Consider the following 56,779-nt stretch of genomic DNA (forward strand, 5'->3'; position numbering starts at 1 on the left):
GCGAAGGCGGCCGCACCGTCGGCGCCGGCGTCGTGTCGAAGATCATCGAGTAACATCTGATCCGCTCTGACTGAAAGGGGGCGTGCGGGTCACTGCACGCCCCCTTGCTATTTCGGAGCCGGACATGAAGCGTATTTTTCAGTATTTCGAAGCTCGGATTGATGCCTATCCGGCATCTCCGCCAGGCCAGCCGCCCGCACGGTTCTGGCCCTTTTTGTGGCATTATGCGCGCCCCGTTGCGCCGTGGCTTGTCGCGATGTCGGTCGTCTCGGCCGTTTTTGCCGCCGTTGAAATCATCCTGCTTGGCTATCTTGGCACGCTGGTCAACCGCATGTCGGAACTGGGGCCGGAGCGGTTTCTGGGGGAAGAGGCCGCGCGCCTGGGTGGTATGGGCGTGCTGCTCTTGATCGTGCTGCCCCTGCTCAGCGTCACCGGCGCGCTCATCATGTATCAGTCGCTCATGGGAAATTTCCCGCAGCGCATTCGCTGGCAGGGGCATCGCTGGCTCTTGGGTCAGTCGATGGGCTATTTTCAGGAGGAGTTTGCCGGTCGTATCGCCACGCGGCTTATGCAGACGGCGCTTGCTGTGCGCGAAACCGTCATGAAGCTGATGGACGTGGCGGTCTATATCCTTGCCTATTTCATCGGCACGCTGGTTCTTGCGGGGACGCAGGATATCCGCCTTGCCGCGCCCTTTGCGATTTGGGCGATCGCCTATGGCAGCCTGCTTGGTGTGATTGTGCCACGTCTGGGACGCGTGGCGCAAGAGCAGGCGCATGCGCGCGCGGATATGACGGGGCGTATCGTTGACAGCTATACCAATATCGCCACGGTCAAGCTCTTTAGCCATGCCGCGCGTGAAGAGGCCTATGCCCGCGCCGGTTTGGACGGGTTCTTGCAGACCGTGTATCGGCAAATGCGGTTGGTGGCGGTGCAGGATATGTCGGTCAACCTGCTGAATGCCTTGCTGACCGGGGCGGTCACGGGGCTTGGTTTGTGGCTTTGGATCCAGGGGCGGATCGATCTGGGGGCGCTTGCGGTTGCCATCCCGCTCGCTCTGCGGCTTGGAAACATGTCGCACTGGATCATGTGGGAATTTGCTGCCCTGTTCGAGAATGTCGGCACCGCGCGCGACGGATTGGCGACGCTCGCAATGCCGCGCACGGTTCAGGATAGCCCGACTGCAACGCCGTTGGTGGTGGACAAGGGGGCGGTGCGGTTTGAGGCGGTTCGCTTTGTCTACGACCGAAGCGGCACGCGCAAGGCCCCGGTGATCGACGGTCTCGACCTCACGCTCGCACCGGGGGAAAAGGTGGGGCTGGTTGGGCGGTCGGGCGCGGGCAAATCAACCCTCATCAACCTCTTGCTACGATTCCATGACCTGAGCGGTGGACGCATTCTGATCGACGGGCAGGATGTTTCGGAGGTCGGCCAAGACAGCCTGCGCGCCGCGATTGGCGTGGTGACACAGGACACGGCGCTTCTGCACCGCTCGGTGCGCGAGAATATCGCCTATGGCCGTCCCGATGCGACCGAGGCGGAAATCCGCGCCGCCACCGATCTGGCCGAAGCGACAGAGTTCATTGCCGGGCTGGAGGATGCGCGCGGGCGCCGGGGCCTTGACGCCCATGTGGGCGAGCGCGGCGTGAAGCTCTCGGGAGGCCAGCGTCAAAGGATTGCCATTGCACGCGCGGCGCTCAAGGATGCCCCGCTTCTGGTGCTTGATGAGGCGACATCGGCGCTCGATTCCGAAGTGGAAGCGGCCATCCAGACACAGCTTTACCGACTGATGCAGGGCAAGACCGTGATTGCCATTGCACATCGTCTCTCGACCATCGCGGCGATGGATCGGCTGATCGTCATGGATGAAGGTCGGATTGTTGAAGAGGGCTCGCATGCGGAGCTGCTGGCGCAAGGCGGGCTCTATGCGCGTCTTTGGGCCCGGCAATCGGGTGGATTCCTGATGGATTGATCGCAGAGGGGGTGCGGTGGGTCATTCTGTCGCGCCTTTTCCAGCTAGTGGAATGCGTTTTTCAGGTGCAGCGGCAAGAGCCCTTGGCGCGCTCCGCCCTGCGAATTCTTGATCAAAATCAAGCATAGCTCAGCTTTCTGCATGCGCAAAGGTTGCGCTGCATACCGTTGTATTCCGTTAAACCCTTGAAATCTTGACTTTATTTCAATCCCTGTCAGGCTGAAAAGTAAGCGGCACGTGGCCTTATCGCTGCGTTGCGAAGACCGGTACGCGGGAGGGCACGGCATGGGCGGGATACTCAAGGGAATGCGCGTGGTCGAAGGATCGGCCTTTGTCGCGGTGCCGCTGGCGGGGATGACGCTGGCACAGATGGGGGCTGAAGTGATCCGTTTTGACCGCATCGGAGGCGGGCTGGATGCGGGCCGTTGGCCTCTGGCCCCCTCGGGTCAGAGCCTCTTTTGGGCGGGGCTGAACAAGGGCAAGAAATCCATCGCCGTCGACATGAGTCGTCCCGAGGGGCAGGATCTGGTGACGCGGATCATCACCGCTCCGGGCGAGGATGCCGGACTATTTCTTACAAACCTGCGGGTGCGCGGCTGGATGGATCATGAGACCCTCAGCCAGCATCGCGCCGACCTGGTAATGGTCACCCTGATGGGGGATCGGCATGGCCGCCCGGCGGTGGATTACACGGTCAATCCGTCACTGGGCATTCCCGAGATGACTGGCCCGGTGGGCTGGCCCGAACCCGTGGCGCATGCGCTGCCTGCGTGGGACATTGCGGCGGGGCATCTCGTGGTGTCCTCCCTCTTGGCGGCAGAGCGCGAGCGTCTGCGCCGGGGCAGGGGGCAGGAGGTCGAACTTTCGCTCAAGGATGTGGCAGCGGCCACCATCGGTCATCTTGGCCTGATTGGTGATGCCGCCCTGAATGACAAGGAACGCGGCAAGTCGGGCAATGCGCTTTATGGGGCTTATGGGCAGGATTTCCTCTGCGCCTGTGGGCGGCGGGTGATGGTGATTGGCCTGACCCATCGGCAATGGCGTGGTCTGGTCAAGGCCACGGGCACCGAGGCGGCGATGGCGGCACTGGCCGCACGCAGTGGGCGCGATCTCAATGACGAGGGCAATCGCTGGCACCTGCGGCGCGAGATAACGGCAATCCTGCGGCCATGGTTTGCGACCCGGGCGTTGAGCAGCTTCGCCGAGGCGTTCGATGCGGCGGGACTCACGTGGTCCGTTTTCCGCACCGTCCGCGAGGCCCTGACCGAAGACCCGGATCTGAGTGAGGACAATCCTATGTTCAAGTTCTTGATGCAACCGGGCTTAGGTCGGTTTCCGGTGCCGGGGCACCCGGCGACTTTCTCGGCCCATGAGCGGGCAGACCCGCGACCTGCGCCGCAGCTTGGCGCGCATACCGAAGAGGTTTTGGGAGATGTGGCCGGACTGAGCGACACCGAGATTGCCCAGCTTTTCGATAGCGGCGTCGTCCAAAGCCCCCGCTACGGGGCGCGTCCGGCCGCGTGAACAGGAAATTATGGAATTCCCGACGAAATCCGCCTGAGGGCGCTTGATTCCCGGTCGAAGCTGGCGTAATCCGACGCTCGGCCTTAGGGGTATAGCTCAGCTGGTAGAGCGACGGTCTCCAAAACCGTAGGTCGCGGGTTCGAACCCTGCTGCCCCTGCCATTCCTTCCAGTCATCCTAGAACGATTTCCCTGTCCTGAATGACATTCGGGCGCGTCAAAAGCGCTGAAAATCGGTCTCAAATGCGGTTTAATTTAGACATGCCGTCTTTTCGCCGTCGGTTTGCCATGTTTTCGCCGCAATTGTGCCCCACCAAGACCACTAATCGGTTTCGACGTCCGGGGGGACTGAGATCGATCCGCGTGGGGGCGTGGGAGAAACAGGGGAATAGCTGCCATGGAAACGCATTTGCCGCGGGTTCCGATCCAAAAGACGTATTTTTCGCATCACAATCCAGAGCTTCCGGGGCGTTCACCGGTTGATGCTGTCTCGACTGAGCAGGCCGTGGAAAATGCGATGTCCACAATCCGCGAGATTCTGACCGAGGAGCGGCGCAAGACGCGCCGCCACGTGTTGCCGGACCTCGCGCCGCACGTGCCGGTTGAATATCTACAGCCGGTCCACGCGCAAGCACCGAAACGGCGCGGAAATCTGCTGGCACGCCTCAAGAAGTTTCGCCCGCACGCGCTACGCTTGAAGCCGCGCCATGCCGGATGGCTGGCCGCGTTCGCCTTGGTTCTCTGGCAGCCGATGCCGGTGTTGATTGCCATGTTCATCGGGTTCTGGATTGTCTTTCTGGGCTACGCCCTCTTTGGGCCGGAACGGATGACACATCTGCGGACCCGTGTGACGCGCCGGATTGCGCGTCTGCTGGAACAGCGCCGCGCGTTGCCTGAACTGCGACTGCGCCGCGAGCCAGAGCCTGATGTCTTTGCTGATCGTCCCGATCCCTTCGAGCGGATCGCGCCCAAGGCGCGCTGAGAATACGGGGCAGGGGGCAGTTGCCTTCTGCCCTTGAATTCGCGGGCCAGCCCGCGTATGTCGCGCTGAGCATCAAATTCAGAGAAGACAGCGCAGATGGCACGCACGAACCCCGTTCAATTCATTCAGCAGGTCCGCTCGGAAGTGGCCAAGGTCGTTTGGCCGACCCGTCGTGAGGTGATGCTGACAACGGTCATGGTCTTTATCATGGCCACGATCACCGCGATCTTCTTTGCTCTGGTTGACTTGGGCATTCGCAGCGGGCTGCAAGGGGTGCTGAGCCTGTTCGGCTAAGGCGGCGAAAATCGTGTTCAGGCTCTTGAATTCGCAGGCAATCAGGGGTAGGTGACCCTACACTCTGAAACATGGCGCGCGGCGATTCGTGTTGCGCGCCGATTTTTGTTTTAGATGTCGAAGGCCCAAGGGTCTGAAAGAATACGGAAATCCGATCTTGGTATCGGTAAGAACAAAGGCATAGGGCGACGATGGCAAAGCGGTGGTACTCGGTCAGTGTTCTCTCGAATTTCGAGAAGAAAATTGCCGAGCAAATCAGACAGTCCGTCACCGAGAACGGCCTTGAAGACGAAATCGACGAGGTTCTGGTTCCCACTGAAGAGGTGATCGAGATTCGTCGTGGCAAGAAAGTGACTGCCGAGCGCCGTTTCATGCCCGGCTACGTGCTGGTGCATATGGAAATGTCTGATCGGGGCTATCACTTGATTAGCTCCATCAATCGCGTAACAGGTTTTCTGGGGCCGCAGGGGCGCCCGATGCCGATGCGGGATGCAGAGGTCAATGCGATTCTGAACCGTGTTCAGGAGGGTGAAGAAAGCCCACGCACCCTGATCCACTTCGAGATCGGTGAGAGGGTCAAGGTCAACGACGGCCCGTTCGAAGATTTCGACGGCATGGTCGAGGAAGTGGACGAAGACAACCAGCGCCTCAAGGTGTCGGTGTCGATCTTTGGCCGGGAAACGCCGGTCGAACTTGAATTCACTCAGGTCACAAAGCAGATGTGATCGGGGTTGTCCGGTGTCGCCTAGAGGCGGCCCGGGCCAGAGCCGTGGGAGGCAAGGTGGCCGCGGCCACCGAACCGCACCACACAACAAGAGAGCCAGAGGGGCGCGCCCCGATGGTGTTGGACCAAAAGGAGAGGCCATATGGCCAAGAAACTTATCGGGACGCTCAAGCTTCAGGTGAAAGCCGGGCAAGCCAACCCAAGCCCGCCCGTCGGCCCTGCACTGGGTCAGCGCGGCATCAACATCATGGAATTCTGCAAGGCATTCAATGCCAAGACCGCAGATCTCGAGCCGGGTGCGCCGTGCCCGACCGTGATTTCCTATTATCAGGACAAATCGTTCGAGCTGGCGATCAAGACGCCGCCGGCGTCTTACTTCCTGAAAAAGGCCGCCAAGCTGCAATCCGGCTCCAAGACCCCCGGTCGTGCCTCTGCCGGCACTGTCAGCATCGCGCAAGTGCGCGAGATTGCCGAAGCCAAGATGAAGGATCTCAACGCCAATTCCGTCGAAGCGGCCATGCAGATCATTCTTGGCAGCGCGCGCTCTATGGGCATTGAGGTGAAGTAAGATGGCAAAGCTTGGAAAACGGACCCGCGCCCTTCGCGAAGCCTTTGACGGCAAGGACAACCTGAGCGTCGAAGATGCAATTGCCCTGATCAAAGGCAATGCGACCGCCAAATTCGACGAAACCGTGGAAATCTCGATGAACCTCGGGGTTGATCCCCGCCATGCGGACCAGATGGTGCGCGGCGTTGTCGGCCTGCCGAATGGCACCGGCAAGACCGTTCGCGTTGCCGTGTTCGCCCGCGGCGCCAAGGCCGATGAAGCCCAGGCCGCCGGTGCCGATATCGTCGGTGCCGAGGATCTCATGGAAACCATCCAGGGTGGCAAGATCGAGTTTGATCGCTGCATCGCCACGCCCGACATGATGCCGATCGTGGGTCGTCTGGGCAAGGTTCTGGGCCCGCGCAACCTGATGCCGAACCCCAAGATCGGGACGGTGACGATGGATGTGGCCCAAGCGGTCAAGGATGCCAAGGGCGGTCAGGTGCAGTTCAAGGCCGAAAAGGCCGGTGTGGTGCATGCCGGAATCGGCAAGGCATCGTTCGACGCGACCAAGCTGGCCGAGAATGTGCGCGCCTTTGTCTCTGCCGTGCAGCGTGCCAAGCCGACCGGCGCAAAGGGCACCTATGTCAAGAAAATCTCGCTTTCGTCCACCATGGGCGCAGGCGTGACAGTCGACGTCAACAGCGCCGTTGTCGAATAAGAATTTGCCCCCGGATCGATGGTCCGGGGGCAAACGGCAGGATCGCTTGCGGTCCTGTCCTGTCCGAGACGGAGGGTTCAGGCGATCGTCTGAATAAATCCTTCCTGAGATGGGGAACGAGATAAGATTTCCAGCCGGGACTTGCGTCCTCGGGTGATCTTGGCCTCGGGACCCGTGTTTTGGACCCGAACGCCGACCCTTCGGGAGCGGCAAAAACTGAGCCGGGGGGAGACCCCCAAATTTGGAGTGAAACTGTGGATAGAGCCCAGAAAGAGAAAGTGGTCGAGGAACTCGGCCAGATCTTTGAAAGCTCTGGCGTTGTAGTGGTCGCCCACTACGCGGGTCTTACAGTTGCCGAAATGCAGGATCTGCGTGCCCGCGCCCGTGCGGCAGAGGCATCAGTTCGTGTAGCCAAGAACAAGCTCGCCAAGATCGCCCTTGAGGGCAAGCCGTGCGCAAGCATTGCAAGCTATCTCACGGGCATGACCGTGCTCACCTTCTCCGAGGACCCCGTGGCAGCCGCCAAGGTGTGCGAGGACTTTGCCAAGGCGAACAAAAAGTTCGAGATCCTTGGCGGGGCCATGGGTGGCACGGCTCTGAACCGGGCCGGCGTCGAAGCCGTGTCGAAAATGCCCTCGCGTGAAGAGCTTATTGCTTCGATCGTGGGCTGCATCGGCGCACCTGCTTCGAACATCGCCGGTGCGATTGGCGCGCCTGCTTCCAATATCGCGGGCATCCTTTCGACGATCATCGAAAAGGCCGAGGCCGCGTAAGGCAAACTGTAATCACTGCGTAGGGGTTTACTTCCCGACGTTGGAACACATCTAGAGAACGGAAAGAGTCAAAAAATGGCTGATCTGAAGAAACTGGCAGAAGAGATCGTTGGTCTGACGCTTCTCGAAGCACAAGAACTGAAAACCATCCTCAAGGACGAGTATGGCATTGAGCCCGCAGCCGGTGGCGCTGTCATGATGGCAGGCCCGGCAGGCGATGCTGGCGGATCGGATGCTGAAGAGCAGACCGAATTCGACGTCATCCTGAAGTCGGCAGGCGCGTCCAAGATCAACGTGATCAAGGAAGTGCGTGCAATCACCGGTCTGGGCCTCAAAGAAGCCAAGGACCTGGTTGACGCCGGCGGCAAAGCTGTCAAAGAGCAGGTCTCGAAAGAAGAGGCCGACGACATCAAAGCCAAGCTGGAAGCAGCTGGCGCAGAAGTCGAAATCAAGTAATCCGTGCCGGGGCAACCCGGGTAGGATATTGCGGCTGGATCCGGGCTTTCCCGGTTCCGGCCAAACCTGTCTCAGAGAGGCCCTGCACTAACCGGGGCTTTTCTAAGGCGAGGTTTACACGATCGGGAGGTCATCATTGGGACGATGACCATGAATGGATCAAACCCAGCCGTCTCGGATGGACGCGGTGCTGAGCCCCAACAGCGCGCGCGACCGGTGAGAAATGAAAGGTGACATCGACCATGGCTCAAAGCTTCCTTGGCCAGAAACGCTTGCGCAGATATTACGGCAAAATCCGCGAAGTGCTGGAGATGCCGAATCTGATCGAGGTTCAGAAATCCTCGTATGACCTGTTCCTGAAATCCGGCGACCAGCCTCAGCCGCAAGACGGCGAAGGCATCAAGGGCGTCTTCCAGTCGGTTTTCCCGATCAAGGATTTCAACGAGACCAGCGTGCTGGAATTCGTCAGCTACGAGCTGGAAAAGCCCAAGTATGACGTCGATGAGTGCATGCAGCGCGATATGACCTACGCGGCCCCGCTCAAGGTCAAGCTGCGTTTGATCGTGTTCGATATCGACGAGGATACCGGCGCCAAATCGGTCAAGGATATCAAGGAGCAGGATGTGTTCATGGGCGATATGCCCCTGATGACGCCCAATGGCACCTTTGTCGTCAATGGCACCGAGCGCGTGATCGTATCCCAGATGCACCGCAGCCCCGGCGTGTTCTTTGATCATGACAAGGGCAAGACCCATTCGTCGGGCAAGCTGCTGTTTACCTGCCGGATCATTCCCTATCGTGGGTCGTGGTTGGACTTCGAGTTTGACGCGAAAGATATCGTGTTCGCCCGTATCGACCGTCGCCGCAAATTGCCGGTGACGACGCTGCTTTATTCGCTCGGTCTCGATCAAGAAGGCATCATGAATGCCTATTACGACACCGTAGATTACAAGCTGAAAAAGAAAAAGGGCTGGGTCACCAAGTTCTTCCCAGAGCGTGTCCGCGGCACCCGCCCCACCTATGATCTGGTCGATGCCAACACCGGCGAAGTGATTTTTGAAGCGAGCAAGAAGATCACACCGCGCGCGGTCAAGCAGCTGATCGACGAGGGGAATGTAACCGAGCTCTTGGTTCCCTTCGAGCATATCGTCGGCAAATTCGTGGCGCGCGATATCATCGACGAGGAAACTGGCGCGATCTATGTCGAAGCGGGCGATGAGCTGACGCTGGAGTACGGCAAGGATGGCGAAGTCTCCGGGGGTACGCTTCAAGATCTGCTTGATGCCGGGATCACCGATATTCCGGTTCTCGACATCGACGGCATCAACGTAGGCGCCTATATCCGCAACACCATGGCGGCGGACAAGAACATGAACCGCGAGAGCGCGCTCATGGACATCTACCGCGTCATGCGCCCCGGCGAGCCGCCCACCGAAGAGGCTTCGGCGGCGCTCTTTGATACGCTGTTCTTTGATGCCGAACGCTATGACCTGTCGGCCGTTGGCCGGGTCAAGATGAACATGCGACTGAATCTCGATAAGCCGGACACTCAGCGCACGTTGGATCGCGACGATATCGTCGCCTGCGTCAAGGCGTTGGTGGAATTGCGGGACGGCAAAGGCGACATCGACGATATTGACCACCTCGGCAACCGCCGGGTGCGTTCTGTCGGTGAGTTGATGGAGAACCAGTATCGCGTTGGCCTGCTGCGGATGGAGCGTGCGATCAAGGAGCGGATGTCGTCGGTCGAGATCGACACGGTGATGCCGCAGGACCTGATCAACGCCAAGCCGGCGGCGGCGGCGGTGCGTGAATTCTTCGGCTCTTCGCAGCTGTCGCAGTTCATGGACCAGACCAACCCGCTGTCGGAAGTCACCCACAAGCGCCGTCTTTCCGCGCTTGGGCCGGGCGGTTTGACACGCGAACGCGCAGGCTTTGAGGTGCGCGACGTGCACCCGACCCACTATGGCCGGATGTGCCCGATCGAGACGCCGGAAGGCCCGAACATCGGTCTGATCAACAGCCTTGCCACCTTTGCGCGGGTCAACAAATACGGCTTTATCGAAACGCCTTATCGCAAGGTGATCGACGGCCAGGTGACGGACGAAGTGCAATATATGTCCGCCACGGAAGAGATGCGTCACACCGTGGCGCAGGCCAACGCCAATCTCGACGAGGGGGGACGGTTCGTCAACGATCTGGTCTCGACCCGTCAGTCGGGCGAATACATGCTCGCCCCTCGCGAGAGCGTGGACCTGATCGACGTCAGCCCCAAGCAGCTTGTGTCGGTCGCGGCTTCGCTCATTCCCTTCCTTGAGAATGACGACGCCAACCGCGCGCTGATGGGCTCGAACATGCAACGTCAGGCCGTGCCGACGCTTCGCGCCGAGGCGCCGCTGGTCGGCACCGGGATCGAGGGTGTCGTTGCCCGCGATTCCGGGGCGGCCATCATGGCGAAACGCGCCGGTGTGATCGACCAGGTCGACGCACAGCGGATCGTGATCCGCGCCACTGCCGATCTGGAAATCGGCGATCCGGGCGTGGATATCTACCGCATGCGCAAGTTCCAGCGCTCGAACCAGAACAGCTGCATCAACCAGCAGCCGCTGGTCAAGGTGGGCGATACCGTTCAAAAGGGTGAGGTCATCGCGGATGGTCCTTGTACCGATATGGGCGAATTGGCGCTTGGCAAGAACGTGATCACGGCCTTCATGCCGTGGAACGGCTATAACTACGAAGACTCGATCCTGATCTCCGAGCGTATCGTGCGCGATGACGTCTTTACCTCGATCCATATCGAAGAATTCGAGGTTGCCGCCCGCGATACCAAACTGGGACCGGAAGAGATCACGCGCGACATCCCGAACGTCGGCGAGGAAGCTCTGCGTAACCTCGACGAAGCGGGCATCGTCTATATCGGCGCCGATGTGGAGCCGGGCGATATCCTCGTGGGCAAGATCACCCCCAAGGGCGAGAGCCCGATGACGCCAGAGGAAAAACTCCTCCGCGCCATCTTTGGTGAAAAGGCCAGCGACGTGCGCGATACCTCCTTGCGCGTCAAGCCGGGTGATTACGGCACCGTCGTCGAGGTGCGGGTGTTCAACCGCCACGGTGTGGAAAAGGACGAACGCGCGCTTCAAATCGAGCGCGAAGAGGTCGAGCGTCTGGCGCGCGACCGCGATGACGAGTTGGCGATCCTGGATCGCAACATCTATGCTCGTCTGCGCGCGCTCATCCTCGGCAAGGTCGCAGTCAAAGGCCCCAAGGGCGTCAAGGCCAATTCGGACATCACCGAAGAATTGCTCTCGACCCTGACCAAAGGCCAGTGGTGGCAACTTGCCCTCAAGGACGAGGCCGATGCCAAAATCGTCGAGGCGCTGCATGATCAGTACGAGGCGCAAAAGCGCACGCTGGATGCACGGTTCGAGGACAAGGTTGAGAAGGTCCGCCGGGGCGATGATCTGCCGCCGGGTGTGATGAAGATGGTCAAGGTGTTCATCGCGGTGAAGCGCAAGCTGCAGCCGGGTGACAAGATGGCCGGTCGTCATGGCAACAAGGGTGTCGTCTCAAAGGTGATCCCGATCGAGGATATGCCGTTCCTTGCGGATGGCACCCCGGTCGATATCTGTCTCAATCCGCTCGGCGTGCCGAGCCGGATGAACGTGGGGCAGATTCTGGAGACCCACATGGGGTGGGCCGCGCGGTCGCTCGGTCTCAAGATCGACGAAGCGTTGCAGGACTACCGCCGTTCTGGCGATCTGACCCCTGTGCGCGAGGCGATGCGCATTGCCTATGGCGATGACGTCTATGCCGAAGGTATCGAAGGCATGGATGAGACCGCTCTGGTCGAGTCCGCCGGCACCGTCACGCGCGGTGTGCCGATTGCCACCCCGGTCTTTGACGGGGCGAAAGAGGCGGATGTCAACGACGCGCTGCGGCGTGCCGGGTTCGACACGAGCGGTCAGTCGGTGCTGTTTGACGGGCGCACGGGCGAGCAGTTTTCGCGTCCTGTGACCGTGGGCATCAAGTATCTGCTCAAGCTGCATCACCTTGTCGATGACAAGATCCACGCACGCTCGACCGGGCCTTACAGCCTTGTCACGCAGCAGCCTTTGGGCGGTAAAGCCCAGTTCGGCGGCCAGCGGTTCGGGGAGATGGAGGTCTGGGCTCTCGAAGCTTACGGCGCTGCCTACACCCTGCAAGAGATGCTGACGGTCAAGTCGGATGACGTGGCTGGCCGGACCAAGGTCTATGAGAGCATCGTCAAGGGCGAGGACAATTTCGAGGCCGGTATCCCGGAATCGTTCAACGTTCTCGTCAAAGAGGTCCGGGGCCTTGGCCTCAACATGGAACTCCTGGATGCGGAGGAAGACGAGTAAGCGCGCGCCGGACCCTTTGAAAGGGTCCGGTCCGTTTTCTTTTCAAGAAAACGGCGTTGCAACTCTTTCCACTGCCAGCCTCTAAGGATTTGAAAATGAACCAGGAACTGACAAACAACCCGTTCAACCCTGTGGCCCCTGCCAAGGTGTTCGACGAAATCAAGGTCAGCCTTGCCAGCCCGGAGCGTATCCTCAGCTGGTCCTATGGCGAGATCAAGAAGCCCGAGACCATCAACTATCGCACGTTCAAGCCCGAGCGTGACGGTCTCTTCTGCGCGCGTATCTTTGGCCCGATCAAGGATTACGAATGCCTCTGCGGCAAATATAAGCGCATGAAATATCGCGGCGTTGTCTGCGAGAAATGCGGCGTCGAAGTCACGCTGCAAAAGGTCCGGCGCGAGCGTATGGGCCATATCGAGCTGGCCGCCCCCTGCGCCCATATCTGGTTCCTGAAATCGCTGCCCTCGCGCATCGGTCTCATGCTGGACATGACGCTGCGTGATCTGGAGCGGGTGCTCTATTTCGAAAACTACGTGGTAATCGAGCCCGGTCTGACCGATCTGACCTATGGCCAGATGCTGACCGAAGAAGAGTTCATGGATGCGCAGGATGCCTATGGCATGGACGCCTTTACCGCCAATATCGGCGCCGAGGCGATCCGCGAGATGCTCCAGAACATCGACCTCGAGGCCGAGGCCGAGCAACTGCGCGCCGACCTCAAGGAAGCCACGGGCGAGTTGAAGCCCAAGAAGATCATCAAGCGCCTCAAGGTGGTTGAGTCCTTCATCGAATCCGGCAACCGCCCGGAATGGATGGTGATGACGGTGATCCCGGTCATTCCGCCCGAACTGCGCCCTCTGGTGCCGCTCGATGGGGGCCGCTTTGCCACGTCTGATCTCAACGACCTCTATCGTCGGGTGATCAACCGGAACAACCGCCTCAAGCGGCTCATTGAGCTGCGTGCGCCCGATATCATCGTGCGTAACGAAAAGCGGATGTTGCAGGAATCGGTGGATGCGCTCTTTGACAACGGTCGTCGTGGCCGGGTCATCACTGGCGCGAACAAGCGCCCGCTGAAATCGCTCTCGGACATGCTCAAGGGCAAGCAGGGCCGCTTCCGTCAGAACCTTCTGGGCAAGCGGGTCGACTTTTCGGGTCGTTCGGTGATCGTGACCGGTCCGGAACTCAAGCTGCATCAGTGCGGCCTTCCCAAGAAGATGGCGCTCGAACTCTTCAAGCCCTTTATCTATTCGCGGCTCGAGGCCAAGGGCCTGTCGAGCACCGTGAAACAGGCCAAAAAGCTGGTGGAAAAGGAACGCCCCGAGGTTTGGGACATTCTGGATGAGGTGATCCGCGAGCATCCCGTGATGCTGAACCGCGCGCCGACCCTGCACCGTCTGGGCATTCAGGCGTTCGAGCCGGTCTTGATCGAAGGTAAGGCAATCCAGCTTCACCCGCTCGTTTGTTCCGCCTTCAACGCCGACTTTGACGGAGACCAGATGGCCGTGCACGTGCCGCTGAGCCTTGAGGCTCAGTTGGAAGCGCGCGTGTTGATGATGTCCACCAACAACGTGCTGTCGCCCGCCAACGGCGCGCCGATCATCGTCCCGTCGCAGGACATGATCCTCGGCCTCTATTACGTCACGCTTCAGCGCGACGGGATGAAGGGTGAAGGCATGGTGTTCTCGTCCTTGGGTGAGGTGCAGCATGCGCTTGACGCGGGCGAGGTACATCTGCATGCCAAGGTAACCGTGCGAGTGCCGCAGATCGATGAGCATGGCAACGAGGTCATGGTGCGCGTTGTCACCACGCCGGGCCGCGCGCGTCTCGGTGCGCTTCTGCCGCAGAATGCCAAGGCGCCCTTTAGCCTTGTCAACCGTCTGTTGCGCAAGAAAGAGGTGCAGCAGGTCATCGACACCGTCTATCGTTATTGCGGTCAGAAAGAGAGCGTCATTTTCTGCGACCAGATCATGACCCTCGGCTTCCGCGAAGCGTTCAAGGCGGGCATTTCCTTTGGCAAGGATGACATGGTCGTTCCGGACAACAAGTGGGGGATCGTCGAAGAGACCCGCACTCAGGTCAAAGGCTTTGAGCAGCAGTATATGGACGGCCTGATCACCCAAGGTGAAAAGTACAACAAGGTCGTCGATGCCTGGTCAAAGTGTAACGATCAGGTCACCGAGGCCATGATGTCCACCATCTCCGCCGAGGTGCGCGACGAGAACGGTGCCGTGCGCGAGCCTAACAGCGTCTACATGATGGCGCATTCTGGCGCGCGGGGGTCTGTCACGCAGATGAAGCAGTTGGGCGGCATGCGTGGCCTGATGGCCAAGCCGAACGGCGACATCATCGAGACGCCGATCATCTCGAACTTCAAGGAAGGTCTGACGGTTCTCGAGTATTTCAACTCGACCCACGGGGCCCGTAAGGGTCTGTCGGATACCGCTCTCAAAACCGCAAACTCGGGGTATCTGACCCGACGTCTGGTGGACGTGGCGCAGGACTGCATCGTGCGCGAGCATGATTGCGGCACCGAGCGCGCGGTCACGGTCGAAGCGGCGGTAAACGACGGCGAAGTTGTGGCCTCTTTGGCAGAGCGTTGCCTTGGCCGGGTTGCGGCAGAGGATATCTTTGATCCAATCAGCGATGCGGTCTTGATTGCCAAGGGTCAACTCATCGACGAGCGTATGGCGGATTCGTTGGAAGAGGCGGCGGTGCAAACCGTGCGTCTGCGCTCGCCGCTGACCTGTGAGGCCGAGGATGGCGTTTGCGCCATGTGCTATGGTCGTGACCTTGCGCGCGGCACCATGGTCAACATCGGCGAAGCGGTCGGCATCATCGCCGCTCAGTCGATTGGCGAGCCCGGCACGCAGCTTACGATGCGGACCTTCCACATCGGCGGCGTGGCACAGGGGGGGCAACAGTCCTTCCTTGAGGCGAGCCAAGAGGGCACGATCACCTATGATCAACCCCAGACGCTGGAGAACGCCAATGGCGAGACCCTCGTTATGGGCCGGAACATGAAAATCCGGATCATGGGCGACAAGGGTATTGAGCTTGCCAACCACAAGGTCGGTTACGGCACCAAGCTCTTTGTGAAGGAAGGGGCCAAAGTCACGCGCGGTCAGAAACTGTTCGAGTGGGATCCCTATACCCTTCCGATCCTCGCCGAGAAATCAGGCACCGCAAAGTTCGTGGACCTGACCTCGGGGGTCTCGGTGCGTGACGTGACCGACGAAGCCACAGGCATGACCCAAAAGATCGTGACCGACTGGCGCGCAGCGCCTCGCGGTAACGAACTGAAGCCCGAGGTGTTCATCATTGGCGATGACGGTGAGCCGATGCGCAATGACGCGGGCAATCCTGTGACCTATCCGATGTCTGTGGATGCCATTCTCTCGGTTGAAGAAGGTCAGCAGGTGCAAGCCGGCGACGTGATCGCGCGTATCCCGCGCGAGGGTGGCAAGACCAAGGACATCACCGGCGGTCTGCCGCGTGTGGCCGAACTCTTTGAGGCACGCCGCCCCAAGGATCATGCCATCATTGCGGAAATCGACGGGTATGTCCGCTATGGCCGCGACTACAAGAACAAGCGTCGCGTTACCATCGAACCCACAGACGAGAGCCTTGAGCCCGTGGAGTACATGGTGCCCAAGGGCAAGCACATTCCGGTGCAGGAGGGTGACTATGTCCAGAAGGGCGATTACATCATGGACGGCAACCCCGCGCCACATGACATTCTCGCCATCATGGGTGTCGAAGCGCTTGCAAATTACATGATCGACGAGGTGCAGGAGGTTTACCGTCTGCAGGGTGTGAAGATCAACGACAAGCACATCGAAGTCATTGTGCGTCAAATGCTGCAGAAGTGGGAAATCCAGGACTCGGGCGATACCACGCTGCTCAAGGGAGAGCATGTCGACAAGGTCGAGTTCGACGAGGCCAATGCCAAGGCAGAGGCCAAGGGCGGGCGTCCGGCATCGGGCGAGCCGATTCTTCTCGGGATCACGAAGGCATCGCTGCAGACCCGGTCGTTCATCTCGGCGGCGTCCTTCCAGGAAACCACCCGCGTCCTCACCGAGGCTTCAGTTCAGGGCAAGCGCGACAAGTTGGTGGGTCTCAAGGAGAACGTCATCGTGGGCCGCCTGATCCCGGCGGGCACGGGTGGGGCAACCCAGGAAATGCGGCGTATTGCGACAGCGCGCGACAGCATCGTGATTGAGGCCCGTCAGGAAGAGGCGGCGGCGGCCGCTGCTCTGGCGGCCCCGGTGATCGACAATGACGTGGTTGGCGGGGATGAGTTCGACAATTTTGTCGAAACCCCGGAGAGCCGCGATCAGTAAGGATTGCGCACAAGATATGGAAGAGCCCGGCCTGTTGGCCGGGCTTTTTTTGTTGAGGTGATCGGTTTTTCAATGGAAAAGACTGGAAACCGTTTCAAGAGTTCTGGGCTTGCTGTCCCAAACCGCGCAGCTCGTCCAGCGGGATATGGCAATGGATCACATGGCCGCCCCCGGCCTCTTGTGCGGGCGGGGCGTCTGTTTCGCAGACCGTGCCACGCTTGACCGGGCAGCGCCGCTGGAAAGGACAGCCACGCGCAGGTGGTGAAAGCTCCACCGCATCCTCGGCCAAAAGCCGAGAAACCTGATCCGGATCAGGCTCTAGAACCGCACCCAAAAGCGCCTCGGTATAGGGGTGCGAGGGCTGCGCATAGACCGCTGCTGCCGGTCCCATTTCGCATATCCGCCCTTGATAGAGCACGGCAACCCTGTCTGAAAGCGCCCGAACCACAGTCAGGTCATGGCTGACAAATACAAAGGCTGTGCCATGTAGCCCTTTGAGATCGTTCAGCAATTCCAGAACTGCCGCCTGCACCGAAACATCGAGCGCCGAGGTGATCTCGTCGCAGAGCACGATGTCCGGCCCGGCCGCAAAGGCGCGCGCTACGGCGACACGCTGCTTTTCACCCCCCGATAGCTGCCCCGGTCGGCGGTCGAGGTAATGCGCGCCGAGGCGCACCGTTTCTAGCAGTTCGGTGGCACGGTCGCGCAGTGCGTGATCCTTTAGCCCGAAATAGAGCCGCAGGGGTTGGGCCAATATCTCGCCAACCGTTTGGCGGGGATTGAGGCTATCGTCGGGGTTCTGGAAAATCATCTGAATGCGCCGCAACTGATCGGGGCGGCGGTCTTCAGCCAAAGAAGGCAGTGCAGTTCCATCGTCAAGGCTGATCCGGCCCTTGGCGGGGGCCAAGAGACCGGCGATGGATTTCAGGATGGTGGATTTGCCACTGCCGGACTCGCCCACCAACCCCAAAGTCTCGCCGCGCCGAAGGTCAAGCGTGATCCCATCTACCGTCGCGGGCGGGGCAGGCTGCCCCGTCAGTCGCGCGAAGAAACCGGGACGCTCATAGCAGATCGCGAGGCTGTCGAGTGAGAGGGTAAGCGGACTGTCAGCAGAGCAGCAGGTCAGCGCCGCGCCGGCATGTCCGGAGCGCATACTCCCAACTTCGTCCGGGTAGTGACAACGTGTCATTTGATCCGCCTCGCCTGTAACCATTGGGGGGCGGGTGGTCTGGCAGGTCTCGGTCGCCATGGCGCAGCGCGGAGCAAAGGCACATCCCGAGCGGGCGCTCTCTGGTCCGGGCGGGCGACCTTCCAATGCCCGTGGGAGGGTGCTGTCGCCAAGTCGGGGGATCGAAGCCAGAAGGCCGCGGGCGTAGGGGTGAGCAGGGTGGCTGAGCACGCTCCGTGTTGGTCCCGTCAGTACGGTTTCCCCCGCATAGAGCACCTGAATCCGGTCGCAGACCCGCGCGATGACGCCCAGATCGTGGCTGACATAGACCATGGCCATATTGCGCGCGCTCGCCAGATCGCGCAGCAAGTCAAGGATATGCGCCTGCGTCGTGACATCAAGTCCGGTAGTCGGTTCATCCAGCAAGAGCGCATCCGGCTCTCCGGCGAGGGCCATGGCAATGGCCACGCGCTGTTGCTGGCCGCCCGACAATTCATGCGGATATCGGCGCAGGATTGTTTGGGGATCGGGCAGGCGTACTTGGGTCAGAAGATCCAGCGCGCGTGCCGCATACGCGCTCTCTGGCAGGTCGCAATGCAGGCGCAGGGCCTCATTGATTTGCTTCCCGATCCGCAGGGTCGGGGTTAGGGCCTGTCCGGAATTTTGTGGAATAAGGCCCAGTTGCCCGCCGCGAACCTTCGACAGTTCTTGCGCGGAGAGGGCAAAGGTATCAGAGCCGTTATAGATCACTTCGCCGGACAGCCTGACGAGCCCGTGTTTCAGATAGCCCATGGCCGCCAGTGCAAGTGTGCTCTTTCCAGATCCACTTTCCCCAACGATTCCAAGGCTCTCTCCGCGACAGACCGTCAAATCGACTTCATGCAGCACAGGCAGGATGCGTCCGGATCGCCCGCGAAATCCGATGCAGAGCTTGCGAATGTCGAGAAGGGGGGGCGCGCTCATGTCACACCACCGCCGCCCGGCTTTGATCAAGGCCGAGCGTCTTGGCGAGCGCGTCCGCCGTGAGGTTGATGCCTATGATAAGGCTGGAGAGGGCCACAACCGGTGCGATCACACCCCATGGAGCCAACGACATATAGACGCGGGCGTCAGAAACCATCAGCCCCCAGTCGGGGCGTGGGGGAGCGACGCCAAAGCCCAGAAAGGACAGCGCGGAAAATCCCAAGAGCATCCAGGACCAGCGCATCGCGCCTTCGACCAGCAACACGTCGGTGACATTGGGCAAGAGTTCGCGGCGCACGATGTCCATCGGGCGGTGCCCACGGGCGCGCGCGGCGGCGATGAAATCGCGGGCAACCACCTCATGCGCTGCGGCGCGGGCGACGCGGATCACTGGAATCCCGAAGAAAAACGCCAATGTGGGCATCAGAACCTCGCCCCCACTGCCAAAGACGGTGATCAAGACCAAGAGCGGCAGGATTCCGGGCAGGGCAAGGAACGCATCGACAAGACGCAGGGTGATGTCGTCCGCCCAACCGCCGCGCAACCCGAGATAGACGCCCAAAAGACCGCCCCAGAGAAGGGCAATCGGAGTGGCGATGCCGGTGATCACCAAAGCCTCGCGCCCCCCCAAAAGCACGCGGGTCAGCACGTCGCGGCCCAAGTGATCGGTGCCCAGCCAATGCTCGGACGAGGGCCCCGTGAGGGTCTGGAGCGCGTTCATCTCTTTGTAATCAAAGGGAACTATCCAAGGGCTGATGAGGGCCAGCACAAGATGACTGAGGACCAGGGCAAGGCCGATGGCACCCGAAGGGCGATGCGCCATGGCGCGGAGGATGGCGAAGGTGCGGTTCATCCCCGCCTCATGTGGTGGCTGCGCAGGCGCGGGTTGAGGGCGAGGCTGAGAATGTCGGCGATGAGGTTGATGGCGACATAGGTCGCGGCCACGATAAGGGTGATAGCCTGTACAACGGGCAGGTCACGGCCCGAGATAGAGTCGACAAGCAACCGCCCAAGCCCCGGATAATTAAAGACAACTTCGACCACGACCACCCCGCCCAAGAGCCATGCCACGGTGAGGGCGATGATGTTGATCGCCGGCAGCAGGGCATTGGGCAGGGCATGGCGAAACACGATCCGCCAATAGGGGACACCCTTGAGCGTGGCCATTTGCACATAGTCGCTGGCCATGGCGTCGATCACGGATGAACGCACCATGCGCATGATATGCGCCACCATGAGCATGGTCAGAACCACCGCAGCAAGGATGAATTCAGGAAAGAATTCAAGGGGTTGCGCGTCGGCGGGGGTTAGGACGATGGCTGGAACCCAGCCCAGCCAGATGGCAAAGACAAGGATCAGGATGGTGGCGGCGACGAATTCGGGAATGGTCATGGCGAGGATTGCGCCAGTGGAGAAAAGAATGTCGACCCAGGTATCACGGCGCAGTCCGGCCACGGTGCCAAGGAAAATAGACAAGGGAATTCCAACGCTTAGCGCCCCCGCCGCAAGTAAAAACGAGTTGCGAACGCGGTAGCCGACGAGTTCCGAGATGCTTTCCTGACCATTTGCGGAAATCCCGAAATCCCCTTGCATCGCAGAGGCCGCCCAAGACAGATAGCGAGCGAGCGCAGGCGCATTCAACCCCATGATTTCACGGCATTTTTCAAGTGCCTCGCCATGGGCGTCGCGTTCCAGAACGGCGGTGCAGGCATCGCCGGGCAGGGCCTCGACCCCAAGGAAGATAAGCGCCGAGACCAGCCAGATTGTGACCAGCCCAAGCGCCAACCGCTTGAAAATCAGAGCAAACATCCGTTCTGTCCCCAATCCGGCACAGGTCCCCAGCCTATGCCTATGCGTAGACTAGACCAGCCGTGGCGCGCCCGTCGAGGATTTCTTGGGGAGTGACCTTACGGAGCCTACAATTTCGCGCGAGTTTTGTAAGGTCGGTCCATGGTGTCAGACCCCGAGATAGGAATCGGTGAGGTCCGGGGTGAGCGCGCCAAACGGCCCGGCCCAGACGGTGCGCCCTTTTTCAAGGATCACGGCGCTGTCGGCGACGCGCCCGAGTTCGCGGATGGATTTGTCGATCACCAGGAGCGCCATGCCAGTCTCGGATTTGAGGCGGGCCAATGCCGCCCAGATTTCCTGACGCACGACCGGGGCCAGCCCTTCGGTCGCCTCGTCTAGGATGAGGAGGCGGGGATTGGTCATCAGCGCCCGGCCAATGGCGAGCATCTGTTGCTCACCGCCTGAGAGGGAGGCGGCGATCTGATCCTGACGTTCGGCCAGGCGCGGGAAGAGATGGGTGACGGCGGCCATGTCCCACGGACCGGGGCGGGCGGCGGCGATGAGGTTCTCGCGCACAGTGAGGCCGGCAAAGCAGCGCCGCCCCTCGGGTACAAGGCCGATGCCTGCGCGGGCGGCGCGGTGAGCGGGCAGGCGGCTGAGGTCACGCCCGGCAAAGGTGGCGGTGCCGCCGCTCTGGCGGAGGAGGCGGCAGATCACCTTGACGGTGGTGGATTTGCCCATGCCGTTGCGACCCATGAGGGCCACCACCTCGCCTTCGCTGATCGAGAGGTTCACATCGAAGAGCGCCTGACTTGCGCCGTAAGAGGCGGTGATATGTTCGAGGGACAGCAGGGTCATTCTGCGGCCTCGTCCGTATCATCGCCGAGATAGGCGCTGCGCACCTCGGGGTCGCGGCGGATCTCGTCCACGGTGCCTGTGGCGATGATCTGGCCATAGACCAGTACGCTGATCCGGTCGGCGAGGGCAAAGACCGCATCCATGTCATGTTCGACCAGGAGGATCGGGGCCTCGGCGCGCAGACCGTCGAGCAGCGTGGTCAGTGCGCGGGTGCCGTCGGCACCTAGCCCGGCCATGGGTTCATCCATGAGAAAGGCGCGCGGGCGCAGGGTGAGGGCGATGGCCACCTCCAACTGGCGGCGTTGCCCGTGCGACAGCTCTGCGCAGCGGGTGTTGCGGGCGTCGAGCAGGCCCACGGTTTCGAGTGCCGCCTCGGCGCGGGCGCGCAGATCGGCATCGCGCAGCGCAGGCCGCAGAAAGCGCACCACATCGCCGCGCTGGCCAAGCGCGCCAAGCAGGGCGTTTTGCAGCACGGTATAGTCCATCGGCAGGGCCGAAATCTGGAAGGTGCGCGCCATGCCGAGCTGCGCGCGCGCGGCTGTATCAAGGGCGGTCACGTCGCGTCCGTCAAACAGGATGCGGCCTGCGTCAGGGCGCAGCGCGCCGGCGATCTGGGCGATGAGGGTGGATTTGCCCGCGCCATTGGGGCCGATCAGGGCGTGAATCTCGCCGGGTCTGAGATCGAGCGTGATGTCGCGGCTGGCGGTGAGCGCGCCAAAGCTCTTGGTCAGTCCCTGAATATCGAGGATGGGATCAGTCATGCGGCTGTCCCCGTCCCGCAAGCAGTCCAAAGAGACCGCCGCGTGCGAAAAGCACGGTGCCAAGCAGGATCGCGCCCAAGTAGATGTGCCAATAATCGCTGAGGCCGCCGAGGCTGTGTTCAAGCAGGATAAAGAGCGCGGCCCCGGCGACCGGGCCAAAGACGCGGCCGACACCGCCCAAGATCACGAAAACCATGATCTCGCCCGAGGTCTGCCAGGAGAACATCACCGGGCTGACAAAGCGGTTGAGATCGGCAAAAAGCGCGCCGGCAAGCCCGGTGATCGCGCCTGAGAGCGTGAAGGCGATGAGATAGAGGCGGTAGGGGCGGTGGCCCACGGCTGCAACGCGCGCCTCGTTCTGCCGTGCGGCACCCAGCATGAGGCCAAAGTTGGAGCGGGCAAGCCGCGTGGTGAAGACAAGGATCAGCACCAGAAGCCCATAGCAGAGCGCGAAGAACTGGATTGGGTCCATCGTGTTGAGGCCAGGAAAGCCGTTGCGGACATAGATCGAAAGACCATCCTCGCCGCCGTATGTGGGCCAAGAGATCGCGAAGTAGTAGAACATCTGCGAAAAGGCCAAGGTGATCATGATGAAATAGACCCCTGTGGTGCGCAGGGAGAGCGCGCCGACGGCGAGGGCAGCAAGGGCCGAGGTGAGCGTGGCGATGACCCAGATCACCGGCATGGATTTGGTGCCGGGAATTGTCAGGGGCCAGTCGGTGACGCTGGTGTAGGTCTGGGCGTGATAGGCGAGGATGCCCATGGCATAGCCGCCCAGCCCGAAGAAGAGCGCATGCCCAAAGCTGACGAGCCCGCCGAAGCCGAGCGCGATGTTGAGCCCGACCCCGGCGATGGCGAGGATCACCGCGCGGGTGGTGAGGGTAATCAGAAACGGCTCGTCCATGACCCAAGCGTAGAGGGGGAAGAGCAGAAGTATGGCCATCAGGACGGCGTTGAGCAGGGGTTCGCGGCTCATGTCGCGGCCCCGAAGAGGCCACGGGGCCGAAAGATCAGGACGCCGGCCATGAGGATATAGATCGCCATCGAGGCGAGAGAGGCGCCGACGGAATTGGCCGCCGCCGGGTCCATGAAGGTGGCGAAGACGGTTGGAAGAAGGGCGCGGCCCATGGTGTCGGTCAGACCGACGAGAAGCGCGCCGATGAACGCGCCCTTGATCGAGCCGATGCCACCGATCACGATGACGACGAAGGCGAGAATGAGCACCGGCTCGCCCATGCCGACCTGCACCGATTGCACCGCGCCGATGAGCGCCCCCGCAAAGCCCGCAAGGGCCGCGCCGAGGGCGAAAACGACTGTATAGAGCGCCGAGATATTGACGCCGAGGGCGGCGATCATCTCTCGGTCATTCTCGCCGGCGCGGATGCGGATGCCGAGGCGGGTTTTCGAGATCATGGCAAAGAGGGCGGCGGCGATCACCAGCCCTGCGCCGATCATCGCAAGGCGGTAGCGCGAATAGTCGATGCCAAACGGCAGGCGCAGCGTGCCCGAGAGCCAGTCGGGCGTGTCGAGATAGAGCGGGAATGAGCCAAAGACCCAGCGGGTGCCCTCGGACAGGATCAGGATGAGGGCGAAAGTGGCGAGCACTTGATCAAGGTGGTCGCGGTCGTAGAGGCGGCGGATGACGAGCAGTTCAATCAGCACGCCCGCAAGCGCGGCAGCAGCAAGGCTGGCGGCGAGCGCGAGAAGGAAAGAGCCGGTCAGCCCCGCCACCCAAGCTGCCGCAAAGGCACCGATCATGTAAAGCGAGCCATGGGCCAGATTGATGAGCCCCATCACGCCGAAAATGAGCGTGAGCCCGGCCGCCATGAGAAACAGCATCACCCCGAATTGCAGCCCGTTGAGGGCCTGTTCGATGAGCAGGACGGTGGGCATCGTGCGGGTCAGCCCTTGGGTTTGAGGCCGATACGACGGCCGATGCCGTCGGGGCGGGGCAGGGCGGCGTGCGCCTTGGCCATCGCGGCCACACGCGCGGTGACATCCTCGGGCATGGGCACGACGCGCGGGCCGTTGAGATCCACATGCAGGGTCAGCCCTTCGCCCGTGGCGGCAATCCAGCCATCGCTGTGATAGAGTTCCTGAAAGAAGTGAAAGCGCTTGCCATCGTGGTCGAGAAGATAAAAGCTGCTGCGAAGCTGATCGCCCAGTTTCACCTCGCGCAGATAGCGGATGTGGAACTCGGCGCTGAAGGTGGTGAGGTTGCGGGTGGCGCGATACTCGGGACCAAAGCCCATTTCCTCGAATGCCTCATCGGCGCAGCGGTCGAAAAGCACGGTGTAGTAGCCCATGTTCATGTGACCGTTGTAGTCGATCCAGCCCTCTTCGACCGGGTGGAAAGCGGAGAGGAAGGGCTGGGCGTCGGGCATCGGGCCTCCGGGCGTTGGGGTTTGCGCATCTTTTAGGGGATTTGCGGCGGCAAAGGCAATGGCAAGGGGGCGCTGGCGGTTTCGTGATTTGGATTTCACGAACCCGTGCTTAGGTGAGCGCAGAGTTGGATCAGCAGGGGAGACGCGCGATGATCACACGGCGGGGCGTTTTGGCGGGCGCGGTTCTGGTTGGGGCCGGGGCGGTGGGCTATCTCGTCTGGGGGCGGGGCGGGTTCGAGGAACTGGCGGCAGCCCCGGTTTATGCCCCGGAGGGCGTGGCCTTGGGCGGCACCGATCCGGTGGGCTATTTCAGCGAGGGGCGCCCGGTGACGGGATCGCCTGCGCATCGTTTCGACTGGAACGGCGCGACCTGGCATTTCGCCAGTGCCGAGAACCGCGACGCCTTTGCCGCCGACCCCGCCCGCTATGCGCCGCAATATGGCGGCTTCTGCGCCTGGGCGGTGGCGGAGAAGGGCAAGCTTTACTCAACGCAACCGCAGAATTGGGCGATCGTGGAGGGCAAGCTTTACCTCAATTTCAACGATGACATTCAGGGGAAGTGGCAGGCCGATGTGCCGGGGTTCATCGCCCGTGGGGATGCAAGGTGGCCTGAGGTTTTGAAGGGGGAGGGGTGAAGGGGGGGCTTGGGTGCCTTGGGTTTTATCCGTGCTATGACGGGTTCCAGTCCGAAGCGGACACGATCAGGCTACATGTCCGGCGGGAAGCGAACCTTTGCTGAACGATGCTTTTGGGTAGCCCTTTACCGTTAGGACAACAGCAACATTCATGGAGCCTCACATGCTTGCTCTCCTAGGAAAAAGCTCGGCAAATGCGTTAACCACCCTGAAAAATTGCAATGCAGATAATAGTACTCAACGGTGAAAAACATGACTACGAGAATCCAAAAAACCGAGAGCAAGCTTCGTAGTCTGGTGCCAAAAATAATAAGCCATAACCTCCTAGGGAATTCAGTTTGTCCGGCAATTGACTCCTTCCTGCACCCGTCCATCATAAAGTATAGAGTTATTGTTAGCGCAGCATTAATTACAGATATATAGTGCCATGGCTGAACGTCATTCAGGTCCGTTACGAAGTATAGAGCGATCAATGTCCCAAGAGGATTTTCGCGTGAACCCACCGGAAGCAAATTTGTCACTTCAGTCGCATCTAGAATTGAGCCGAGAAAAAACAGCACAATTAGAACCGCGAGCAAGAATCTGAATAACTCAATAGATTTCGCGGACTGAGATCTTATCCAAATGATTTGATGCTTATAGTCAGTTTGTAAGCGGCTAGGCCAAGACAGAAAGACCAGTGGTAGGTATAGCCACGCCGATGCCTTGGACACGAACCTTAACGCCATGACACCAAGCAAGGCGAACGTGCAGTTTGCCGATACAATGAACGTCCATAGGTTGCGCGGCGGCGGGAAGTACAGGAGTGAGTGACTCAAGTGTGGAACCGCCGCAACATTGCCGCTTCCTGGAAACATCTCTGGCTTTGTAGTGAAATCGGAAACAAACAGCGTCCGAAAGTAGTTTTCAGGTAATTGCTTTATGCCCTTGTCGATGTGAGCGAGGGTCGAATTAAACTGAATATACCAAGCGTTGTACAAGTGTCCAAACGCCAGGCCACCGAATGCAAGCAAAACTACCCAAGCCCAAAATGGTGCGTTGAAATTATAAAGTATAAGAGCAAAAAGCACTCCATAAAGCTGGAACCGATGCGGCCTATGAACCGCACGCTCGTAGTACCTCTTTGTGGATTCAAGACTTTCTGGGGAGCGAAGAAAGAAAATTGGCGCAATGAGTGACAATATTAGTACCCAAGTCGCCCAATCATAGGAGACGGCTAGGCTTAATCCGATACTGACACTGGCGAGTGTTTCCAAACATGCCAGAACTGAGAAGATATTGTCATCTTGATCGGCTTGTCGGTTGAACCAAACCCAACGCCGCTTCATCGTACGATTCCAAATTACTCTGAGTTGATATGAGCAATATCTCTTCTCCAACGTCACCACAACGGTTAGGTCGCTAACAGTCGATCCAAGAGCAACGGCCACCTTATGAATTGGTTGTACAAGGGCCGGACTTTCTGGGTCATCCGTCACACAACATGATGACGTGCTACAACTTTGCAAGGTTCGTTTCTTGCGCATTGGTGACCTTGGTCCGTAGTGCAGCATTGATGTCGTGATAATATGCGCCGTGGCGGGGTTACGCTCAACGCTGTCAATTTCTATGCGCGGAATCAAGGCACCGCAGGTGCCGCCGCGCAGCGCCCGTCCGCCCCCTCGGGCTGGCGCTTTTGCGACGTTTCAACACGCTGAAATCGCAGAAGTATTTGTCTAGGATAAAGTGCCTTCCTGAGAAGATGCAGCGCCCACCCGGCGGACGGGCACCGCGCGGCACGTCACTTCCCTCACGCCCAAGGCCCACGTCCCCTCTGCCCCCCTGCCATCTCGCGCAGGGCGCGGATGCGGTTGGCGGGGTTGGGGTGGGTGGAGAAGAGCCGGTCATGGGCATGGGCGTGCAGCGGGTTGATGATGAACATATGCGCCGTGGCGGGGTTACGCTCGGCGGTGTCGTTGTCGATGCGCTGGGCCAGCCCTGAAATCCGTTCCAGCGCGGAGGCGAGCCAGAGCGGGTTGCCGCAGATCTCGGCGCCGATGCGGTCGGCCTCGTATTCGCGGCTACGGCTGATCGCCATTTGCACGAGGCCCGCCGCGAGGGGGGCGAGGATCATCAGCGCCAGCGTGCCAATGAGCCCCATGCCGTTGTTGCGATTGCCGCCCATGAACATCGCGAAATTGGCGAGCATCGAGATGGCGCCCGCGAAGGTCGCGGTCACGGTCATGATCGTTGTGTCGTGGTTGCGGATATGGGCCAGCTCATGCGCCATGACGGCGGCGATTTCCTCGCGGCTGAGGCTGCGCAGGAGGCCGGTGGTGGCGGCGACGGCGGCATTGGCGGGGTTGCGCCCGGTGGCAAAGGCATTGGGCTGATCGTTGTCGAGGATATAGACCGCCGGGCGCGGCATGCCGGCGGCATCGGCCATGTCATGCACCATTTGCGTGAGTGCCGCGCCCTCTGGACCCGAGGCGGGGCGGGCGTTGTGCATGCGCAGCACCATGCGGTCGGAATTCCACCAGCTAAAGGCGTTCATGGCGAGCGCCACGATCAGCGCCACCATCGCCCCGCCCATGCCGCCCAAGAGCGCGCCGATGCCCAGAAAGAGCGCGGTCATCGCCGCCATCAGAATGCCTGTACGCAGATAGCCCATCGGATTTCCCCCATGCTTCTGCGCCAAATATGGCGGTTGGCACGGCGCTTGCAAGTCTCTGACGGGAGGCCGTGTTACGTAAAATTCGGAGCGTTTGGCGTGTGCGCGTTAAATGGCTCTTGAGAATTCGGGTGCCAGTCTCTCTGCAAAGCTGCACGGAGACTTGCCATGGCCACAGCCTCGGAACTGCCGATTGATACCTCTGCCAGCGCGATGGACATGGCCGTGGCCATGTTTGGCCATGGCATCACGATCGTTTCTGCCAGCTATACGGGGGCGGCCAGCGCCTCGGGGATCTATAGCGATGGCGACACGGTTTCGCCGGATCTGACGCCGTCCGATACGGGCGTGATCCTGTCCACGGGCAATGCGACGGATGTCACCAATGAGCCCGGTCTGCTGAACCTCTTGGCTGATCCGAACCTCTCTGCCGAAACCTCGACCGATCATGCTTTGGCGGGGGATGCGGACCTGACGGCAATCTCGGGGCAGGAGACCTTTGACGCGGCGGTTTTTGAGGCGGAGTTTATCCCCGAAGGCAGCACGTTGACGATGCAGATCGTGTTCTCCTCCGAGGAGTATCTGGAGTATGTGAACGCCGGGTTCAACGATGCGGTAGGCGTCTGGGTCAACGGGGTGCAGGCCGAGTTGACGGTGGGCACGGGCGATATCACGATCAACAACATCAATGATGTGTCCAATGCCAATCTCTATATGGACAACTCCACCCTATCGAACGCCTATAATACCGAGATGGACGGGTTCACGGTCACGCTCACGCTCAAGGCGCCGGTGGTGGCAGGTGAGGTGAACACCATCAAGATCGGCATCGCCGATGGGGGCGATGGGGCGCTGGACAGCAATCTGTTGATCGCCGGGAACTCGATCCAGACGTCGTTGATTGCCGAGGATGACGTGATTGACGTGACCCGGTTTGCGCCGGTGGAAACCGACCTTCTGGCCAATGATACGAGTGCGGTGGGCGGGACGCTGACCATAACCGAGGTCAACGGTCAGCCGGTGGTCGTGGGCGATACGATCACGCTTGCCACGGGCGAGACGCTTCAGATGACGGCGACGGGGTTTGTACTTGTGACCTCTGCCGAGGCTGTGGGTACGTCCAACGTGCTGTCCTATACGGTGGCCGATGAGTTCGGCAATACCGATGTGGGCTTTATCACGCTGAACACGGTGGCACCCTGCTTTACCCAAGGCACGCTGATCGACACGCCCGAGGGGCCGGTTGCGATCGAGACGCTGCGCCCCGGCGATCTGGTGCTGACGCTGGATCATGGGCCGCAGCCCCTGCGCTGGATCGGCCGGAGCCCGAGGCGGGCGCGGGGCGCGGATGCGCCGGTGGCGCTGGCCGCCAATGCGCTGGGGCGGCACGCGGCACTGGAACTGTCAGCCAATCACCGTATCCTCGTGGCCTCGCCGCAGGCGGAATTGCTGTTTGGCACGCATCAGGTGCTGGTCAAGGCGGCGGCGTTGGTCAATGACCACTCCATCACGCGGCGCTGTGATGGTGCGCCGGTGGTCTATGTGCATCTGCTGTTCGACCGGCATGAAATCGTGCGCGGCAATGGGTTATGGAGTGAGAGCTATCATCCCGGTCCGATGACGCAGGGCAGTTTCGATGCCGAGACAGAGGCGGAATTGCACAGGCTTTTCCCCGAGGTTTTCGCGTGGGGGGCTGCGGGCTATGGGCCGAGCGCGCGCTCTGGTCTGCGCTCACATGAGGCGCAGGTGTTGGTTGACGCGATGCGCTGAGGCGGCGCGAAAGGGGCTTTCGCGCGTCTGTGCAGCGGCTAGGATGCGGGCATGATCATCTCGCCCGGACGCAATTATATCTTTGTGCATATTCCCAAGACCGGCGGCACCGCGCTGGCGATGGCGCTGGAAGCGCGCGCGCAGGCGGAGGATATTCTGATCGGCGATACACCCAAGGCGCGGCGCAGGCGCGCGCGGTTGAAGGGCCTGCAAGCGCGCGGGCGGCTCTGGAAACATTCGACGCTGAGCGACATCGACGGGTTGGTGAGCGCCGAGCAGGTGGCGGCGGCCTTTACCTTTACGCTGGTGCGCAACCCCTGGGACCGGATGGTGAGCTATTATCACTGGCTGCGCGGGCAGGATTTCGATCACCCGGCGGTGCATCTGGCCAAGGACCGCGATTTCATTGGCTTTCTGGCGGCGCCCGAGACGCAGGCCGCGCTCCGCGCGACCCCGGCGCGGCACTATATGACGGCGGCGGACGGGCGCGAATATTGTCGGCTCTTTATCCGGCTCGAGCATTTGGAAGAGGATGCAGCACCGCTCTGGGCGCATCTGGGATTCACGCTGGAGGTGACACCGGCCAATCGGTCGGAGCGGGGCCCTTATGCCGAGTATTATGACGCCCGCACGGTGCAGATCGTGGCGGACTGTGCCGCCGAGGACATCGCACGATTCGGCTATCGGTTCTAAGCGCCGCTGACAAGTTCGCGAGATTGCGCGGGCTTTAAATGCCAATCGTGCGGCTTTGACGGTGTTGTCCACCCTGCCGCGACGGTGCCATAATCCTGCCTGAATTCGAGCAAAAACGGGTCATCTTAACCATGGCTTAGTCAACCCGTCGGAGTGTGGACCTGTTGGCAAAACAGGACTGGTTGCAACGGAAAGGGATCGACAGAGGTATGCTGGGTTGGTTTGGCATCAGTGAACGCGGGGCGGCGCGGACGCTAGAAGCGGAGCCGGTAGGTGTGCAAAGTGGCCTCTTGAGCGGAACGCGGGTGGCCACGGGCCATGGCTGGCGTCCGGTTCAGGCACTCTGCGCTGGCGACCGCGTCGTGACCTTTGACGCGGGCGTGCAACCGATCTGCGGTGTGTCGCGGCATCCGGTCTGGACGGGCGAGAGCGCCTGTCCGTCGCGGTTCTGGCCACTGGAGGTCGGACGCGGGGTGTTGGGCAATCGTGCGCCGTTGCGCGTGATGCCACATCAGGTGCTGATGGTTGAGAGCGATATGGCCGAGACGCTGTGGGGAGATCCCTTTGCGCTCTTGCCCGGTGTGGCGCTGGAGGCGGCGCCGGGGGTTGCGCGGGTGATGCCCGATCCGGGTTCCGAGGTGGTCGTGCTGCACTTCGAGAGTGAGCAGGTGATTTTCGCGGAGAACGGCCTGATGGCGTTGTGCCCGGCGTCTTGCAACCTGCTGGACTATGCGCAAGAGCGCGCGGGGCCACGCTATGATGTGTTGCCGCTGACCGAGGCGCGGGGGCTGGTTCTGGCCATGGCGCGGATGAACGGTCTGACGGCGGCCCCGCGCGATGCGGCTCTCTCTGACCCTTGGGTTCGGGCCTGAGCGGGGATTGCGTGTCCTGATTTGATCAAATTATGTTTCGGGGCTGGTGTTTCCCGGATCGGCACAGCAATGTCAGCGGTGTTGACCTGTCTGCCGGGAGGGCACCATGTCTGAGGACCGTATTCGCATTGCCATCAACGGGTTTGGCCGGATTGGCCGTACCATCCTGAGGATTCTGATGCGCGAGGGGGCGGCGTTCGAGCTGGTCTGCATCAACGATATCGAACCGCTCGAGACTTGCGCCTATCTATTCCAGTACGACAGCGTGTTTGGTTCGTGGCCCGGCGTGGTCACGACGCGGCCCGGTGCTCTGGTGGTGGATGGGCAGGACATCCCGTTTCATGCGGCGCGCGATCTGAGTACGTTGGATCTGAGCGGGGTCGATCTTGTGCTGGAGTGCACTGGCATGGGTGGCACGCGCGCTGTGGCCGAGCGCGGGTTGCAGGCGGGGGCGCGAGCGGTTCTGGTCTCTGGCCCTTCGGCGGAGGCGGATGTGACGGTGGTGATCGGGGCCAATGAGGGCGATTTGGGCGATCACCGGATCATTTCCAACGCGTCCTGCACCACCAATGCGCTGGCCCCTTTGGCGCGGATATTGGATGAGGCCTATGGCATTGTCAGCGGGCAGATGACGACGGTGCATTGCTATACCGGCAGTCAGCCCACGGTGGACAAGCCGCGCGATGCGCCCGAACGCAGCCGCGCCGCAGCATTGTCGATGGTGCCCACGACGACAAGCGCGCAGCATCAGACGGGGTTGGTTCTGCCCGGTCTCAAGGGGCGGATCGAGGCGCGGGCCATCCGCGTGCCGGTGGCGAGCGTGTCCTGCATTGACCTAGTGGTGCAACTGCGCGCCGATGTGACCGCGGAGGGGGTCAATGCCCACATGCAAGAGGCGGCGGCGCGGCATGGTTGGCTGGGTTGGACCGAGGCGCCGCTGGTGTCGTCGGACCTGCGCGCGCGCCCCGAAAGCCTGATCGTGGCAGGGCCGCAGACCTCGGTTTCGGTCGGCGGGTTGCTGCGGGTCTTTGGCTGGTATGACAATGAGTGGGGATTTTCCTGCCGCATGCTGGATATGGCGCGCCTGATTGGGCGGCGGGGCTAAGCCGCCGCCCTAGGCTCATTTTCGCAGGGTGACGTTGCTAAAGCCCATGGCACGCAGGCGGTCGGCCCCGGCTTTGAGTTGCGATTGCGTGGCAAAGGGACCGGCGAGGACAAGCGTCAGCGTGCGCCCGTCGCGCGTGACGCTGCCGCGCCGCGCCGGAAGCCCGGAGGCGGCGATGCGCTGGGCTGCGGCCTGTGCCTGTGCCGGATCAGCAAAGAGACCGGCCTGCGCATAGCGGTGGCTGGGCGCGCTTGGGGCGTCCTTGGCGGGCGTCGAGCGGGTCGAGACCGTGGCGCGCGGCGCGGGTTTCGTTGTGGCCTGCGCCAATTGCCGGGCCGTGATCGGGGCCGGGACATAGCGGCCTTGGGTGGCGACGGTGACACCGGCGGCGCGCTGCGCCTCGAAGCTGGTATAGGGCGGTTGCAGGCCGGGATATTGGTGGATCACGTCGGCCCCGGTGCGCCGGTCAATAAGGCGCTGCGGCACGGTATTGGTCCACATCAGCAGCATCTGGTCGCGCCCTTCGAAGGTCTGGTGCGCGCGGTAGGGGTTGAGGCGGTCATCCTCCCACACCGGCTGCATGCCGGGAGGGACAGAGATTCCGGCAAGGCTGGCCTTTTGGCTGGCATAGACGCGGGCCGGGGCGATGCGGGTAAAGGGCGGCACGGTTTCAGGCGTGGCCGGGGTGCCGGGACGCGGCGCAAGCGAACGGTTGCTGCCGTTGCCATAGGTCACATGCGCCGATCGTTGCGGGCCGCAGCGGACAGGGGAACCCTTGTGCTGGACGGTATAGGCGGCGGAGATCGGGCTTAGGTTGGCGCAGGCGCTGCGTGCGGGATCGGGCTGGGTCAGGCGCACGGCGCGGGCAGAGGGGGCAGGGGCCGGTTTGGTCGCGGCAGGGCGCAGGGCCACAGGGCGCGGATCGGCCTCGGGGCGCAGGGCGCTGAGAGGTGCGCCAGACGCCACTTGGACCGGAGCGGTGCGACGCTGTGGCTGAGCTGTGGCGACCGGGGCCGGTTGCCGGATCGCGCGCGGGGCAGGGGCGGGCGCGGGTGCCGTGGCGACGCGGGGTGCTACGGGGACAGGCGTTGTACGGGCTGGCGGCGTGGGTTTGGGGGCGGGTTGTGCCACGGGTTGCGTGGCGGCGGCCTGCGCACTCGTGGCGAGGCTGGGTTGGAAGCCGCAGAGCTGATCGCGGCCCCGCGTAATGCGTGGAACCCATGTGACGTTTCCGGCAACGCCCGCGCGCACGAACACGCAACCGGCGCTATCGACATATTGCCGACCCTGATAGCTGCTGGGTGGGAATTCGGCCGGTTCTGCAGGAGTGCGCAGGGTCTGCGCGGACAGATCGACCGTGCCAAGCAGCAGGACGGTCGACGCCAGAATGGCAAGTGGTGAAAGTCTCATTACGCCCCCAACATCAATTGGATGCAGGTTGCCTTATTTTTGCTGTTTAGTAAACAGTAATTGGCCTATTTAGTGCCGAACATCCGGTCACCCGCATCCCCTAGTCCTGGCAGGATATAACCTTTGTCATTCAAGCGCTTGTCGAGAGCGGCGGTGACGACGGGCACATCGGGATGCGCCTCTTGCATGCGCGCGACACCTTCGGGGGCGGCAAGCAGGCAGAGAAAGCGGATGTCGCGGGCGCCTGCCTCTTTCAGCATGGTCACGGCGGCGGCAGAGGAATTGCCGGTGGCCAGCATCGGATCGACAACAATCGAGAGGCGTTCACCAAGCTGATCCGGCACCTTGAAGTAGTATTTCACCGGCTGAAGCGTGGCCTCGTCGCGGTAGAGGCCGACAAAGCCCACGCGCGCAGAGGGGATCAACTCTAGCATGCCATCGAGCAGGCCGTTGCCAGCGCGCAGGATCGAGATGAGCGCGAGTTTGCGCCCGGCGAGGACTGGCGCGTCCATTTCCATCAGGGGCGTGTCGATGGCGCGGGTGGTCATCGGCAATTCGCGTGTGATCTCATAGGCGAGCAACTGACTGATTTCGCGCAGGAGTTGGCGGAAGACGGCCGTGGAGGTTTCCTTTTGCCGCATCAGGGTCAGCTTGTGCTGAACGAGCGGGTGGTCGACGACGGTGAGATTCGGGAACATGGCGGGCCTCTTGCGCTGCGGTGGGGATTGTCATTCCAGAAAAAGCGCCCGAGGGCAACGCCGGGATGTGGGCGCGCAATCGGGATTGCGTGGCGCGGCGCGACGGTGCAAGCTCGGGCTTGAAAAATCGCGGGGGCGTGATATGAGCATGCCGTAGCGGTAGTTTAATATTAAACTATATTGCCCGCAGGGAGATGAGGACCATGACCGACAGCCAAAAGGAAGCCACCCGTCAGGCGGCGCTCGATTATCACGCGCTGCCCCGGCCCGGAAAGCTGGAGATCCGCGCAACCAAGCCGATGGCCAATGGCCGCGACCTGTCGCGCGCCTATAGTCCGGGCGTGGCCGAGGCCTGTCTGGAGATTAAGGCCGATCCGTCCACGGCGTCGAAATACACGACGCGCGGCAATCTGGTGGCGGTTGTCACCAATGGTTCTGCGGTTCTGGGGCTGGGCAATATCGGGGCGCTTGCCTCTAAGCCAGTGATGGAAGGCAAGGCGGTTCTCTTCAAGAAATTCGCCAATATCGACTGTTTTGACATCGAGGTTAACGAGAGCGACCCGGAAAAACTGGCCGAGATTGTCTGCGCGCTGGAGCCGACATTTGGTGCGATCAACCTGGAAGACATCAAGGCGCCGGATTGTTTTATCGTTGAACGAATTTGCCGCGAGCGGATGAATATCCCGGTTTTCCACGATGATCAGCATGGCACGGCGATTGTGGTGGGTGCTGCGGCCACCAATGCGCTGCACGTGGCGGGCAAGACATTCGAAGAGATCAAGGTGGTCTCGACCGGCGGCGGCGCGGCGGGCATTGCCTGTCTCAATATGTTGGTCAAGCTGGGCGTCAAGCGCGAGAATATCTGGCTCTGTGATGTTCACGGGCTGGTGCATGTGGGCCGGGAGGTCGATATGAACCCGGAAAAGGCGGCCTTTGCGCAGGCGACGGAACTGCGGACACTGGGCGAGGTGATCGGCGGGGCGGACCTGTTTCTCGGGCTGTCGGGGCCCAACATCATGACGCCCGAGATGGTCAAGGCGATGGCCAAGCGGCCCGTCGTCTTTGCGCTGGCCAATCCGGACCCCGAGATCATGCCTGATCTGGCACGCGCGGCGGTGCCGGATGCGATCATCGCCACGGGGCGGTCGGATTTCCCCAACCAGGTCAATAACGTGCTGTGTTTCCCGTTCATTTTCCGAGGGGCGCTGGATGTGGGCGCGACCGAGATCAATGACGCAATGCAGGTGGCCTGTGTCCAGGGGATTGCCGAATTGGCGCGCGCCTCGACCAGTGCCGAGGCGGCGGCGGCCTATCACGGTGAGCAGATGACATTCGGCGCGGACTATCTGATCCCCAAGCCGTTCGATCCGCGCCTGTCGGGTGTTGTCTCGACCGCCGTGGCGCGGGCGGCGATGGAGAGCGGCGTGGCGGCGCGACCGATGGCGGATCTGGAGGCCTACAAGGCGGGACTCGATGCCAGCAAATTCAAGTCGGCGCTGCTCATGCGGCCGGTGTTTCAGGCGGCGTCCACGGCCTCGCGGCGGATTGTGTTTGCGGAAGGCGAGGATGAGCGGGTGTTGCGTGCGGCACAGGCCATTTTGGAGGAAACCACGGAACAGCCGATCCTGATCGGGCGTCCCGAGGTGATTGCACGCCGCTGCGAGCGGGCGGGCCTCTCGATCCGGCCCGAGCGGGATTTCAACATCGTCAACCCGCAGGACGATCCGCGGTACCGCGATTATTGGGAGACCTATCATGGGCTCATGGCGCGTAAAGGGGTCACGCCGGATCTGGCGCGCGCCATCATGCGCACCAATACCACAGCGATTGGCGCGGTCATGGTGCATCGCAACGAGGCCGACAGCCTGATCTGCGGGACCTTTGGCGAATTCCGCTGGCATATGAAATACGTCAATCAGGTTCTCCAGGACGAAACCCGCCGCCCGCATGGGGCGCTGAGCATGATGATCCTGGAAGACGGGCCGCTCTTTATCGCCGATACCCATGTACGGGTGACGCCGAATCCGGCGCAACTGGCCGAGACCGCGATCGGGGCCGCGCGGCATGTGCGGCGGTTCGGGATCGCGCCCAAGGTCGCGTTCTGTTCGCAGTCGCAATTCGGCAACCAGCCGGATGAAGGGGCGGAACGGTTGCGGCAGGCGATTGCGCTCCTCGACGAGGCCCCGCGCGATTTCACCTATGAGGGCGAGATGACGATTGATGCCGCACTTGACCCCGAGTTGCGCGAGCGGCTGTTGCCGGGCAACCGGATGCAGGGGGCTGCGAATGTGCTGGTGTTTGCCTATGCCGATGCCGCGTCGGGCGTGCGCAACATTCTCAAGATGAAGGCTGGCGGTCTGGAAGTGGGGCCGATCCTGATGGGGATGGGCAACCGGGCGCATATCGTCACGCCGTCGATCACGGCGCGGGGCCTGCTCAATATGGCGGCGATCGCGGGCACGCCGGTGGCGCATTACGGGTAGAATCAGGGTTTGCAGGAAAATTCTTTGCGGATTTGCAAAGTTTCTTACAATTTCCGGTGACGTGAACAAAAAAAGCCGCTTTGCAAAAATTTGCAGAGCGGCTTTGGTCATTTCTGCAAAATTTCTGCGGCCTTCTGTCCCGTGGCCCTGCATGATGCTTGCCCCAAGGCGGGGTGATCCGTAACACATATTCAACGGATCGGAGGAGGATACCATGGGATACACTGAGGTTTACGAGCGATCGCTTGCAGATCCCGAAGGCTTCTGGATGGAGGCGTCAGAGGCGATTGATTGGGTGAAGAAGCCCTCGAAGGCGCTATTTGACGGGGCCGCCCCGCTCTATGAGTGGTACAAGGATGCCGAGGTCAACACCTGCTGGAATGCGGTGGACCGGCATGTGGCGGCGGGGCGCGGCGCGCAGACCGCGATCATCCATGACAGCCCGGTGACCGGCATCAAGCAAAAGATCAACTATTCGCAACTGCGCAGCCGCGTGGCGCGACTGGCGGGGGCGCTGCGGGCCAAGGGCGTGGAAAAGGGCGACCGCGTCATCATTTATATGCCGATGGTGCCCGAGGCGCTGGAGGCGATGTTGGCCTGCGCGCGGCTGGGGGCGGTGCATTCGGTGGTTTTTGGCGGCTTTGCCGCGCATGAGCTGGCGGTGCGGATCGACGATTGCCAGCCCAAGGCCATTATCGCCGCCTCTTGCGGGATCGAGCCGGGACGAGTGGTGCATTACAAGCCGCTCTTGGATGGAGCGATCGAGCAATCCAAGCACAAGCCCGAGTTTTGCGTTATCTTTCAGCGCGAAGAAGAGGTGGCCAAGCTGATCGAGGGCCGCGATTTTGACTGGCACGCGTTCCAATACGGGGTGGAGCCGGCGGAATGTGTGCCGGTATCGGGCGATCATCCGGCCTATATTCTCTACACCTCAGGCACCACTGGCGCGCCCAAAGGCGTGGTGCGGGCGACGGCGGGGCATTTGGTGGCGCTCAACTGGTCGATGAAAAACATCTATAACGTGAACCCGGGCGAGGTGTTCTGGGCGGCCTCCGATGTGGGCTGGGTCGTGGGGCACAGCTATATCTGTTACGGGCCGCTCATTCATGGCAACACGACCATTGTGTTCGAGGGCAAGCCGGTGGGCACGCCCGACGCGGGCACCTTCTGGCGGGTGATGTCCGAGCACAAGGTGCGCAGTTTCTTTACCGCGCCGACAGCGCTCCGGGCGATCAAGCGCGATGATCCCAAGGGCGAGTTGATCAAGAATTACGATCTGTCGCAATTGCGCGCGCTCTATCTCGCCGGGGAGCGGGCCGACCCGGACACGATCGAATGGGCGCAGCGCGTGATGCAGGTGCCGGTCTATGACCATTGGTGGCAGACCGAGACCGGCTGGGCCATCGCGGGCAACCCTGCCGGGCTGGAGGCGCTGCCGGTCAAGATCGGCTCGCCCACGGTGGCGATGCCGGGCTATGACGTGCGGATTCTGGACGAGGGCGGGCATGAGGTGGCACCGGGCACGCTGGGTGCGATTGCGGTGAAATTGCCGCTGCCGCCGGGGACGCTGCCGACGCTGTGGAATGCCGAAGCGCGCTATCGCAAGTCCTATCTCAACACCTTCCCCGGCTATTACGAGACGGGCGACGCGGGGATGAAGGACGAGGACGGCTATCTGTGGATCATGGCGCGCACCGATGATGTGATCAACGTGGCGGGGCACCGTTTGAGCACGGGCGCGATGGAAGAGGTTCTGGCCAGCCATCCGGACGTGGCCGAATGTGCCGTGATTGGCGCGGCGGACGAGTTGAAGGGGCAAACGCCGGTCGGGTTCCTGTGTCTGACCAAGGGCGTCAACCGGGCGCATGACGAGATCGTCAAGGAATGCGTCAAGCTGGTGCGCGACCAAATCGGCCCGGTCGCGGCCTTCAAGCTGGCGGTGGTGGTAGACCGTCTGCCCAAGACACGCTCGGGCAAGATCCTGCGTGCCATCATGGTCAAGATCGCCGATAGCCAAGAGTACAAGATGCCGGCGACGATCGACGATCCCGCCATTCTGGACGAGATCAAGATCGCCCTGCAAAGCCTTGGTTTGGCACGGTAATAAAAAAGAGGGTTCCGGAGGAAGCCGGAACCCTCATCCCCCAGAAGGGACGCTGGAAGAAATGCTGTCTGGCGCGACGCACTCACAACGCCAGGCCAGACAGCGTAACCGGCCGATAAATACCCGTCATGAAGACCGGGTGGCACTTGACCGGTGTATCCCGCCAAAAAGGGTAAGGGATTGCGATATGAAAAGGGCTTGGGACACCCCTACACGCGAGATACCATTATGGTATGGCAGGTTGCGCGTGCAGATTCTGTGAGGCACCTCACAGAAGCGTGAAAAATGAGGAGTCTCGCACATGTCAATTGAGGCCGCACCGGAGCGGAGGGCGCGGGGGCTGGCCGGAATTCTGGAGCGGCATGGCCGTGCGGTCGACTATCCCAAGGGCCGGATGATCTATGCCACGGGTGCCCAGGACAGCTCGATGATGCTGATCACCAAGGGCCGGGTCGAAATCAGCCGCAGTTCTGTCGACGGGCGACGCTCGATCCTGACGCATCTGGGGCCGGGGGATATGCTGGGCGAGCTGGCGGCGCTGGATGGTGGCGCCCGGAGTGCCGATGCCGTCGCGGCAACGGCAGTGCAGGGGCGCGTTCTGGAGGGGGCGCTTGTCCTGCAACGCCTGCGTGAGGAACCCGATGCCGCGCTCGACGTGATCGGGATGCTGTGCCAACGGCTGCGCCAGACCTCGGGGATGTATACCGCGCATATGCTGGCGGATGGTCAGGCGCGTCTGGCGCGGCTGCTGTTGCACCTGTCTGAGAAATGGGGCGAGGCCCTTCCGGGGGGCAAGCTGCGTCTGGCGGAGCGGTTTTCACAATCCGATCTGGGCGATCTGGTGGGGCTGAGTCGTGAGAGCGTGAACCGGCAATTCAGGGACTGGGAACAGGCCGGGGTGATCGCGCGCGAGGGCATGGGCATCGTGCTCTGTGATCCGGGGGCGCTGGCACGGGCGGCGGAGATGGCGGAATGAAACGGATTCTGGCTCTGGTTCTGGGATTGATGGCGGCACCCGGCGTGGCACAGGAGGGCGACATGCGCGATTACACCCCACCCGCGTTAGAAACCTGGCGCTATATCAGCGATCAGGTGATGGGCGGTGTGTCCGAGGGGCAGGCGGAGATTGCGGGACCTGAGGGCGCGCGGCATTTGCGCCTGACCGGAACCGTCAGCACGGCCAACCGGGGTGGGTTCATTCAGGTGCGGGGAGATTTGGTGACGCCGCTACCCGAGGGCGCGCAAGGCGTGGTGGTGCGTGTGAAGGGGAATGGTGAAGGCTATTTCATCCATTTGCGCACGCGCGGCACGGTCCTGCCCTGGCAGTATTATCAGGCCCCGATTCCGAGCGGGCCAGAGTGGCAAGAGCTGCGCGTGCCCTTTACCGCCTTTCGCGCCTCGGGGGCGATGCTGCGGGATGTGCCTCGGGCGGGCGATATCAAGAGCCTGGCGGCGGTGGCCTATGGGCGGGATTATGAGGCTGATCTGTCGTTCGAGTGGATCGGGGTGTATTGATCGATAATGTAAAATTTACGGGCTATTTCACGCTAAAGTCGCTGTGAGAAGTCGATTTATGTAAACTGTTCACGTAGCAGACGCTCTTCTAATCCATGCCCCGGATCGAACAGTATGCGATGCTTGATGCGGTTTTCCGAGCGGATTTCGACCCAGATCACGTTTTCCACCCAGCGACTGTCGGCGTCGGCCATCACGGGGCGTTTTTCGGGATCGACCACATCGAAGCGCACCACGGCGGTCTTGGGCAGGAGCGCGCCGCGCCAGCGCCGGGGGCGGAATGCGGCCACCGCCGTCAGCGCCAGAACATCCGAGCCGATGGGTAGGATCGGGCCATGGGCGCTGTAGTTGTAGGCGGTAGACCCGGCCGGGGTGGCAACGAGCGCGCCGTCGCACACAAGCTCTTCGAGGCGCAGGCGGCCGTCGATGGTGATGCGCAGCTTGGCCGCTTGAGGACCCGCGCGCAGGAGCGAGACCTCGTTGATGGCCAGAGCCTCGTGCTGGGTGCCGTCGAGGGATTCGGCGCGCATGGCGAGGGGATTGATCACCTCTTCCTCGGCGGCGATGAGGCGGTCGATCAGGTCAGTCTCGCTGTATTCGTTCATCAGGAAACCGACGGTGCCGCGATTCATCCCGTAGACGGGAATATCGAGCGCCTGCGTGCGGTGGAGCGTGTGCAGCATGAAACCGTCGCCGCCAAGTGCCACGATCACATCGGCCTGATCCTCGGGGGCATGGCCAAAGCGGCTGGCAAGGGTGGCGCGCGCGGTCTGGGCGATGGGGGCATCGCTGGCGACAAAGGCGATCTTGCGGTGCATGGGCGGTCCTGTTTCCAAAAGGCGATGCTCTGGCCCGGATCGAACCACAATTCCCCTGCCAAGACCAGCCATGCCGGAGTTACCGGTGAAATCGTCGCTTTACATTCTTTCAAACCGGACGAGTTTCCTTTAGGAAAATGACCAATTCACCAATCTTTGGAGTTGCCCAAATGCCCCATGACGGACACCAGCCTGCTGCAGATCAAGGTTTTTTCACCGAATCCCTCGCGTCGCGCGATCCTGACCTCTTTGGCGCGATCCGCTCGGAGTTGGGTCGGCAGCGCGACGAGATCGAGCTGATCGCGTCCGAGAACATCGTGTCCGCCGCCGTGATGGAAGCGCAGGGCAGCGTGATGACCAACAAATACGCCGAAGGTTATCCCGGCAAGCGCTATTATGGCGGCTGCCAATATGTTGATATTGCGGAGAATCTGGCGATTGAGCGGGCGTGCGCGCTGTTTGGGTGCAGCTATGCCAACGTGCAGCCCAATTCCGGCTCTCAGGCCAATCAGGGCGTGTTCACGGCGCTGTTGCAGCCCGGCGATACGATCCTTGGCATGAGCCTTGATGCGGGCGGGCACCTGACCCACGGGGCGGCGCCGAACCAGTCGGGCAAATGGTTTAACGCCATTCAATACGGGGTGCGCAAGCAGGACAACCTGATTGATTACGATCAGGTGCAGGCGCTGGCAACCGAGCACCAGCCCAAGCTGATCATCGCCGGCGGTTCGGCCATTCCGCGCCAGATCAACTTTGCCCGGATGCGTGAGATTGCCGACAGCGTTGGGGCCTATCTGCTTGTGGATATGGCACATTTCGCCGGTCTGGTGGCCGCGAAAGAGCATCCGAGCCCCTTCCCGCATGCGCATGTGGCCACGACCACGACGCATAAGACGCTGCGCGGGCCGCGCGGTGGCATGATCCTGACCAATGACGAAGGGCTGGCCAAGAAATTCAACTCGGCGATTTTCCCCGGTATTCAGGGCGGGCCGCTGATGCATGTGATCGCGGCCAAAGCGGTGGCCTTTGGTGAGGCGCTGCGCCCCGAATTCAAGTCGTATATTCAACAGGTGATCCGCAACGCGCAGGCGCTGAGCGACCAGTTGATCAAGGGTGGTCTGGACACGGTCACGCATGGCACCGACACGCATGTGTTGCTGGTCGACCTGCGCCCCAAGGGCGTTAAGGGCAATGACACCGAAAAGGCATTGGGCCGGGCGCATATCACCTGCAACAAGAACGGCGTGCCGTTCGATCCGGAAAAACCCACTGTGACCAGCGGCATCCGGCTTGGCTCTCCTGCGGGGACGACGCGCGGCTTTGGCGAAGCGGAATTCCGGCAGATTGCGGATTGGATCATCGAGGTGGTGGATGGGCTGGCGGCCAATGGGGCCGAGGGCAATGGCGCGGTCGAGGCCAAGGTCAAGGCCGAGGTCGAGGCGCTGTGCAAGCGGTTCCCGCTCTATCCGAACCTCTGATTTCGGATCACGAGATTGCCCCGCGCGAGCATCGTCTTGCGCGGGGTTTTCTTTTTCCCTCATCGTGTTGTAGGGTGCTCTTAAGCTGACCCTTGCCAGCGGATAAGGGCATAGATCAGCCCGGACAGCAGCATCAGATTGAGCACGATTCCCCCGATCAGGCGCAGGAGCGCGGTCTTGCGGGCCTCTTGCGGGTTGAGCGTCTCGAGATAGGCGTGCAGATCGGCAAAGGCGCGGTTGACCTGAGAGGTGTCGAGTACCCGGGCAAGCTTGGCATGGGCCATCCAATCCTGAGCACCGAGGATAATTGCCGCAGCCCGGCGTTGGCGGCGGGGAAGCCGGCGCCCGGCGCGGCGTACTTGCCGCTCAAGCGTGGCGCTGCGCAGGCGCATGCGATCTGTGAGGGCCTGTTGCAGCCCTGCGATCTTGCCCTGAAACTCTTCGGTATCAATCACTTGGAAACCCCTCTTGAGGCAGTTTAACGGCTGTGATGGGGCGCGGCAATAGGGCTGGAATCGTGAGTAAGGGGGCGTTATGAGAGGCTATGTTGAACAGGATCGAACATGGCACGCCGACCGAGAGGCCGGGATTGGTGATTGTGCACGGGCTCTATGGCTCAGCGCGCAATTGGGGTGTGATCGCCAAGCGACTGTCGGACAGTCGCCACGTGGTCGCGGTGGATATGCGCAATCATGGGGCAAGCCCTTGGTTTGAAACGCATTCCTATGAGGATTTGACGGGTGACCTGGCCGAGGTGATCGAGAGCCTTGAGGGGCCCTATGACGTGCTGGGCCATTCGATGGGTGGCAAGGCGGCGATGGTGCTGGCGCTGACGCGGCCAGAGCTCGTCAACCGGTTGATCGTGGCGGATATTGCGCCCGTGACCTATGGGCACAGCCAGTTGCAATATATCAAGGCGATGCAGGCGGTTGACCTGAGAGCAGTCGAGCGGCGCTCGGACGCGGCAGCCCAATTGCAGGCCACGGTGGATAATCCGGCGCTGGTGCCATTCTTTCTGCAAGCGTTGGATGTGACGGAAAAGCGATGGTTGTTGAACCTGGACACGCTGGCGCTTGAGATGCCGAAAATCCTGAGCTTTCCCGACATTTCAGGGGTTTATGAGGGAAAGGTGATGTTCCTCACCGGGGCGGAGTCATCCTATGTGACGCGCGAGCACCGCGACCGGATCAAGGCGCTGTTCCCGGCGGCACAATTTGCCAAGATCCCCGGTGCTGGCCATTGGCTCCACGCCGAGAAGCCGCGCGAGTTCGAAGCGGCGGTGCGGACCTGGCTGGGCTGAGCAGGGGCGCCGGGCCTCAGCGCAGTGCGTAGAGTTTCTTGGCCACGATATAGGACACGGGGAAGGCCGCGATAAATCCCAAGAAGGCGGCAATCAGGATTGGTCGGAGTGTATCCTGCCCGATCAAAAGCGCCGCTATGACCGCAGACCCTGCGAGTGTGGAACCGATGAAGAGGTGCAGGATCAGGCTAAGTCGGAGCATGACGAGGCTTTCTATGTGGTTGTTTTGCGTCATGTTGATGGGACGTGGGGCGCCTTGCCTTGATCTGGGTCAGGGATGGGCGAGGGCCATGAAAAAACCCGCCGGAGGACGCTCCGGCGGGTTTCGCGTGTCGCGAAGGGCGATTGTTATTCCTGTTGCCCCATGAACATCAGCAGGAACTGGAACATGTTGAGGAAGCTGATGTAGAGGCTGAGTGCGCCGTCATAGGCAGATTTGTCCAGCCATTCCTGATCACCATGTGCCGCGTGCGCCACATAAGTGTTCTTGATCTCTTGCGTGTGGAACGCAGTGAGGCCTGCGAAGATCAAGAGACCGATCGCCGAGATGGCAAACATCATGGCCGGGCTTTGCAGGAAGATGTTGATCAGCATTGCCACGACAAGGCCGATCACGCCCATGATGAGGAACGACCCCCAGCCCGAGATGTCCTTTTTCGTGGTGTAGCCAAAGAGCGAGAGACCCGCAAAGGCGATGGCGGTCACGATAAAGGTTTGCACGATCGAGAAGCTGGTGAACATCAGAAAGATCGAGCTCATCGAAATGCCGATGAGTGCTGCGAAGGCGAAGAAGCCAAGTTGCACGGCGGACGCAGAGGCCCGACGCAGAAGCGCGCCCCAGCCGAGGAAAATGAACGCCAGCGGGGCCAGCATCACTACCCATTTGAGCGGCGAAAGATAAAGCGCGGCACCAAGGCCCGACAACATCTTGCCATTAGGCAATTGTGCGGCGGCGGCCGACGGATCGGTTGTCACGGCAAGCCCCGCGATGGCCCATGCCGCAAGCGCCGTGATGAGCATGCCCACGGACATAGTGCCGTAGACCTTGTTCATGTGCGCGCGCAGGCCCGCGTCAATCTGGGCGGTGCGTGTGCCCGTCGCCGTCCGGATCGTGTTAAACTCTGCCATGTAACCCTCCGATATGTGAATGGCGGTCCCGTTCATGGGACATTGCCAGTAATATCGGGAGGCATGCCTAACATTTCAAGCGTTCATGACTGTTTTCAACAGGTTTTATGCCGGTATTTCTGCTGCCTCCCCGATGAGGGGGAGGCGTCGCGAAACGGGGCGTCAGCAGTGCAGCCGATGGGGCAAATCCCAGAAGGGGCGGCTTGCCTCGCGCAGCGCGGCCTCGCGCGTAAGACCGAGGTCCTCGAGGGCCGCATCGTCGAGCCGGTAGAGGGCGCGGCGCTGCGCCCATACTGCCAGCATTTCCGAAATGCGCGGGGTGCGCAGGACGGTGCGGAGGGCAGAGGTTTGGGCGTGGACGGTCATGGTCTTTCCTTTCCCTTTGGTGATGTGGCGAAGGGTTCGCATTTCGGATGTTGATCTTTTGCCTCGTTTCGTTCAATTTTAAAAATGAATGTTTGGCCGATTCATCATCAAGGATTGTGATAATGCGAAATCTTGACATCACCACGCTGCGGTCGTTGGTGGCGGTCGCCGATCATGGTGGGGTGACCCGGGCCGCGACGGCGTTGAACCTGACGCAATCTGCGGTCTCGATGCAGATCAAGCGGTTAGAGGAAATGCTGGATCTGACACTGCTGGAGCGGGCGAACCGGCGAGTATCGCTGACCGCACCAGGCGAACAATTGGTGGGCTATGCCCGCCGCATGCTCGATCTGAACGACGAGGTTGTGGGGCGCTTGACGGAAGAGACCTTTGAAGGGGAATTGGCGCTCGGCGTGCCGCATGACATCGTTTACCCGGTGGTACCGCGCGTGCTCAAGCAGTTCAACGCCGCCTATCCGCGGGTCAAGGTCAACCTGCGCTCATCAAGCACGATGCGGCTGCGCGAGGCCATGGCGCGGGGTGAGGTGGATGTGATCCTGACCACAGAGGAAGGCGTGGGCGAGGGGGGCGAAACCCTGACGCAGATGAACTTGCGTTGGACCGGCGCGCAGGGGGGCGTATCGTGGAAACGTCGCCCGCTGCGATTGGCCTTTTGTCGTCAGTGCATTTTCCGGCCCATCGTGCTGCGCAAGCTGGATGCGGCTGGGGTGGATTGGGAACTGGCGGTTGATTCCGAGGATGACCGCGCGGTCGAGGCGCTGGTGAGCGCCGATCTGGCAGTGGGCGCGCTGCTCGAGAGCAGTATTCCTCCCCATCTGGAGGCGATCACGCCTGGTGGGGCGCTGCCCGATCTGGGGGTTCAGAAGATCAACCTCTATGGCAACGCCGGCCGCGACGAAGTGCGCGCGGCGTTGATGCGAATGATGCGGCAAGGGTTTGGTGCGTTGACGCCGCCGGTCCCTATTCCAGCGTGACCACGACCTTGCCGGTGGATTTGCGTGACCGCAGCAAATCGAGCGCCTCGGCGGCCTGTTCAAGCGGCAGCAGGTGCGAGACATGCGGGCGCAGGCGACCGGCCGCATACCAGTCAAAGAGGGTGGCCATGCTCAGTGTGAGAACCTCGGGGCGGAATTTGAGGTAGCCGCCCCAATAGAGGCCCATCACGCTGATATTCTTGACCAGCAGGTGATTGGCGGGGATTTGCGGCACGTCGCCGGATGCAAAGCCGATCGCCAGAATGCGTGCCTCGGGGTTGCAGGCGCGCATGGCGGCGGTGAACTGATCACCACCAACCGGATCATAGACCACATCGACCCCGCCCAAGGCGCGGCAGGTGTCGCGAATATCCTGGGTTGCGGCGTCGATCAGGTGGTCGGCCCCGGCCTGCTTTGCGACGTCGAGTTTATCCGCACCGCGGGCGCAGGCGATGACGCGTGCGCCCATCTGTTTGCCGATTTCCACGGCGGTGAGGCCCACGCCCCCGGCGGCCCCCAGAACAAGCAGGGTTTCCCCCGGCAGCAACCGCGCCTTGTGATCCAGTGCCACATGGCTGGTGCCGTAGGCGACTTGAAAGGCTGCTGCCTCGGCAAAGCTCATGGCATCGGGCAGGGGCACCGCGCGGGCGGCGGGAAAACAGCCATAGTCTGCGAGCCCACCCTGACCGCCAAAGACCGCAACGCGGGTGCCGGGGGCGGGGCCATCCGTATCGGGGCCAAGCGCCTCGACCGTGCCCGCAACCTCCATGCCAAGGGTAAAGGGCGGCTCGGGCGTGTCCTGATAGGCGCCCTTGATCATCAGGAGATCGGCAAAATTGAGCCCGCAGGCCGCGATGCGCAGACTGATTTCGCCCGGTCCGGGGGCCGGGCGGGGCAGGTCGGTCAGGATGGGCTCGTCATCCTTGGCGGGCAGGTGGTAGGCGCGCATTGTGGACCCTTGTGATTCTACCGTTGCGGGATAATGCTGAAGCGGTGGTTAGACGAATTCGATTCGTCCTGTCAAACTGGCAACAGGCAAGCGGAAAAAGTAGGAGATTACCCTATCCAAAAGGATAGGTGCCCGCATAGATTGTGTTTCATTGGTATAGGTCACGCAAACGGATAGCGATATTTCTTGAATTTTAACACCATCTTGGTAGGGTCCGGCACGCGCTGCTGGGATGCGTGGCGCCGGGTCCGGAACAGATGTTTCGGTAAATCGAATTACGGTAAGTCTCAGAGTAGGTAAGAAGGAACATTATATGCCGCACCCCGTTGATGTGCACGTCGGCAAACGTATTCGGCACCGTCGCTGGCTGGTGGGAATGACCCAGCAGCAACTCGCAGAGAGTGTCGGGATCAAATTTCAACAGATTCAGAAGTATGAAACAGGTGCGAACCGCGTAAGCGCGTCGCGGCTTTGGGATATTGCCGAATCTCTGGACGTCGAGATCAGCTTTTTCTTTGAAGGTCTGGATCAGGAGGGCGGTGTGGAGCGCGAAAAGAGCGATCCGGCACGGGCCGATCTGATGGGCGACAAGGAAGCGCTGGATCTGGTGCGTTCGTATTACGCCATTCCCGAGAACCAACGTCGGCGTTTGTTCGACCTTGCGCGGGTTTTGAGCGAGGTGGCTTGAGCCGGACCGGCCCAGGGTCTATCCCTCTGCGCAAGCGGTAGGAAAGGCGGGCCGGAATGGACAAGACAGATATAGTCAAGACAGCCCATGCGGTGGCCGATGCCGCGCGTGAGGCTGTTTTGCCGTTTTTTCGCATGGCTGGGCTGACGGCGGATAACAAGCTGCCCGATGGGCGGTTCGATCCGGTGACGGAAGGCGACCGCGCTGCGGAACGCGCCATGCGCGCGGCTCTGGCGCAGTTGCGCCCGCAGGATGGCATCCTTGGTGAAGAATATGGCGCGGTTGCAGGCACCAGCGGCCTGACATGGGTGCTGGATCCGATTGACGGCACGCGGGCGTTCATGTCTGGTGCGCCGACATGGGGTGTCTTGATCGCCGTCGCCGATGAGACCGGCCCCCTCTATGGAATCATCGACCAGCCCTATATCGGCGAGCGGTTCGAAGGCGGTTGGGGTGCGGCGCGGATGACTGGGCCGATGGGCGCGCGGGATTTGCGGGTCATGGGCGCGCGGCCGCTGTCTGAGGCGATTGTCTTTACCACCTTTCCGGAATTGGGCAGCCCGGCCGAGGCGGCAGGCTTTGCCGAGGTGTCAGGGCACGCGAAGTTGACGCGCTATGGGCTTGATTGTTATGCCTATTCTCTTGTTGCGGCGGGGCATGTCGATCTTGTCATCGAGGCGGGGTTGGCGGCCTATGACATTCAGGCGCCGATTGCCGTGATCGAGGCGGCGGGCGGTATTGTCACGGATTGGCAGGGCGGTCCGGCGCATCAGGGTGGCCGTGCGATAGCCGCCGCCGGGCGCATGCAACACGAGGCCGCGCTGGAGATTCTGTCGAAAGTGGTGTGACGGCGGCTTTTGTCGATACGCGCCCCAATCACCTTGTGCGACCGGGTGTTGGCGCTGCTTTCTCGTTGCCTGCTCACACCGCCTTGCCCGCCACCCAAACCCCTACAATGGCGCGGTCGTCGCCCATCATGATCGTGGGAAACAGCGCCTCCCAGATATCCGTCGCGCGGGCGCTGCGTTGGGCGATGGCGCGGGTCGAGGCGAGATCGAGCGCGACAAGATCGGCCTCCATTCCCGGTGCGATATTGCCGATCCGCGCGCCCATGTGCAGCGCCTCTGCCGAGCCTGCGGTGGCAAGCCACAGCAACTGGGCGGGATGCAGCGCCGTGCCGGTCAATTGCCCGATCTCATAGGCGGCGGCCATCGTGCGCAGCATGGAAAAGGACGATCCCCCGCCGGTGTCGGTGGCGAGGCCCACGCGCTGCCCTTCGGCCATGCGGGCGGCGAGATTGAAACAACCGGACCCTATGAAGGTGTTGGAGGTGGGGCAATGGATGAGCGCCGCGCCCACCTCGCGCAGGCGGTCGCGCTCGCGTGCATCAAGGTAAATGGCGTGACCGTAGAGGCCGCGCGCGCCCAAGAGGCCGTGGGATTCGTATGTGTCGAGATAATCGCGCGCCGCAGGATAGAGGGATTTGACCCACGCCACCTCGTCCACCTGCTCTGACAGGTGGGTTTGCATCAGGCAATCGGGGTATTCAGACCAGAGCGCGCCCAAGGCGGCGAGTTGATCGGGTGTCGAGGTAGGTGAAAACCGGGGTGTGATGGCATAAGAAAGCCGGTCGACCCCGTGCCAGCGGGTGAGCAGCGCCTTGCTGTCGTCATAGGCGGATTGCGCGGTGTCGCGCAGCCCATCGGGCGCGTTGCGGTCCATGCAGGTCTTGCCCGCGACCGCGCGCAGGCCCCGCGCCTGGGCCGCTTCGAAGAACGCGGTGACGCTGGCGGGATGGATGGTGGCGTAGCTTGCGCAGGTGGTGGTGCCATGGGCAAGCATGAGATCGAGATAGCGGGTAGCGATTTCTGCGGCATAGGCGGGATCGGCAAAGCGCATTTCCTCGGGGAATGTATAGGTGTTGAGCCACTCGATCAGGCGTTTACCCCAACTGGCGATGATCGCGGTCTGGGGGTAATGGACATGGGCATCGACGAAACCGGCGGTTATCAGATGCGTTCCCATATCGGTCACGGTCGCCTGGGGGGCCTGCGCGCGTAGATCCTGCGCGGTGCCGAGAGCGGTGATGCGGCCATTTTCGATCAAGAGCGCCTCGTGCAGACGCGCCGCCCCCTGCGGATCGTCCGCGAAGGGCGAGCGGTCGAAGGCGAGAATCTGGCCGATGAGCAGGGTGATCGCTGACATATGCCCCCCATGGGCTAAGGATTGCGCAGGGAGCAGGATAAGGGGCCACAGGACCGGGGTAAATTGGTCCATTGCGATTGTTTTCCGTAAACCGGTTCTTTAATCCTGCCCGCAACAGGGATTGCAGGGGGGCACCATGGCAGAACAAGAAGACGATCTGACCCCCGAGGTGGAAGAGCTTGAGGATGACACGCCGCTCACGCGGTCGCTGATCGCGCGGATCATGTATGCGGTGGAGACGCAGGACCGCGAAATGCTTTGGGCCGAGATGGAGCCGCTGCACGCGGCCGACATCGCCGACCTGCTGGAGCAGAGCAATGCCTATGACCGACGGCGGCTGATCGCGCTCTATGGGCAAGAGTTCGACGGCGATATCCTGTCGGAACTGGACGAATCGATCCGTGAGGAGGTGATCGGCCTCTTGACGCCGCAGGTGCTGGCCGATGCCGTCCGCGAGCTGGACTCCGACGACGTGGTCGATCTGGTCGAGGATCTGGAGGATCAGCAGCAAGAGGCGATCCTGAGTGTCCTCGAGGACAGCGACCGTGCCGCAGTCGAGCAATCGCTGACCTATCCGGAATATTCCGCAGGCCGCCTGATGCAGCGCGAAGTGGTGATGGCCCCCGAGCATTGGAGCGTCGGCGATGCCATTGATTTCATGCGCAATGCTAAAGAATTGCCGGAACAGTTCTATCATATCGTGCTGGTCGATCCCCGGCTGCATCCGGTGGGCAATGTCACGCTGGGCCGGATCATGGCCGCGCGCCGCGATACGCCGCTCATGGATATTGTGGAGGAGACATTCCACACCATTCCGGTCACGCGCTATGACGGCGATGTGGCCTATATGTTCAACCAGTATCACCTGATTTCAGCCCCCGTCGTGGATGAGGATGGACGTCTGGTCGGGGTGATCACCATCGACGACGCGATGGCTGTGCTGGATGAAGAGCATGAAGAGGATATCATGCGTCTGGCTGGTGTGGGCGAGGGGGGGATCAACGATTCCGTGATCGAGACCTCCAAACAGCGGGTGCCATGGCTCGCGGTCAATCTTGGCACGGCGATCCTCGCCTCGTTGGTGATTGCGCAGTTTGAATTGGCGATTGCGCAACTGGTGGCGCTGGCGGTCTTGATGCCGATTGTCGCCTCGATGGGGGGCAATGCCGGCACGCAGAGCCTGACGGTGGCAGTGCGGGCGCTCGCGACCAAGGACCTGACTGGCGCGAATGTCTGGCGGGTGCTCAGGCGTGAAACGCTGGTGGGGCTGATCAACGGGTTGATTTTCGCGCTGGTGATGGGCGTGGTCGGGGTGGTCTGGTTCGGGGGGCCGGAGCTGGGTTATGTGATCGGTGCCGCGATGGTGATCAATCTGGTCGTTGCAGGATTGGCGGGCGCGGCCGTTCCCGTGATCATGGACCGGATGGGCGTCGATCCGGCGCTGGGATCGGGTACCTTTGTCACCACGGTGACGGATGTGGTGGGCTTTTTTGCGTTTCTGGGGCTAGCGACGGTGTTTTTGATATGAGCGATCTGAGTGAGGTGAAGGCAGCGGCGCGCAAGGCGGCCTTTGCGCGGCGGGCCGAGGCGCATCGTGGGCGCGGGCCGGGGGCGGCGGCGCTCTTGTCGGGGGTGCTGGCGGGCTATCGCGGCGTGCCACTGGCGGGCTATATGCCGATCCGGTCCGAGATTGATCCACTGCCCGCGATGGAAGAGGCGGCCGCGCATGGGCCGGTGGGCGTGCCGGTAATCCGGGGGGAGGGCCAGCCGCTCGATTTCTCGCGCTGGGGGCCGGGATGCACGCTGCGGGCAGGGCCGTTTGGCGCGATGGTGCCGGAGGTTGACGATTTTTTCGAGCCGGAGATCCTGATTGTGCCGCTGGTGGCCTTTGACCGGTGCGGCGGGCGGCTGGGCTATGGTGGCGGGTTTTACGACCGCACGCTGGAAATGTTGCGCGCGCGGCGCGGGACGATGGCGATTGGTTTTGCCTACGGCGCGCAGGAGGCGGCGGAATTGCCGCTTGAGTCGACCGATCAGCCGCTCGACATGGTGGTGACGGAGCTTGAGGTGATCAGTTTCGGAGGGCGCGGTTAAAGCGGGAGATAGTCCATCATCTCGCCCACCTCGCGCGCCGGATCATTGACCGGACGCACCATCAGCGCCTCGGCATTGGCGAGGATGCTGAGAAGCGAGCTGTCCTGCTTATCCTCGGGGTGGATCCCTTGCGGCGTGAGGGCCGCGCGCATGTAATGTTCGCGTGGTCCGTTGGGTGGCAGGGAAACGGCCAGCGGCGCGCGCAGGCGCGGCGCAGGGGCGGTGCCCAGACCCAGCATGGCGTTGATCATGGGCGCGATGAACACATGACCGCAGACCATGGCTGACACCGGATTTCCGGGCAGGCCGACCATGGCCGCACCGTTCATGCGCCCGGCCATCAGCGGTTTGCCGGGACGCATGGCGACCTTGTAGAAGGCGCGCTCCATACCCAGATCGCCCGCCACCCGACCGACGAGATCATGGTCGCCCACCGAGGCCCCACCGATGGTGACGATCAGATCGGCCCCGCGCGTCAGCGCAAAGCCGGCGGTGAGCGAGGCCACGGTATCGCGCGCGATGGGCAGAATGCGCGCCTCGGCACCCATGGCGTCAAAGAGCGCCTTGAGGCCAAAGGTGTTGGACGCGATGATCTGATCGGGGCCGGGGCTCTCTCCGGGCATGACCAATTCGTCGCCGGTGGACATGAGCGCCACCTGCGGTTTGCGGCGCACGGGCACGCGCGCCACGTTCATCGAGGCCAGGAGCGCTATGTCAGCGGGGCGCAGGCGGCGCGGGGCGGTGATGGTTTGACCCTCGCGAAAGTCACAGCCCAAAGGGCGGATATGATCCTTGCGGTCGAGATTTTGGCCCAGGGTGATGCGGTCGGCGTCGCGGGTCACATCCTCTTGGATGATGACGCGGGAGGCCCCGTGCGGAATGGGCGCGCCGGTGAAGATGCGCACCGCTTCGCCGGATGACACGGCACCGGGATAGGCATGGCCTGCCGCGGCCTCGCCGATCACGGTGAGGGTGGTGCCGGGGGACGCATCAGCGCCACAGACCGCGTAGCCATCCATGGCAGAGGCGGCGAAGGGCGGTTGATCGCGGCGGGCAGCCACGTCACGGGCAAGGATGCGCCCTGCGGCCTGCGCCAGCGGCACCTCTTCGTTGTCGAGCGGTCGCACGAGGGTGAAAAGATGCGCAAGGGCCGCGTCAACGGTGATCATGTCGCCTCATACCGCCCTGATTTTCCACCATCTTTCAGGAGAACCCGGATGCCGCCGATTTCCATTTCCTTATCGACGGCCTTGGTCATGTCATAGACCGTGAGGGCGGTAACAGAGGCGGCGGTCAGCGCCTCCATCTCGACCCCGGTCTGACCGGTGGTCTTGACCGTCGCGGCAATGCGGACGCCGGGCAGGTCAGGATCAAGGGTCAGGTCAACTGTGACCTTGGTGATCGCGAGCGGATGGCAGAGCGGGATCAGGTCTGGCGTGCGCTTGGCCGCCATGATCCCGGCAAGGCGGGCGACGGCCAGAACATCGCCCTTCTTTGCGCGACCGTCGGCAATGATTTCAAAGGTTTCACGGGCCATCTTGATGTGGCCCTCAGCGATGGCCACGCGCGCGGTCACGTCCTTGTCCGAGACATCGACCATATGGGCATGCCCCTGGCCATCGAAATGGCTGAGCCCGGACATCAGAATCCGCCCGGTGTGAGCGGGTTGGCGAGCAGACTGCGGGTGGCCTCGGTCACATCCTCGGCGCGCATCAGGGTTTCGCCGATGAGAAAGCTGCGCGCGCCGTAGCGGGCCATCTCGGCCAGATCCTCGGGCGTGGCAAGGCCGCTTTCGCAGACGATCATCCGTTCGGGGGGGACGAATTTGGACAGTTTCCGGGTGGTGTCGAGCGAGGTTTCAAAGGTGTTGAGATCACGGTTGTTGATGCCGATCATCCGCGATTTGAGGCGTCCGGCGCGGTCGAGTTCTTCTCGGTTGTGGACCTCGATCAGGACATCCATGCCCCAATGAAGGGCTGCCTCTTCCAGTTCGGTGGCCTGGGCGTCCGAAACGCTGGCCATGATGATCAGGATGCAATCGCCGCCCCAGGCGCGCGCCTCGGCCACCTGATAAGGGTCATACATGAAATCCTTGCGCAAAACCGGCAGGTCACAGGCGTTACGGGCCTGTCCGAGAAATTCGGGTGCGCCTTGAAAGCTGGGCGTGTCGGTCAGCACCGAGAGGCAAGTTGCGCCGCCTGCCTCGTAGGCCTGCGCGAGGGCTGCGGGATCGAAATCGGCACGGATCAGGCCCTTGGACGGGCTGGCCTTTTTTATCTCGGCAATGAGGCCATAGCCGGTCTTGGCGGCCTTGAGCAGGGCGTCGGAAAAGGGGCGCACGGGCGCTGCCTCATGCGCCAGCGATTCCATCTCGGCCATGGGATGTGCCGCCTTGGCGGCGGCGATTTCCTCGAGCTTGTAGGCTTTGATCTTGTCGAGAATGGTCGGGCTGGTCATACGGTCTCCGATGTCAGTTTCGCGAGGGCGGCGATTTTGGCGCGGGCCGCGCCGCTGTCGATGCTCTCGGCGGCCTTGGCCACGCCTTCGCGCAGGTCGCTGGCATGTCCGGCCACGGTCAGGGCCGCAGCGGCATTGAGCAGCACGGCATCGCGGTAGGCTCCGGGCGCCCCATCGAGCAGCGCGCGCAGGGCGGCGGCGTTATCCGCCGGGGTGCCGCCCAAGATGGCCTCGAATGGATGCACGGGCAAGCCGAAATCCTCGGGGTGCAATTCGGTCTCGTGGATGCTGCCGTCTTCTTCGAGGGCGGCGACCCAAGAGAGGCCGGTGATCGTCATCTCGTCGGTGCCGTCCGAGCCATGCACGAGCCAGGCGCGCTCCGAGCCCAATTGCCCCAGCGTTTCGGCCATGGGGCGGATGAGGTTGCGCGAGAACGCGCCGGTGAGTTGACGCTTTACACCGGCGGGGTTGGTGAGGGGGCCAAGGATGTTGAAAATGGTGCGCGTGCCCAGTTCGGTGCGCACGGGGCCGACATGGGCCATCGCCGGATGGTGCATGGGCGCCATCATGAAGGCGATGCCCACTTCGGCCAGCGCGCGCTCGACCACAGGCACGCCCACCATCACCTTGATCCCCATTTCCGTGAGCGCATCTGCTGCCCCGGATTTGGACGAGAGGTTGCGATTGCCATGTTTGGCCACCGGCACGCCTGCGCCTGCCACGACAAAGGCGGTGGCGGTCGAGATATTGAGCGTTCCCTTACCATCGCCGCCGGTGCCCACGATGTCCATCGCCCCCGCTGGCGCGCGCACCGCGTTGCATTTGGCGCGCATCACGGCGGCCGCGGCGGCGTATTCATCCACGGTTTCGCCGCGCGTGCGCAGCGCCATGAGAAAGCCGCCGGTCTGGGCAGGCGTCGCTTCGCCTTCGAACAGGATCTGAAAAGCGATTTCTGCCTCGGCGCGGGTCAGGGAGCGATCAGCGGCGGCCCCGATCAGCGGTTTCAGCCGATCGCTCATGCCGGGACCTGCATCATGTCGAGGAAATTCTGGAGCAGGGCGTGGCCATGCTGCGAGGCGATGGATTCGGGGTGAAACTGCACGCCCTGAATGGGCAGGTCGCGGTGTTGCAGGCCCATGATGGTACCATCGGCCAGCTCTGCCGTGATTTCGAGGCAGTCGGGCAGGCTGGAGCGCTCTACCACCAGCGAGTGATAGCGCGTCGCCTCAAAGGGCGAGGGCAGACCGGCAAAGACGCCTTTGCCTTCATGGTGGATCTGGCCCATCTTGCCGTGCACGATTTCCGAGTGGCGGATGACGCGACCACCAAAGGCCTGACCGATGGTCTGATGCCCAAGGCAGACGCCCAAAAGCGGAATACGCGCCTCGGCGGCGGCGAGGGTCAGCGGCAGGCAGATGCCTGCCTGATCCGGGTCGCAGGGGCCGGGCGAGAGCAGGATACCATCGGGGCGCATCGCCATCGCCTCTTGTACGTTGAGCGCATCGTTGCGCACGACGCGGGTTTGCGCACCCAATTCGCCAACATAATGGACGAGATTATAGGTGAAACTGTCATAGTTATCGATCAGAAGCAGCATTCGCGCCTGTCCTCATGCAAAGGGGGCTGGAGGCCAAGGGGCCGGTCGCGGTATACTTGTTCAGGCTTGCGCGGCACCGTCAAGGGGCGCTAGGCCGGATAACAGGCAAAACAGGCAGATCAGGGGGCAAAGGC

General features: G+C 61.9%; 51 protein-coding genes and 1 tRNA gene. 28 read left to right on the plus strand and 24 right to left on the minus strand.

What is annotated here, in order from left to right:
- Positions 1-124: 124 nt before the first annotated feature.
- The 12 genes from AACZ65_RS10360 (at position 125) to rpoC (ending at position 16,713) form a co-directional block, all read left to right on the plus strand.
- On the plus strand, positions 125-1,972 hold the full coding sequence (locus tag AACZ65_RS10360; RefSeq protein WP_339670556.1) for an ABC transporter ATP-binding protein: 1,848 nt from the start codon (positions 125-127) through the stop codon (positions 1,970-1,972).
- 285 nt (positions 1,973-2,257) lie between these two features.
- On the plus strand, positions 2,258-3,496 hold the full coding sequence (locus AACZ65_RS10365; RefSeq protein ID WP_339670558.1) for a CoA transferase: 1,239 nt from the start codon (positions 2,258-2,260) through the stop codon (positions 3,494-3,496).
- An 85-nt stretch (positions 3,497-3,581) separates the two neighbouring features.
- Positions 3,582-3,657 (plus strand) — tRNA-Trp (locus tag AACZ65_RS10370).
- A 354-nt stretch (positions 3,658-4,011) separates the two neighbouring features.
- Complete coding sequence (locus AACZ65_RS10375; protein WP_339670560.1) at positions 4,012-4,476, plus strand: hypothetical protein; 465 nt, start codon at positions 4,012-4,014, stop codon at positions 4,474-4,476.
- Between the two features lie 96 nt (positions 4,477-4,572).
- Complete coding sequence (gene secE, locus AACZ65_RS10380) at positions 4,573-4,770, plus strand: preprotein translocase subunit SecE (protein WP_037270687.1); 198 nt, start codon at positions 4,573-4,575, stop codon at positions 4,768-4,770.
- A 191-nt stretch (positions 4,771-4,961) separates the two neighbouring features.
- Positions 4,962-5,495: a transcription termination/antitermination protein NusG gene (gene nusG, locus AACZ65_RS10385; protein WP_037270689.1), complete on the plus strand. Its 534-nt coding sequence runs from the start codon at positions 4,962-4,964 to the stop codon at positions 5,493-5,495.
- Between the two features lie 141 nt (positions 5,496-5,636).
- On the plus strand, positions 5,637-6,062 hold the full coding sequence (gene rplK, locus AACZ65_RS10390) for a 50S ribosomal protein L11 (RefSeq protein ID WP_037270691.1): 426 nt from the start codon (positions 5,637-5,639) through the stop codon (positions 6,060-6,062).
- A gap of 1 nt (position 6,063) precedes the next feature.
- A complete protein-coding gene (gene rplA / locus AACZ65_RS10395) occupies positions 6,064-6,762 on the plus strand; it encodes a 50S ribosomal protein L1 (RefSeq protein ID WP_339670564.1) in 699 nt (232 codons plus the stop codon).
- 254 nt (positions 6,763-7,016) lie between these two features.
- Positions 7,017-7,535: a 50S ribosomal protein L10 gene (gene rplJ, locus AACZ65_RS10400; protein WP_037270697.1), complete on the plus strand. Its 519-nt coding sequence runs from the start codon at positions 7,017-7,019 to the stop codon at positions 7,533-7,535.
- Between the two features lie 75 nt (positions 7,536-7,610).
- Positions 7,611-7,991, plus strand: coding sequence for a 50S ribosomal protein L7/L12 (gene rplL, locus AACZ65_RS10405; protein ID WP_037242491.1), 381 nt, complete (start codon positions 7,611-7,613; stop codon positions 7,989-7,991).
- A 242-nt stretch (positions 7,992-8,233) separates the two neighbouring features.
- Positions 8,234-12,370: a DNA-directed RNA polymerase subunit beta gene (gene rpoB / locus AACZ65_RS10410; protein ID WP_339670567.1), complete on the plus strand. Its 4,137-nt coding sequence runs from the start codon at positions 8,234-8,236 to the stop codon at positions 12,368-12,370.
- A gap of 95 nt (positions 12,371-12,465) precedes the next feature.
- Positions 12,466-16,713, plus strand: a complete 4,248-nt coding sequence (rpoC, locus tag AACZ65_RS10415) for a DNA-directed RNA polymerase subunit beta' (protein WP_339670569.1) — start codon at positions 12,466-12,468, stop codon at positions 16,711-16,713.
- Between the two features lie 94 nt (positions 16,714-16,807).
- Here rpoC and AACZ65_RS10420 read toward each other — a convergent pair whose 3' ends face one another.
- The 8 genes from AACZ65_RS10420 to AACZ65_RS10455 all read right to left on the minus strand — a co-directional run bounded on the left by AACZ65_RS10420 (position 16,808) and on the right by AACZ65_RS10455 (position 24,635).
- The gene (locus AACZ65_RS10420; protein WP_339670571.1) at positions 16,808-18,844 is read right to left on the minus strand and encodes an ABC transporter ATP-binding protein; all 2,037 of its coding nucleotides are present in this window, start codon (positions 18,842-18,844) and stop codon (positions 16,808-16,810) included.
- A 1-nt stretch (position 18,845) separates the two neighbouring features.
- Positions 18,846-19,697 carry an ABC transporter permease gene (locus tag AACZ65_RS10425; protein WP_037270703.1) on the minus strand — a complete coding sequence of 284 codons (852 nt, stop codon included), beginning with the start codon at positions 19,695-19,697 and terminating at the stop codon, positions 18,846-18,848.
- A complete protein-coding gene (locus AACZ65_RS10430) occupies positions 19,694-20,653 on the minus strand; it encodes an ABC transporter permease (RefSeq protein ID WP_339670574.1) in 960 nt (319 codons plus the stop codon). Before AACZ65_RS10430 ends, AACZ65_RS10425 begins: the two co-directional genes overlap by 4 nt.
- Positions 20,654-20,800: 147 nt before the next feature.
- Positions 20,801-21,490 (minus strand): ABC transporter ATP-binding protein, encoded by a 690-nt coding sequence (locus AACZ65_RS10435; protein ID WP_339670576.1) that lies wholly within the window; start codon positions 21,488-21,490, stop codon positions 20,801-20,803.
- A complete protein-coding gene (locus AACZ65_RS10440) occupies positions 21,487-22,251 on the minus strand; it encodes an ABC transporter ATP-binding protein (RefSeq protein ID WP_339670578.1) in 765 nt (254 codons plus the stop codon). Before AACZ65_RS10440 ends, AACZ65_RS10435 begins: the two co-directional genes overlap by 4 nt.
- A complete protein-coding gene (locus tag AACZ65_RS10445) occupies positions 22,244-23,227 on the minus strand; it encodes a branched-chain amino acid ABC transporter permease (RefSeq protein ID WP_339670580.1) in 984 nt (327 codons plus the stop codon). Before AACZ65_RS10445 ends, AACZ65_RS10440 begins: the two co-directional genes overlap by 8 nt.
- Complete coding sequence (locus tag AACZ65_RS10450) at positions 23,224-24,144, minus strand: branched-chain amino acid ABC transporter permease (RefSeq protein WP_339670581.1); 921 nt, start codon at positions 24,142-24,144, stop codon at positions 23,224-23,226. The genes AACZ65_RS10445 and AACZ65_RS10450 overlap by 4 nt, the downstream gene beginning before the upstream one ends.
- Before the next feature lie 8 nt (positions 24,145-24,152).
- Complete coding sequence (locus tag AACZ65_RS10455) at positions 24,153-24,635, minus strand: thioesterase family protein (RefSeq protein ID WP_339670583.1); 483 nt, start codon at positions 24,633-24,635, stop codon at positions 24,153-24,155.
- 149 nt (positions 24,636-24,784) lie between these two features.
- On the opposite strand from AACZ65_RS10455, the gene AACZ65_RS10460 reads away from it, so the two are divergent.
- Positions 24,785-25,270 (plus strand): YHS domain-containing (seleno)protein, encoded by a 486-nt coding sequence (locus tag AACZ65_RS10460; protein WP_339670585.1) that lies wholly within the window; start codon positions 24,785-24,787, stop codon positions 25,268-25,270.
- Positions 25,271-25,419: 149 nt separating this feature from the next.
- Here AACZ65_RS10460 and AACZ65_RS10465 read toward each other — a convergent pair whose 3' ends face one another.
- Together AACZ65_RS10465 and htpX are read right to left on the minus strand one after the other, a co-directional pair.
- Positions 25,420-26,598 (minus strand): hypothetical protein, encoded by a 1,179-nt coding sequence (locus AACZ65_RS10465; RefSeq protein WP_339670587.1) that lies wholly within the window; start codon positions 26,596-26,598, stop codon positions 25,420-25,422.
- Positions 26,599-27,059: 461 nt separating this feature from the next.
- Positions 27,060-27,920, minus strand: coding sequence for a zinc metalloprotease HtpX (gene htpX / locus AACZ65_RS10470; RefSeq protein WP_339670589.1), 861 nt, complete (start codon positions 27,918-27,920; stop codon positions 27,060-27,062).
- A 168-nt stretch (positions 27,921-28,088) separates the two neighbouring features.
- Here htpX and AACZ65_RS10475 point away from each other — a divergent pair, with 168 nt between their 5' ends.
- From AACZ65_RS10475 to AACZ65_RS10490, 4 genes are all read left to right on the plus strand, one after another.
- Positions 28,089-29,690 carry a choice-of-anchor L domain-containing protein gene (locus AACZ65_RS10475; protein WP_339670591.1) on the plus strand — a complete coding sequence of 534 codons (1,602 nt, stop codon included), beginning with the start codon at positions 28,089-28,091 and terminating at the stop codon, positions 29,688-29,690.
- Between the two features lie 51 nt (positions 29,691-29,741).
- On the plus strand, positions 29,742-30,383 hold the full coding sequence (locus AACZ65_RS10480) for a sulfotransferase family 2 domain-containing protein (protein WP_339670593.1): 642 nt from the start codon (positions 29,742-29,744) through the stop codon (positions 30,381-30,383).
- A 209-nt stretch (positions 30,384-30,592) separates the two neighbouring features.
- Positions 30,593-31,255 (plus strand): Hint domain-containing protein, encoded by a 663-nt coding sequence (locus tag AACZ65_RS10485; protein WP_339670595.1) that lies wholly within the window; start codon positions 30,593-30,595, stop codon positions 31,253-31,255.
- A 106-nt stretch (positions 31,256-31,361) separates the two neighbouring features.
- The gene (locus AACZ65_RS10490; protein WP_339670597.1) at positions 31,362-32,360 is read left to right on the plus strand and encodes a type I glyceraldehyde-3-phosphate dehydrogenase; all 999 of its coding nucleotides are present in this window, start codon (positions 31,362-31,364) and stop codon (positions 32,358-32,360) included.
- Positions 32,361-32,375: 15 nt separating this feature from the next.
- Here the strand turns inward: AACZ65_RS10490 and AACZ65_RS10495 are convergent, their stop codons facing one another.
- Both AACZ65_RS10495 and upp read right to left on the minus strand, forming a co-directional pair.
- Positions 32,376-33,770: an SPOR domain-containing protein gene (locus tag AACZ65_RS10495; protein ID WP_339670599.1), complete on the minus strand. Its 1,395-nt coding sequence runs from the start codon at positions 33,768-33,770 to the stop codon at positions 32,376-32,378.
- Positions 33,771-33,835: 65 nt separating this feature from the next.
- On the minus strand, positions 33,836-34,468 hold the full coding sequence (gene upp / locus AACZ65_RS10500) for a uracil phosphoribosyltransferase (protein ID WP_339670601.1): 633 nt from the start codon (positions 34,466-34,468) through the stop codon (positions 33,836-33,838).
- A gap of 203 nt (positions 34,469-34,671) precedes the next feature.
- On the opposite strand from upp, the gene AACZ65_RS10505 reads away from it, so the two are divergent.
- The 4 genes from AACZ65_RS10505 to AACZ65_RS10520 all read left to right on the plus strand — a co-directional run bounded on the left by AACZ65_RS10505 (position 34,672) and on the right by AACZ65_RS10520 (position 40,570).
- Positions 34,672-36,951 carry an NADP-dependent malic enzyme gene (locus tag AACZ65_RS10505; protein ID WP_339670603.1) on the plus strand — a complete coding sequence of 760 codons (2,280 nt, stop codon included), beginning with the start codon at positions 34,672-34,674 and terminating at the stop codon, positions 36,949-36,951.
- 214 nt (positions 36,952-37,165) lie between these two features.
- Positions 37,166-39,055: a propionate-CoA ligase PrpE gene (gene prpE, locus AACZ65_RS10510; protein ID WP_339670605.1), complete on the plus strand. Its 1,890-nt coding sequence runs from the start codon at positions 37,166-37,168 to the stop codon at positions 39,053-39,055.
- Between the two features lie 301 nt (positions 39,056-39,356).
- Positions 39,357-40,031 carry a Crp/Fnr family transcriptional regulator gene (locus AACZ65_RS10515; protein WP_339670607.1) on the plus strand — a complete coding sequence of 225 codons (675 nt, stop codon included), beginning with the start codon at positions 39,357-39,359 and terminating at the stop codon, positions 40,029-40,031.
- Positions 40,028-40,570 carry a CIA30 family protein gene (locus AACZ65_RS10520; RefSeq protein WP_339670609.1) on the plus strand — a complete coding sequence of 181 codons (543 nt, stop codon included), beginning with the start codon at positions 40,028-40,030 and terminating at the stop codon, positions 40,568-40,570. Before AACZ65_RS10515 ends, AACZ65_RS10520 begins: the two co-directional genes overlap by 4 nt.
- Before the next feature lie 56 nt (positions 40,571-40,626).
- Here AACZ65_RS10520 and AACZ65_RS10525 read toward each other — a convergent pair whose 3' ends face one another.
- A complete protein-coding gene (locus tag AACZ65_RS10525) occupies positions 40,627-41,388 on the minus strand; it encodes an NAD kinase (RefSeq protein WP_339670611.1) in 762 nt (253 codons plus the stop codon).
- 170 nt (positions 41,389-41,558) lie between these two features.
- Here AACZ65_RS10525 and glyA point away from each other — a divergent pair, with 170 nt between their 5' ends.
- The gene (glyA, locus tag AACZ65_RS10530; RefSeq protein WP_037270759.1) at positions 41,559-42,866 is read left to right on the plus strand and encodes a serine hydroxymethyltransferase; all 1,308 of its coding nucleotides are present in this window, start codon (positions 41,559-41,561) and stop codon (positions 42,864-42,866) included.
- 80 nt (positions 42,867-42,946) lie between these two features.
- Here the strand turns inward: glyA and AACZ65_RS10535 are convergent, their stop codons facing one another.
- On the minus strand, positions 42,947-43,321 hold the full coding sequence (locus AACZ65_RS10535) for a hypothetical protein (RefSeq protein ID WP_339670614.1): 375 nt from the start codon (positions 43,319-43,321) through the stop codon (positions 42,947-42,949).
- Positions 43,322-43,410: 89 nt separating this feature from the next.
- Between AACZ65_RS10535 and AACZ65_RS10540 the strand changes: the two genes are divergently transcribed.
- Positions 43,411-44,166 (plus strand): alpha/beta fold hydrolase, encoded by a 756-nt coding sequence (locus tag AACZ65_RS10540; RefSeq protein WP_287000350.1) that lies wholly within the window; start codon positions 43,411-43,413, stop codon positions 44,164-44,166.
- A gap of 16 nt (positions 44,167-44,182) precedes the next feature.
- On the opposite strand, the gene AACZ65_RS10545 is transcribed toward AACZ65_RS10540, so the two are convergent.
- The 3 genes from AACZ65_RS10545 to AACZ65_RS10555 all read right to left on the minus strand — a co-directional run bounded on the left by AACZ65_RS10545 (position 44,183) and on the right by AACZ65_RS10555 (position 45,660).
- Entirely contained in the window at positions 44,183-44,368 is a 186-nt protein-coding gene (locus AACZ65_RS10545) for a hypothetical protein (protein ID WP_287000349.1), read from the minus strand.
- A 146-nt stretch (positions 44,369-44,514) separates the two neighbouring features.
- Positions 44,515-45,294, minus strand: coding sequence for a Bax inhibitor-1/YccA family protein (locus AACZ65_RS10550; protein ID WP_287000348.1), 780 nt, complete (start codon positions 45,292-45,294; stop codon positions 44,515-44,517).
- Between the two features lie 162 nt (positions 45,295-45,456).
- Complete coding sequence (locus AACZ65_RS10555) at positions 45,457-45,660, minus strand: DUF1127 domain-containing protein (RefSeq protein ID WP_287000347.1); 204 nt, start codon at positions 45,658-45,660, stop codon at positions 45,457-45,459.
- A 122-nt stretch (positions 45,661-45,782) separates the two neighbouring features.
- On the opposite strand from AACZ65_RS10555, the gene AACZ65_RS10560 reads away from it, so the two are divergent.
- On the plus strand, positions 45,783-46,655 hold the full coding sequence (locus tag AACZ65_RS10560) for a LysR family transcriptional regulator (RefSeq protein WP_037271021.1): 873 nt from the start codon (positions 45,783-45,785) through the stop codon (positions 46,653-46,655).
- Here the strand turns inward: AACZ65_RS10560 and AACZ65_RS10565 are convergent.
- Positions 46,642-47,604 (minus strand): NADPH:quinone oxidoreductase family protein, encoded by a 963-nt coding sequence (locus AACZ65_RS10565; protein WP_339670620.1) that lies wholly within the window; start codon positions 47,602-47,604, stop codon positions 46,642-46,644. The two genes, AACZ65_RS10560 and AACZ65_RS10565, sit on opposite strands and share 14 nt — an antisense overlap.
- Before the next feature lie 313 nt (positions 47,605-47,917).
- Here AACZ65_RS10565 and AACZ65_RS10570 point away from each other — a divergent pair, with 313 nt between their 5' ends.
- A complete protein-coding gene (locus tag AACZ65_RS10570; protein WP_008282060.1) occupies positions 47,918-48,292 on the plus strand; it encodes a helix-turn-helix transcriptional regulator in 375 nt (124 codons plus the stop codon).
- Positions 48,293-48,348: 56 nt separating this feature from the next.
- Complete coding sequence (locus tag AACZ65_RS10575) at positions 48,349-49,140, plus strand: inositol monophosphatase family protein (protein ID WP_339670625.1); 792 nt, start codon at positions 48,349-48,351, stop codon at positions 49,138-49,140.
- A gap of 73 nt (positions 49,141-49,213) precedes the next feature.
- Here AACZ65_RS10575 and guaD read toward each other — a convergent pair whose 3' ends face one another.
- On the minus strand, positions 49,214-50,497 hold the full coding sequence (gene guaD, locus AACZ65_RS10580; RefSeq protein WP_339670627.1) for a guanine deaminase: 1,284 nt from the start codon (positions 50,495-50,497) through the stop codon (positions 49,214-49,216).
- 136 nt (positions 50,498-50,633) lie between these two features.
- Between guaD and mgtE the strand changes: the two genes are divergently transcribed.
- Both mgtE and AACZ65_RS10590 read left to right on the plus strand, forming a co-directional pair.
- Positions 50,634-52,025: a magnesium transporter gene (mgtE, locus tag AACZ65_RS10585; RefSeq protein ID WP_339670629.1), complete on the plus strand. Its 1,392-nt coding sequence runs from the start codon at positions 50,634-50,636 to the stop codon at positions 52,023-52,025.
- The gene (locus AACZ65_RS10590) at positions 52,022-52,591 is read left to right on the plus strand and encodes a 5-formyltetrahydrofolate cyclo-ligase (RefSeq protein ID WP_339670631.1); all 570 of its coding nucleotides are present in this window, start codon (positions 52,022-52,024) and stop codon (positions 52,589-52,591) included. Before mgtE ends, AACZ65_RS10590 begins: the two co-directional genes overlap by 4 nt.
- Here the strand turns inward: AACZ65_RS10590 and glp are convergent.
- Genes glp through AACZ65_RS10615 form a run of 5 tightly spaced genes read right to left on the minus strand, consistent with a single transcriptional unit; the run spans position 52,588 to position 56,645 of the window.
- Positions 52,588-53,760, minus strand: a complete 1,173-nt coding sequence (gene glp / locus AACZ65_RS10595; RefSeq protein WP_339670633.1) for a gephyrin-like molybdotransferase Glp — start codon at positions 53,758-53,760, stop codon at positions 52,588-52,590. The genes AACZ65_RS10590 and glp overlap by 4 nt on opposite strands.
- Positions 53,757-54,233, minus strand: a complete 477-nt coding sequence (gene moaC, locus AACZ65_RS10600) for a cyclic pyranopterin monophosphate synthase MoaC (RefSeq protein ID WP_339670635.1) — start codon at positions 54,231-54,233, stop codon at positions 53,757-53,759. Before moaC ends, glp begins: the two co-directional genes overlap by 4 nt.
- Positions 54,233-55,048: an indole-3-glycerol phosphate synthase TrpC gene (gene trpC / locus AACZ65_RS10605; RefSeq protein ID WP_339670637.1), complete on the minus strand. Its 816-nt coding sequence runs from the start codon at positions 55,046-55,048 to the stop codon at positions 54,233-54,235. The genes moaC and trpC overlap by 1 nt, the downstream gene beginning before the upstream one ends.
- Positions 55,045-56,067, minus strand: coding sequence for an anthranilate phosphoribosyltransferase (trpD, locus tag AACZ65_RS10610; protein WP_339670639.1), 1,023 nt, complete (start codon positions 56,065-56,067; stop codon positions 55,045-55,047). The genes trpC and trpD overlap by 4 nt, the downstream gene beginning before the upstream one ends.
- A complete protein-coding gene (locus AACZ65_RS10615) occupies positions 56,064-56,645 on the minus strand; it encodes an aminodeoxychorismate/anthranilate synthase component II (protein WP_339670642.1) in 582 nt (193 codons plus the stop codon). Before AACZ65_RS10615 ends, trpD begins: the two co-directional genes overlap by 4 nt.
- Positions 56,646-56,779 lie beyond the last annotated feature (134 nt).

This window comes from uncultured Roseovarius sp., assembly GCF_963972555.1.
Classification (GTDB): domain Bacteria; phylum Pseudomonadota; class Alphaproteobacteria; order Rhodobacterales; family Rhodobacteraceae; genus Roseovarius; species Roseovarius mucosus.

Bases quoted from the DNA above. Each gene is read 5' to 3' on its own strand.
- AACZ65_RS10360 (WP_339670556.1), top strand. From the start codon at position 125: ATGAAGCGTATTTTTCAGTATTTCGAAGCTCGGATTGATGCCTATCCG.
- AACZ65_RS10365 (WP_339670558.1), top strand. From the start codon at position 2,258: ATGGGCGGGATACTCAAGGGAATGCGCGTGGTCGAAGGATCGGCCTTT.
- AACZ65_RS10375 (WP_339670560.1), top strand. From the start codon at position 4,012: ATGTCCACAATCCGCGAGATTCTGACCGAGGAGCGGCGCAAGACGCGC.
- secE (WP_037270687.1), top strand. From the start codon at position 4,573: ATGGCACGCACGAACCCCGTTCAATTCATTCAGCAGGTCCGCTCGGAA.
- nusG (WP_037270689.1), top strand. From the start codon at position 4,962: ATGGCAAAGCGGTGGTACTCGGTCAGTGTTCTCTCGAATTTCGAGAAG.
- rplK (WP_037270691.1), top strand. From the start codon at position 5,637: ATGGCCAAGAAACTTATCGGGACGCTCAAGCTTCAGGTGAAAGCCGGG.
- rplA (WP_339670564.1), top strand. From the start codon at position 6,064: ATGGCAAAGCTTGGAAAACGGACCCGCGCCCTTCGCGAAGCCTTTGAC.
- rplL (WP_037242491.1), top strand. From the start codon at position 7,611: ATGGCTGATCTGAAGAAACTGGCAGAAGAGATCGTTGGTCTGACGCTT.
- rpoB (WP_339670567.1), top strand. From the start codon at position 8,234: ATGGCTCAAAGCTTCCTTGGCCAGAAACGCTTGCGCAGATATTACGGC.
- rpoC (WP_339670569.1), top strand. From the start codon at position 12,466: ATGAACCAGGAACTGACAAACAACCCGTTCAACCCTGTGGCCCCTGCC.
- AACZ65_RS10420 (WP_339670571.1), bottom strand. From the start codon at position 18,844: ATGAGCGCGCCCCCCCTTCTCGACATTCGCAAGCTCTGCATCGGATTT.
- AACZ65_RS10425 (WP_037270703.1), bottom strand. From the start codon at position 19,697: ATGAACCGCACCTTCGCCATCCTCCGCGCCATGGCGCATCGCCCTTCG.
- AACZ65_RS10430 (WP_339670574.1), bottom strand. From the start codon at position 20,653: ATGTTTGCTCTGATTTTCAAGCGGTTGGCGCTTGGGCTGGTCACAATC.
- AACZ65_RS10435 (WP_339670576.1), bottom strand. From the start codon at position 21,490: ATGACCCTGCTGTCCCTCGAACATATCACCGCCTCTTACGGCGCAAGT.
- AACZ65_RS10440 (WP_339670578.1), bottom strand. From the start codon at position 22,251: ATGACTGATCCCATCCTCGATATTCAGGGACTGACCAAGAGCTTTGGC.
- AACZ65_RS10445 (WP_339670580.1), bottom strand. From the start codon at position 23,227: ATGAGCCGCGAACCCCTGCTCAACGCCGTCCTGATGGCCATACTTCTG.
- AACZ65_RS10450 (WP_339670581.1), bottom strand. From the start codon at position 24,144: ATGCCCACCGTCCTGCTCATCGAACAGGCCCTCAACGGGCTGCAATTC.
- AACZ65_RS10455 (WP_339670583.1), bottom strand. From the start codon at position 24,635: ATGCCCGACGCCCAGCCCTTCCTCTCCGCTTTCCACCCGGTCGAAGAG.
- AACZ65_RS10460 (WP_339670585.1), top strand. From the start codon at position 24,785: ATGATCACACGGCGGGGCGTTTTGGCGGGCGCGGTTCTGGTTGGGGCC.
- AACZ65_RS10465 (WP_339670587.1), bottom strand. From the start codon at position 26,598: ATGAAGCGGCGTTGGGTTTGGTTCAACCGACAAGCCGATCAAGATGAC.
- htpX (WP_339670589.1), bottom strand. From the start codon at position 27,920: ATGGGCTATCTGCGTACAGGCATTCTGATGGCGGCGATGACCGCGCTC.
- AACZ65_RS10475 (WP_339670591.1), top strand. From the start codon at position 28,089: ATGGCCACAGCCTCGGAACTGCCGATTGATACCTCTGCCAGCGCGATG.
- AACZ65_RS10480 (WP_339670593.1), top strand. From the start codon at position 29,742: ATGATCATCTCGCCCGGACGCAATTATATCTTTGTGCATATTCCCAAG.
- AACZ65_RS10485 (WP_339670595.1), top strand. From the start codon at position 30,593: ATGCTGGGTTGGTTTGGCATCAGTGAACGCGGGGCGGCGCGGACGCTA.
- AACZ65_RS10490 (WP_339670597.1), top strand. From the start codon at position 31,362: ATGTCTGAGGACCGTATTCGCATTGCCATCAACGGGTTTGGCCGGATT.
- AACZ65_RS10495 (WP_339670599.1), bottom strand. From the start codon at position 33,770: ATGAGACTTTCACCACTTGCCATTCTGGCGTCGACCGTCCTGCTGCTT.
- upp (WP_339670601.1), bottom strand. From the start codon at position 34,468: ATGTTCCCGAATCTCACCGTCGTCGACCACCCGCTCGTTCAGCACAAG.
- AACZ65_RS10505 (WP_339670603.1), top strand. From the start codon at position 34,672: ATGACCGACAGCCAAAAGGAAGCCACCCGTCAGGCGGCGCTCGATTAT.
- prpE (WP_339670605.1), top strand. From the start codon at position 37,166: ATGGGATACACTGAGGTTTACGAGCGATCGCTTGCAGATCCCGAAGGC.
- AACZ65_RS10515 (WP_339670607.1), top strand. From the start codon at position 39,357: ATGTCAATTGAGGCCGCACCGGAGCGGAGGGCGCGGGGGCTGGCCGGA.
- AACZ65_RS10520 (WP_339670609.1), top strand. From the start codon at position 40,028: ATGAAACGGATTCTGGCTCTGGTTCTGGGATTGATGGCGGCACCCGGC.
- AACZ65_RS10525 (WP_339670611.1), bottom strand. From the start codon at position 41,388: ATGCACCGCAAGATCGCCTTTGTCGCCAGCGATGCCCCCATCGCCCAG.
- glyA (WP_037270759.1), top strand. From the start codon at position 41,559: ATGCCCCATGACGGACACCAGCCTGCTGCAGATCAAGGTTTTTTCACC.
- AACZ65_RS10540 (WP_287000350.1), top strand. From the start codon at position 43,411: ATGTTGAACAGGATCGAACATGGCACGCCGACCGAGAGGCCGGGATTG.
- AACZ65_RS10545 (WP_287000349.1), bottom strand. From the start codon at position 44,368: ATGCTCCGACTTAGCCTGATCCTGCACCTCTTCATCGGTTCCACACTC.
- AACZ65_RS10550 (WP_287000348.1), bottom strand. From the start codon at position 45,294: ATGGCAGAGTTTAACACGATCCGGACGGCGACGGGCACACGCACCGCC.
- AACZ65_RS10555 (WP_287000347.1), bottom strand. From the start codon at position 45,660: ATGACCGTCCACGCCCAAACCTCTGCCCTCCGCACCGTCCTGCGCACC.
- AACZ65_RS10560 (WP_037271021.1), top strand. From the start codon at position 45,783: ATGCGAAATCTTGACATCACCACGCTGCGGTCGTTGGTGGCGGTCGCC.
- AACZ65_RS10565 (WP_339670620.1), bottom strand. From the start codon at position 47,604: ATGCGCGCCTACCACCTGCCCGCCAAGGATGACGAGCCCATCCTGACC.
- AACZ65_RS10570 (WP_008282060.1), top strand. From the start codon at position 47,918: ATGCCGCACCCCGTTGATGTGCACGTCGGCAAACGTATTCGGCACCGT.
- AACZ65_RS10575 (WP_339670625.1), top strand. From the start codon at position 48,349: ATGGACAAGACAGATATAGTCAAGACAGCCCATGCGGTGGCCGATGCC.
- guaD (WP_339670627.1), bottom strand. From the start codon at position 50,497: ATGTCAGCGATCACCCTGCTCATCGGCCAGATTCTCGCCTTCGACCGC.
- mgtE (WP_339670629.1), top strand. From the start codon at position 50,634: ATGGCAGAACAAGAAGACGATCTGACCCCCGAGGTGGAAGAGCTTGAG.
- AACZ65_RS10590 (WP_339670631.1), top strand. From the start codon at position 52,022: ATGAGCGATCTGAGTGAGGTGAAGGCAGCGGCGCGCAAGGCGGCCTTT.
- glp (WP_339670633.1), bottom strand. From the start codon at position 53,760: ATGATCACCGTTGACGCGGCCCTTGCGCATCTTTTCACCCTCGTGCGA.
- moaC (WP_339670635.1), bottom strand. From the start codon at position 54,233: ATGTCCGGGCTCAGCCATTTCGATGGCCAGGGGCATGCCCATATGGTC.
- trpC (WP_339670637.1), bottom strand. From the start codon at position 55,048: ATGACCAGCCCGACCATTCTCGACAAGATCAAAGCCTACAAGCTCGAG.
- trpD (WP_339670639.1), bottom strand. From the start codon at position 56,067: ATGAGCGATCGGCTGAAACCGCTGATCGGGGCCGCCGCTGATCGCTCC.
- AACZ65_RS10615 (WP_339670642.1), bottom strand. From the start codon at position 56,645: ATGCTGCTTCTGATCGATAACTATGACAGTTTCACCTATAATCTCGTC.